Origin of the sequence: Chryseobacterium sp. POL2 (genome assembly GCF_011058315.1) — a bacterium.
Taxonomy (GTDB): Bacteria; Bacteroidota; Bacteroidia; order Flavobacteriales; family Weeksellaceae; genus Soonwooa.
Genome location: NZ_CP049298.1, coordinates 1,499,277 through 1,556,947 on the forward strand (window position 1 = coordinate 1,499,277; position 57,671 = coordinate 1,556,947).

A 57,671-nucleotide genomic window follows, 5' to 3' on the forward strand; every position below is an offset into this window, starting at 1 on the left:
TAAGTGCTCGGTTTTCTCTTTGTGATGTCTTTACCGTTAATGTCAATGATCTTTTGTCTTATTTATCCTCTGATGAACAGATATTGTTTTTGGCTCTATCCGTAACTTTTAAATCAAATTCAAAATACTGTGGAGAATAAGGGAGTCGAACCCTTGACCTCCTGCGTGCAAGGCAGGCGCTCTAGCCAGCTGAGCTAATTCCCCCTCTAGGTGCTGTACGCTATATGCTATATGCTTTAAGCTAAATGCTTACTGCCTATCGCTTAACAGCTTACCGCTTTAATTAGTAGTCTCGGGCAGGCTCGAACTGCCGACCTCTACATTATCAGTGTAGCGCTCTAACCAGCTGAGCTACGAGACTGTCTTTTTAGACTTATAGATTCAAGATCCTAGATACAAGACTTTCTTTCGTCTTGATTCTTGGCTCTCGGCTCTTGTATCTCTTCCCTGTACTAATTTCTAGTGGGTATATTTTAATATTTACAACCGAGTAAAAAAAACCAAAGCTATGCTTTGTTTAAGGTAAGTGTCATATAAATGACTTATTTGTTTTACGTTCTTCAACGCTCTAAAATGAGATGTTCCAGCCGCACCTTCCGGTACGGCTACCTTGTTACGACTTAGCCCTAGTTACTTGTTTTACCCTAGGCAGCTCCTGTTACGGTCACCGACTTCAGGTACCCCAAACTTCCATGGCTTGACGGGCGGTGTGTACAAGGCCCGGGAACGTATTCACCGCGCCATGGCTGATGCGCGATTACTAGCGATTCCAGCTTCATAGAGTCGAGTTGCAGACTCCAATCCGAACTGAGATAGGCTTTCGAGATTTGCATCACATCGCTGTGTAGCTGCCCTCTGTACCTACCATTGTAGCACGTGTGTGGCCCAAGGCGTAAGGGCCGTGATGATTTGACGTCATCCCCACCTTCCTCTCTACTTGCGTAGGCAGTCTCACTAGAGTCCTCAACTAAATGTTAGCAACTAGTGACAGGGGTTGCGCTCGTTGCAGGACTTAACCTAACACCTCACGGCACGAGCTGACGACAACCATGCAGCACCTTGAAAATTGTCCGAAGAAAAGTCTATTTCTAAACCTGTCAATTCCCATTTAAGCCTTGGTAAGGTTCCTCGCGTATCATCGAATTAAACCACATGCTCCACCGCTTGTGCGGGCCCCCGTCAATTCCTTTGAGTTTCATTCTTGCGAACGTACTCCCCAGGTGGATTACTTATCACTTTCGCTTAGTCTCTGAAGATAAATCCCCAAAAACGAGTAATCATCGTTTACGGCGTGGACTACCAGGGTATCTAATCCTGTTCGCTACCCACGCTTTCGTCCATCAGCGTCAGTTAAAACATAGTGACCTGCCTTCGCAATTGGTGTTCTAAGTAATATCTATGCATTTCACCGCTACACTACTTATTCCAGCCACTTCTACTTTACTCAAGACTTGCAGTATCAATGGCAGTTCGACAGTTGAGCTGCCGGATTTCACCACTGACTTACAAGCCCGCCTACGGACCCTTTAAACCCAATAAATCCGGATAACGCTTGCACCCTCCGTATTACCGCGGCTGCTGGCACGGAGTTAGCCGGTGCTTATTCATATAGTACCTTCAGCTACTCTCACGAGAGTAGGTTTATCCCTATATAAAAGAAGTTTACAATCCATAGAACCGTCGTCCTTCACGCGGGATGGCTGGATCAGGCGCTAACCCATTGTCCAATATTCCTCACTGCTGCCTCCCGTAGGAGTCTGGTCCGTGTCTCAGTACCAGTGTGGGGGATCACCCTCTCAGGCCCCCTAAAGATCATCGGCTTGGTAGGCCGTTACCCTACCAACTACCTAATCTTGCGCGTGCCCATCCTTATCCGATAAATCTTTCAATATAAACTGAGGCCAGTCAATATATTATAGAGTATTAATCCGAATTTCTCCGGGCTATCCTCTTGATAAGGGCAGGTTGCACACGTGTTACGCACCCGTACGCCGCTCTCAAAATCCCGAAAGATTTCTACCGCTCAGCTTGCATGTGTTAGGCCTCCCGCTAGCGTTCATCCTGAGCCAGGATCAAACTCTCCATTGTATGTTTGTTTGTCCTTAAACTCTAACTCAATTTATTAAAATTGACGCTTTGGTTTTTTTCCTTACTTGGTTGTTATATTTATGTCAATGAACTTCGTTCTTTTCGCATAAATCAGCATACTGTTTTCTGTCATCTTTCAGCCGATTTGCGAGTGCAAAAGTAAAAACTTTTTCCAAATTGACCAAATGTTTTTGAAAGTTTTTTTAAAATTTTTTTCAAAAACCTATAATCAATCTATTAATTTATTCCCATCCCTCTTCTGCGCTACTTTTTGTTTCAAAAGTGTGGCAAAGATAAAAACTTTATCCTATTAAATCCAAATTAAATTTTAATTCTTTTTAAACTTAATTTCTAAAAGCATCTTCTCTACCGTTTTTTGGTTCTGCAAATGTATGACGTTTTTACAATTGATTCCAAAACTAATTAACATCCAATTAATATTGTGGATAAATAACGTCACTCAAATACTAATTATCAAACACTTATGAATAAAAAGCTTTTTTCCACAACAATTGATTATTCGTGTGAATAAAACATATTTAAAAGTGAATAGATTCATAAACTAATAAAATTTCACAATTGAAGCGTAGCTCATTTGTGGAAAGGATAAAAAATAGTTTTATAATCATAAAAAATTCATTCCTTTTATTGAACAAATAAAAGAGAAAATAGCACGAATTATATTTCTATGCTAAAACGAGCGTCTCCTTTGTATCAAAAGCTAAATGTAACTCATGGCCAAACTAATATGTATGTTGTACTATAGAAGTTCTTATAAATTATTACATTGTAAAGTACAGATAAATATAATGGGTGTGCAATGCGTGTACATTGATCATGTCGTGTATTCGAGTTACTTACTGGTGTGAGCGTCTCAGTCATGCGTGTAAAGAATAAGCAATAAATATAAACTCTACTAAAAGAGAGTATTTATTTTATAAATTTTACCACCGCATTTTGGATAAGTTTTTTTTATTAAGATAGCGAATTTAACGTTGTGATAGCCTCTTTTAAATTATTAAAGAAATAGGTAAATGAGAATTTAGAATATTGTATTATGTCAAGCCACATCCATTTAATATGTTGTTCGGAAGAAAGAAAACCGTCGAAAATAATTCGGGATTTTATAGCTTTAAAATTGATACAATCAATGAAGCAAAAAAAGTGGCTATTATAGATGTTGAAAAAAACAGGACACAAAACCTTTATTCACTTTCTCCATTTATATTATATTCTAAAACAAAAAAAGCTCATCAACAATGTTGATGAGCTTTCTAATAAAAACTGGCGGCGACCTACTCTCCCGCGTTAGCAGTACCATCGGCGCTAGAGGGCTTAACTTCTGTGTTCGGAATGGGAACAGGTGAGCCCCTCTGCTAAAACCACCCTAAATAAGGTATATAGCTGTAGGCAGTAGGCTATAAGCTCTAGGCTTACAGCGTAAAGCATACTGCTTTTTATCGGTAATATACATCACAAAGGCAAAACCTTTAGCGCACTTATAAGAACTTGTCTTTAAATATTAATTTTAAGATTATAGCAACCAATAGGCTATAAATCTACGGGTAATTAGTACTACTCGGCTATGACATTACTGCCTTTACACCTATAGCCTATCAACGTGGTCATCTCCCACGACCCTTAAAAGATGTCTAATCTTGCGGCGAGTTTCGCACTTATATGCTTTCAGTGCTTATCTCATCCAAACATAGCTACTCAGCGGTGCACCTGGCGGTACAACTGATACACCAGAGGTTTGTTCAACACGGTCCTCTCGTACTAGAGTCAACTCCGCGCAAACATCTAACGCCCGCAATAGATAGAGACCGAACTGTCTCACGACGTTCTGAACCCAGCTCGCGTGCCACTTTAATGGGCGAACAGCCCAACCCTTGGGACCTTCTCCAGCCCCAGGATGTGACGAGCCGACATCGAGGTGCCGAACCTCCCCGTCGATGTGAGCTCTTGGGGGAGACTAGCCTGTTATCCCCGGAGTACCTTTTATCCTATGAGCGATGGCCCTTCCATACGGAACCACCGGATCACTATGTCCTGCTTTCGCACCTGATCGACTTGTTGGTCTCACAGTCAAGCACCCTTATGCCATTACACTCTACGCACGGTTACCAAGCGTGCTGAGGGTACCTTTGAAAGCCTCCGTTACTCTTTTGGAGGCGACCACCCCAGTCAAACTACCCACCACGCAATGTCCTTCTAAAAGAAGTTAGGCTCCAAGTAAGTAAAGGGTGGTATTTCAACGTTGACTCCACAAACACTAGCGTGCCTGCTTCATAGTCTCCCACCTATCCTACACATTACTTACTCAAAGTCAATACGAAGTTATAGTAAAGGTTCACAGGGTCTTTTCGTCCCATTGCGGGTAATCGGCATCTTCACCGATACTACAATTTCACCGAGCTCGTGGCTGAGACAGTGCCCAGATCGTTACACCATTCGTGCAGGTCGGAACTTACCCGACAAGGAATTTCGCTACCTTAGGACCGTTATAGTTACGGCCGCCGTTTACTGGGGCTTCAGTTAATGCCTTCGAGTTACCTCTAAGCACCTTCCTTAACCTTCCAGCACCGGGCAGGTGTCAGACCCTATACAGCATCTTTCGATTTAGCAGAGTCCTGTGTTTTTGATAAACAGTCGCCTGGGCCTCTTCACTGCGGCCACCATTGCTGATGGCGTCTCTTCTTCCGAAGTTACGAGACTATTTTGCCTAGTTCCTTAGCCACGACTCACTCGAGCACCTTAGGATTCTCTCCTCGACTACCTGTGTCGGTTTTGGTACGGGTTGCTTCACTTCGGCTTTTCTTGGAACCGCTTTCCCTACAGCAGCTTCGCCCGAAGGCTAGGCCTTGACTATTCCGTCAGTCTCCAGTAAGTACGGCAATCCGTCCCCTTTTTAGTGTGAGCAAGTATGGGAATATTAACCCATTGTCCATCCACTTCCCCTTTCGGGTGCGCGTTAGGTCCCGACTAACCCTCAGCTGATTAGCATGGCTGAGGAAACCTTAGTCTTTCGGTGAGGGGGTTTCTCGCCCCCTTTATCGTTACTTATGCCTACATTTTCTTTTCTATCCGCTCCACAAAGCCTCACGACTCTGCTTCAGCGCAAATAGAATGCTCTCCTACCGATTATTAAATAATCCCATAGCTTCGGTACTATACTTATGCCCGATTATTATCCATGCCGGACCGCTCGACTAGTGAGCTGTTACGCACTCTTTAAATGAATGGCTGCTTCCAAGCCAACATCCTAGCTGTCAATGCAGTCCAACCGCGTTGTTTCAACTTAGTATAGATTTAGGGACCTTAGCTGTTGGTCCGGGTTCTTTCCCTCTCGGACATGGACCTTAGCACCCATGCCCTCACTGCCGTAAAACATTTATTAGCATTCGGAGTTTGTCAGGAATTGGTAGGATTTGACTCCCCCGCATCCAATCAGTAGCTCTACCTCTAATAAACTTATATACGACGCTGCACCTAAATGCATTTCGGAGAGTACGAGCTATCTCCCAGTTTGATTGGCCTTTCACCCCTACCCACAAGTCATCCCAAGACTTTTCAACGTCAACGGGTTCGGTCCTCCACTTTGTGTTACCAAAGCTTCAACCTGCCCATGGGTAGATCACAAGGTTTCGCGTCTAATCCTACTAACTAACCGCCCTATTCAGACTCGCTTTCGCTCCGGCTCCGGACCTGAAGTCCTTAACCTCGCTAGTAAAATTAACTCGTAGGCTCATTATGCAAAAGGCACGCCGTCACTGGACTTGCCAGCTCCGACCGCTTGTAGGCGTACGGTTTCAGGTTCTATTTCACCCTTCTATTCGAAGTGCTTTTCACCTTTCCTTCACAGTACTTGTTCACTATCGGTCTTTCAGGAGTATTTAGCCTTGGAGGATGGTCCCCCCATATTCAGACAGGATTTCACGTGTCCCGCCCTACTCATTTATCACTTAAATATGCCTTTCATATACCGGGCTATCACCGTCTATGGCTGTTCTTTCCAGAACATTCTATTAAACATATAAAAGCTTTTGGGCTAATCCGCTTTCGCTCGCCACTACTTACGGAATCTCTTCGATTTCTTTTCCTCCGGGTACTTAGATGTTTCAGTTCTCCGGGTTTGCTCCTCTTGCGAGGTGACATGTCTTCAACATGCCGGGTTGCCCCATTCGGACATCTCGGGATCAATTCGTGTGTGCCAATCCCCCGAGCTTTTCGCAGCTTACCACGTCCTTCGTCGCCTCTGAAAGCCTAGGCATCCGCCATACGCCCTTAACGATTTCTTTCCTATTTTTAGGTTACTCAAGCACTTATAAGTGCTCGGTTTTCTCTTTGTGATGTCTTTACCGTTAATGTCAATGATCTTTTGTCTTATTTATCCTCTGATGAACAGATATTGTTTTTGGCTCTATCCGTAACTTTTAAATCAAATTCAAAATACTGTGGAGAATAAGGGAGTCGAACCCTTGACCTCCTGCGTGCAAGGCAGGCGCTCTAGCCAGCTGAGCTAATTCCCCCTCTAGGTGCTGTACGCTATATGCTATATGCTTTAAGCTAAATGCTTACTGCCTATCGCTTAACAGCTTACCGCTTTAATTAGTAGTCTCGGGCAGGCTCGAACTGCCGACCTCTACATTATCAGTGTAGCGCTCTAACCAGCTGAGCTACGAGACTGTCTTTTTAGACTTATAGATTCAAGATCCTAGATACAAGACTTTCTTTCGTCTTGATTCTTGGCTCTCGGCTCTTGTATCTCTTCCCTGTACTAATTTCTAGTGGGTATATTTTAATATTTACAACCGAGTAAAAAAAACCAAAGCTATGCTTTGTTTAAGGTAAGTGTCATATAAATGACTTATTTGTTTTACGTTCTTCAACGCTCTAAAATGAGATGTTCCAGCCGCACCTTCCGGTACGGCTACCTTGTTACGACTTAGCCCTAGTTACTTGTTTTACCCTAGGCAGCTCCTGTTACGGTCACCGACTTCAGGTACCCCAAACTTCCATGGCTTGACGGGCGGTGTGTACAAGGCCCGGGAACGTATTCACCGCGCCATGGCTGATGCGCGATTACTAGCGATTCCAGCTTCATAGAGTCGAGTTGCAGACTCCAATCCGAACTGAGATAGGCTTTCGAGATTTGCATCACATCGCTGTGTAGCTGCCCTCTGTACCTACCATTGTAGCACGTGTGTGGCCCAAGGCGTAAGGGCCGTGATGATTTGACGTCATCCCCACCTTCCTCTCTACTTGCGTAGGCAGTCTCACTAGAGTCCTCAACTAAATGTTAGCAACTAGTGACAGGGGTTGCGCTCGTTGCAGGACTTAACCTAACACCTCACGGCACGAGCTGACGACAACCATGCAGCACCTTGAAAATTGTCCGAAGAAAAGTCTATTTCTAAACCTGTCAATTCCCATTTAAGCCTTGGTAAGGTTCCTCGCGTATCATCGAATTAAACCACATGCTCCACCGCTTGTGCGGGCCCCCGTCAATTCCTTTGAGTTTCATTCTTGCGAACGTACTCCCCAGGTGGATTACTTATCACTTTCGCTTAGTCTCTGAAGATAAATCCCCAAAAACGAGTAATCATCGTTTACGGCGTGGACTACCAGGGTATCTAATCCTGTTCGCTACCCACGCTTTCGTCCATCAGCGTCAGTTAAAACATAGTGACCTGCCTTCGCAATTGGTGTTCTAAGTAATATCTATGCATTTCACCGCTACACTACTTATTCCAGCCACTTCTACTTTACTCAAGACTTGCAGTATCAATGGCAGTTCGACAGTTGAGCTGCCGGATTTCACCACTGACTTACAAGCCCGCCTACGGACCCTTTAAACCCAATAAATCCGGATAACGCTTGCACCCTCCGTATTACCGCGGCTGCTGGCACGGAGTTAGCCGGTGCTTATTCATATAGTACCTTCAGCTACTCTCACGAGAGTAGGTTTATCCCTATATAAAAGAAGTTTACAATCCATAGAACCGTCGTCCTTCACGCGGGATGGCTGGATCAGGCGCTAACCCATTGTCCAATATTCCTCACTGCTGCCTCCCGTAGGAGTCTGGTCCGTGTCTCAGTACCAGTGTGGGGGATCACCCTCTCAGGCCCCCTAAAGATCATCGGCTTGGTAGGCCGTTACCCTACCAACTACCTAATCTTGCGCGTGCCCATCCTTATCCGATAAATCTTTCAATATAAACTGAGGCCAGTCAATATATTATAGAGTATTAATCCGAATTTCTCCGGGCTATCCTCTTGATAAGGGCAGGTTGCACACGTGTTACGCACCCGTACGCCGCTCTCAAAATCCCGAAAGATTTCTACCGCTCAGCTTGCATGTGTTAGGCCTCCCGCTAGCGTTCATCCTGAGCCAGGATCAAACTCTCCATTGTATGTTTGTTTGTCCTTAAACTCTAACTCAATTTATTAAAATTGACGCTTTGGTTTTTTTTCCTTACTTGGTTGTTATATTTATGTCAATGAACTTCGTTCTTTTCGCATAAATCAGCCTAATATTTTCTGTCATCTTTCAGCTGATTTGCGAGTGCAAAAGTAAAAACTTTTTCCAAATTGACCAAATGTTTTTGAAAGTTTTTTTTAAAAACTTTTTCAAAAACCTATAATCAATCTCTAAATTTATTTCTATCCCTCTTCTGCGCTACTTTTTGTTTCAAAAGTGTGGCAAAGATAAAAACTTTATCCTATTAAATCCAAATTAAATTTTAATTCTTTTTAAACTTAATTTCTAAAGCATCTTCTCTACCGTTTTTTGGTTCTGCAAATGTATGACGTTTTTACAATTGATTCCAAAACTAATTAACATCCAATTAATATTGTGGATAAATAACGTCACTCAAATACTAATTATCAAACACTTATGAATAAAAAGCTTTTTTCCACAACAATTGATTATTCGTGTGAATAAAAGAAGCTCGCTTTAATTTATATATAATGTTTATCTTATAAATTGTAATCTTACACAACTGAATGAGTACTGAATGTTGAGATACACTTATATATGTATAAAAAAAGCTGCCAAAATTGACAGCTTTAATTTTTAATAGGCAAGAATTACATTCTATTAACAACACCGATTCCGAGTAAAGACAAGGACTTTTTAATTGTTTTGGCTGTTAAATCTGAAATTTGCAACCTGAATTGTACGATATTTTTATCTTCTTGGTTTAAGATTGGATTATTTTGATAGAAAGAATTATATACTTTCACCAAATCGTAAACGTAGTTCGCAACCAAAGCAGGGCTTAGCTGTTCTGCCGATTTTGAAATAACTTCTTTAAAATTAGAAAGTGTCATTATCAAGTCTTTTTCATTTGCGTTAATTTCGTACGCTTTGGATATTTCAGCTTTCTGATAATTAGCTTTTGATAACAAAGATTGAATACGGGCATAAGTATATTGAATAAAAGGCCCTGTATTTCCGTTGAAATCTATACTTTCCTCTGGATTGAAGAGCATTTTTTTCTTCGGATCGACTTTCAGCATAAAATATTTAAGCGCCCCGATTCCTACTTTTTCATAAGATTCTTCTTTTTCTTGTTCATTAAGATGCTCTAGTTTTCCTAACTCCTGAGATTTTTCCTTGGCTGTCAAATACATTTCTTGCATTAGATCATCCGCATCTACAACAGTTCCTTCGCGAGATTTCATTTTTCCATTAGGAAGCTCTACCATGCCGTAAGACAGATGGAATAATTGCTCTGCCCAAGAATAACCTAATTTTTTAAGAATTAAAAACAATACTTGGAAATGATAATCCTGCTCGTTACCAACTGTATATATTAATTTCTGAATGTCATTATCCTTAAAACGTTCAACCGCTGTGCCTAAATCTTGCGTCATATATACAGAAGTACCGTCCGATCTCAACAACAATTTTTGGTCGAGACCTTCATCTGTTAAATCCGCCCAAACTGAGCCATCTTCTTTTTTGAACAGAACTCCGTTTCTAAGACCTTCTTGTATGATATCTTTTCCTAAAATATAAGTATTACTTTCGTATTGAACCTGATCGAAGGCAACACCTAATCGTTGATAGGTTTCGTTAAATCCAGCATAAACCCACGAATTCATTTTGGTCCACAAATCACGAACTTCTTCTACACCATTTTCCCAATCAAGCAACATTTGTTGTACTGCTAACATTGACGGTGCTTGTCTTTTAGCCGTTTCTTCATCAATGCCTTCAGCAATTAATTTGGCAACTTCTGATTTTAGGTTTTTATCAAACTCTACATAAAAATTACCAACTAACTTGTCGCCTTTAAGATTTTCTGATTCTGGTGTTGTATTATTTCCAAACTTTTCCCATGCCCACATCGACTTACAAATATGCACGCCACGGTCGTTGATAATTTGAGTTTTTATAACATCATAACCATCTGCTTCTAAAATCTGTGCTACCGAAAAACCTAAAAGATTATTTCTGATGTGTCCGAGATGAAGCGGTTTGTTGGTGTTTGGCGAAGAGTATTCCACCATTACCGTTTGATTTTTTGCTTCTACATTATCAAAATCTGAATATGTATTTTCAAAATTATCTAAAAAGAAAGTGTTATTAACTTTAAGATTTAAAAATCCTTTTACGGTCAAAAAACTGTCAATATAATCCACTTCGTTGGTAAGCTCATTCCCTAATTCTAGCCCGATAGCATCTGGACTTTTCTTAAGTAGTTTGACCAATGGAAAAACCACGACAGTGAAATCCCCTTCGAAATCGGTTTTATTTTGTTGTACCTCAAGCTTAATATCCTGAACTTGGTATAGATTATTAACAATTTCAGAAACCTTCTGCTGTATACTGTCTTTAATATTCATTCTCTAAAAATATTCGCAAAGTTACGAAAATAAAAAAACCGCCCGAAGGCGGTTTTGAAATATTTATAACAAAACTATTTATATATAAATGGTGTAAAGTTATTTTTCACAAATGCATCAGCTTGATTAACAACTGGCACATTTGCACTATTATTTGAATATTCTGAAGCTGGGTAGAGAAGTCTCCATGGTTTATTAGCTCTAACAGTTGTTGTTGCTAGTGGAGTTTCTGGATATCCTGTTCTCAAATAATTAATAAAAGATTCAATACCGTTATAATTAATCAGAGCAACCCATCTTTGATATTGGATAGCTGCGATTTTATCATCTGTAGAACCAGTCCAGCCCACTTTATTTTTTGATGCTATATCTTCAATATAAGCAGAAGCATCTGCTGTTTTTGAAAATGTAAATGAATTTCTAATACCGTTTTCAAAATGACTTTGATCACTAGAGAACCCTGCATATCCTCTTAATGCAGCTTCTGCTTGTAAAAATTCACTTTCTGATTTTAACATTAAATATCCATTTTCCATCGCACCATTATCAGCTGCAAATGTCCCCCCTAAGAAAGAAAAATTAGTAAGTGATGGTTTTAATGCATTAACTGTATATCCCATAAAAACTTTATAATCATCATTGGACATTCCTTGAGGATAACCATAATAACCAACTGTCCCTCCTGCAGCTGTAGCATTATACATTTTACCAGTCGTAAACAAAGAGGCAATTCTTGGGTCAGAAATACCACTTGTGATTTTTGTCGCATCACCTTGTAATACCTTCACTGCATGATCAGAAGCTGTCATTAGATAATAACCGTTGGTATTAACTGCACCTGTATTGGTTCTTTTACCAAAGTTAAAATATAATGGATTCTGAGAGTCAGACGAAGCATTGCTATATCCAGGATTAATCGTCACATCACTAGAAATGAATGTAGCACCAGCTAGTTCTGCAATAATTTGATTTCTAAGCGCAACTCCATCAGCATTAGAAGTATTTGCTAATCGTACAGCGTATTTCAATAAAACCGTATTAGCAAATTCTTTCCATTTGGACATATTTCCTTTAAATATTGGATCTGAAGTAGCTAAGACTGATTGTGAAGGAACATTAGCGTATTGATCTATAAGCTTTCTAGCATCTATAAGTTCAGCTACAAGACCTTTATACACATTAACATCAGTATCATATGTAGGTGTTGGATTTTCTAATTCCTTAAATGCTTCTGTATAGGGAATATTACCATAGAGATCCACTATATATTGTAAATAATATGCTTTTTGAATCTTAGAAATTGCAACATAATTAGCATAATCATTTCCAAAATCTATAATTCTTTGAAATCTTGTTACAGCCTTATATATATCTTGAAATATAGTCGCACGATATGTTGTAGTGATTTCAAGATTTGATTCTGTTGTAAAAGGATTACCAAATTGAGCAAAATTACCAGACCAAGTATTAGTCCATGCATTTCCTAATCCATTCATACTACCTGCTTGAACAGCATATGCCGTCGTAGAAGCTCCTGAAAGTCTCAAGCTAGGAGCAACTTGTTCTGCTAGAACTTTATTAGGATCCAAGTTATCATCTAGTCGGCAAGAGATAAGCGCTGTTCCTGCAAGTGCTAATAAAAAATATTTTTTCATAATGTTAAATTAAAAATTAGAATTTAAGATTTAAAGAGAAACCATAAACTTTTGTACTTGGATATTGTGTACGTGACGCAACACCTCTTCCTTGACCAGAATAGAAACTAGTTTCTGGATCTGCATAATTTAAGTTATTATCTGCAAACTTTTGGAATGGGTTTCTTGCATAAACACCAAATGTAACTTCTTCCATCCCATAAGCTTTCATCATGTCTTTAGGCAAGGTATAAGACAAAGATACTTCTCTTATTTTAAACGCTGTGCCATCTGCCAACAAGTTTTCTCCATAATTTGCAAAGTTACCACTAAACCACGTAATTACTGATGAATAATTATTCCCTCCAGTTTTAATCGTCGTATTTGGTGTATATCCGCCATTACCATCTGAAATTACTGAATTTGGCATAATAAAACCACCTTTCTCTCTATCAACTTCTCCCGAATCAAATAGCGACCCATTAAATGCTAAACCACTTTTAACGTCTGCTATAAATTTAGCACCATAACGATAGTCAGCAACTGCACCTAATTTAAATCCTTTGTATGACAAATTAGTACTAAATGTATAAACACTTTTTGGTACTGTACTACCTGCATTTTCAAGAGTAGAAGATAATAATGGATTGCCATTTGCAGCATTTATAATTATTCTACCTTGATCATCTCTCTGCATTTTGGATACTTTCAACATTGGAAAAACAGAACCTTTTTGAGCATAAATCCCCCATGTTGATCCTGATACTAAAGCAATCTCATCTACTCCGTCCATAATATCATCAACAATAGACTCATTATAAGAATAACCTGCATTGATATCCCATTTAAAATCAGACGTCTTTATTGGTGTTAATCCTAAGTTAATCTCGGCTCCTTTAGAAGTCATTTTTGCAATATTAATTCTCTTTACATTAATACCAGCTGCTGATGACGATGTTTGATCAGTAATCAAATCTTTAGTATCTTGTTTATAAATAGAACCATTTACCCTAATTCTATCTTTGAAAAAACCTAAGTCTATGTTAGCTTCAGTCGTAGTGGTAAATTCTGGTCTAATATTAGGATCCACCTGAACCATACCATTTCTATAACTATTAACATTATTCATCGGAAAACCTGCAACAAGCTCTGCTGTTCTATTAATAGAATACCAGTCAATAGGACCAGTGCCTCCAACTCTTGTCCAGTTACCTGAAACCTTCATATAAGTAAGTACATCACTACCGAATTGCCATGCTTTAGTTGGAACAAACGAAAGTCCTACCGAAGGGTAAAAATAACTATTGTTATTTTTTGGTAAAATTGAACTCCATTCATTTCTTGCAGTTGCATTTAAAAATAAATAATTTTTATATGCCAAATCCAAATTTGCAAATACAGCATGCGAATTCTTTCTATAGTGTCCATTAGTTAATGATGCAGAGCCAAAAGACAATGGCAAAGTAACGTTAGACATATTATATACTCCAGGTACAGCTAATGCAGACCCTCCATTTTGCATAATTTCGTATTTATGCTCTTGATAATTATAACCCAAATTAAATTTAAAATTCAAATCATCAGTAAGATCATAATTAAAATTAGACATTAAATCTCCATAATAGCCTGTATTCTCTCTTTTATCAATAAATAAAGCTGACGTAATTGCTTTCACGTATGGTGAAGCCGCTTCATTGTAATTAGCCTTTGAGAAAGCATCTCTATGACTTGTTGATGAAGATATTCTTTTCTGAAGATTCGCTGTGTATTTAATATTAATATTTTTATTAATTTCATATCCGACAGATCCCGTAATATTAAAATTATCCCTCTTATAGTCTTGTCTAACATGCTTCATTCTCCAATATGGATTCTGATAATAAATATTCCATGCATACGCGCTTTCTGGATAATCTCTATAGCTTGTAATAGGAATATCAACACTCGACTGTAATAGTGTCCAATATAGAGAATCATTAGATGTTTCATCAAACATTGTTGTTGTTTGCGTAAAGTTAACCCTTGAATAATTTATTGAACCATCAAATGTTAGCTTATCCACTTTTGCGCCTCCTTTAAAAAGAACAGACGTTACGCTAGAGTTGTCTCCTTCAACAATAAATTCTCTTTGAGAATTATTTAAACTTAACATGGCATATTTACCTTCACTCCCAGCATTAATTGTAATACCATTGCTGAAAGTTGTCCCAGTTTTAAAGAAGTTTTTAAGTTCATTAGTTCTTGCAGAATAAGGCTTTATAATTGCTGCTGGATTATCACCAGATGTTGTTGACGCATCATCTCCCCAACCAATACCATCTAATGAAATAAATCCATCACCATTATAGTCATATAATGGCAGACCATAAGCAGTCATACTCCCATCAAAAACAGGCCCCCAAGCTCCATTCTCATATTGATCCCGGGCTTTATCCCAACCTTGTCCATATTTTGTTTGTCGTTTCGGTAAAAAGGCGACAGTTTCAAAATCAATTGAGCCATTATACACGACTGAGATTTTATTTTTGGCTCCACGTTTTGTAGTAACTATAATAACACCATTACCTCCATCAGAACCATACAATGCTGCACCTTGTGCCCCTTTAATAACGTTAATTGACTCAATAATATCTGGCGGAAGTCCTTGTAAAATAGTTGCAGTTGAAACCACATTATCAATAACTACTAATGCATCATTATTACCAGAAATAGTACGAATACCTCTCAATTGTATAGAACTAGAGCTGTTAACAGAGCTATTATTCAAATTAATTGTTAAGCCTGCTACCTTACCAGATAATGCCTGAACAATATTTGGGTTAGATGCTTGAGTTAACATCTCTGAACTCACAACTTGTTGTGCTGAGGTTATCGCATCCGCTTTTTTTGTAATCCCCATGGCCCCAGTTATTATAACTTCGCCAATTTCCGTTGTTTTTGCAGTGTCGCTCGGTTTAGTTTGCGCAGATATCATCGCAACTGAAGAGCTTAACACTACTGCTAAAACGCTAGCTGTTAATTTTTTCATATCAAATTAAATTTTTCAATAAAACAAATTTGCAAAACTTTCTGAATATAAACAATAAAAAAGTTAAAAAATTCTTAATTTTTATTTAACAAATACTTCATTTATTAATAAATTTGCCAAATGAACACAGAAGTAAAACTTTCTAAAAGTTTCACAAATAAGCTAATAGAAGCTGGTTGCGATGAAGTCGGAAGAGGCTGTCTGGCCGGTCCTGTTGTCGCTGCTGCGGTTATAATCGATCAAAATTTTAACCAAAAATTCATTAAAGATTCAAAAAAATTAACATTTAAACAGCGAAATGAACTAGATTCTTATATCAAAAACAACGCTGTAGAATATGCAATTGCAGAACTTCCGCCAGAATACATTGACAAACACAACATTTTGCAGGCTAGCATTCACGCCATGCATTTGGCACTTGACCAACTAAAAACAAGACCAGAACTTATCCTAGTTGACGGCAACAAATTCAATCCTTATAATGACATTCCTCACCATTGTATTATAAAAGGCGATTCAAAATTTTTGTCCATCGCAGCAGCATCAATTATTGCAAAAAACTACAGAGACAAATTGATGATAGACCTCGCAGCACAATATCCACAATACGCTTGGGAGAAAAACTTCGGCTATTGTACCAAAGCCCATCAACGTGCTTTGATGGAATTCGGCCTACAATTCATCACAGAAAATCTTTCAGACTTACCTATAATATAGAAGACTAAATTTTGAAGATTTCCAAGTTTAGGCTAAATTGTGCCTAAATTTCTTCAGAATGCAAAATTCTTATCTTGTCATCAACGCATCGGCTGGCTCTGGCAAAACCTATAGTCTTGTAAAAAACTTACTGAAAATCTGTTTGCGTTATCCCAAACAAGCCGATAATATTCGTCATATTTTGGCTTTGACATTTACCAACAAAGCAGCCAATGAGATGAAAGAGCGAATTCTCGAATGGCTGCACGCATTTACAAAAGAAAATTATACAGACAACCCCGAATTACAAAGCATCAAATCAGAATTTGACCAAGAAGGTGTTCATATAAGCATAGATGATTTGCACGATCGTGCTAAACAGGTTTTAGATTACATTTTGCACCATTACTCGACTTTAAATATTGGCACGATTGACAAATTCAATGCGCGTCTGGTAAGAAGTTTCACTTACGAATTGGGGCTTGCTCAAAATTTCAATTTGGAAATGAATCCCGAACCTTTTTTAATAGAAGCTGTTGACCAATTGCTCAATGAAATTGGTGATGAAAATCAGGTTTCTGAAGCTTTTATGGATTTTGTCAACTACGGTTTGGACAACGAAACGAGAATTAACATTAATAAAAATCTATACGATTCTGCAAAAAAATTCATTAGCGATACACATTATGAAGCGCTTTCAGAAAATAAAGATTTCGAATGGGAGGCTTACGAACTGAAAAAAGAAGAAATACGAAGTCAGATAAAAAATGACAAAAACCAATCTTTGGTTTTAGCGAAAGAAATTATCCAAACATTAGAAGCACAAGATCTTAACATAGAAGATTTTTCTGGAGGTAATGTCGGAAGTATTGCCAAATTCTTTCATGAAGTCGTTAAATTTTATCGGGACGAACGCGATACATTTCCACTTCCTGGCAATGAGGAAAAAGCCTTAGCAAATTTCAACAAAGGCGCTTCTGCAAAAGGCAAAAAACGAGATGCTGACATCCAGGCATTGTTGTCAAAATTATTGGAAATTCGGCTGGAACTTATCGCCAAGTATATTAACATCGAACGAAATAAAAAAATACTTGACGCACTGCTTCCTCTAAAAGTGAATGCCGATATACAAAACAAACTAAAAGATATCGAAACCGAAAACGACTTGGTTTTGTTATCAAAATTCAATGTGCTGATTAATGAAAACCTAAAATCGGAACCTTCGTCATTTATATATGAAAAAGTCGGCACGCAGTTTCAGCATTTCTTTTTTGATGAATTTCAGGATACTTCAAAAATGCAATGGGAAAATTTCAAACCTTTGCGAGACAACGCCATTGCGAGTAACAATACAAGTTTTAGTTTGGTCGGCGATCCTAAACAAAGTATTTACAGATTCCGTGGTGGCGAAAGTCAGTTGATGTTGGACATTATCAGCCATAACGAAGAGGTTTATCAGAAAGCAGAAATTGTCAATCTGGAACACAATTGGCGAAGTGCAAAAAACATCGTTGACTTCAACAATCAGCTATATTACAGTATTTCCCGAGATCTGAAACCCATCCATCAATATATTTTTGGGGAAGCGGCAACACAAAATGCACAATCCAAAATCAATGGTCGCGTGCGGGTCAACCTCATCGAAAATGATAAAAAAGAAATCTACTATCTAGATACAGTTGTCAAAATGCGCGATGACATTCAGAATTGTATTGACAACGGATTTGAGTTTTCTGACATTTGTATCTTATGCCGAGGAAATTCGGACATTTTCAACTTTTCAGATCTTTTGGGACAACAACTTGTAGATTACAAAGGACAACAACAATACATCAAAAGCATTTCTGACAGCGGATTAACCATTGGATTATCTTACACTATAAAAGCTTTAATCGAATTTTTAAATTGGAAAACACATCCCAACAATTTTCAATTTTTCATAAAAAACTTATATTACCTCAACCACATTGGTCGAATAGAAATAAAAGACTTTACTACAGAAGTTTTATACATTCTCGAAACTAAAAACTTCGATGAAATTAATGCTAAATTAAAAGCAAAATACAATCTAGACCTTAGTTCAGAAAATATTTTGAACTTAAACCTCTACAACTATATTGAACATTTTTTACAAACATTCTCCGTCGAAAATAAAGAGGTTGACTTCTTATTAAACTTTCTGGAAATGCTGTTTAATTATACTCAAAATGCGGGTGCAACCATCCAAGATTTTTTAAAATATTGGGAAGAAGAAGGCATTAACCAAAGCATACAAGCCAGCGAAAACATCGACGCAGTCAAAATGATGACCATACACAAATCCAAAGGTTTGGAATTTCCGGTTGTGATGCTCCCGATGCGCAACGAAAATAAAGATGCCAAATTCTCGGAATGGTTTGATCTTGGAAGTTCTGACGAGCTGAAAAAAGTTAATATTTCTGGATTCAACCAAAAACTTTTGGAGTACGACAAAGAGATGTTAGCCTTTAACCAAGACAATGAATATAAAAATAAAATTGATCGGTTTTGCCTACAATATGTTGCGACCACGCGCGCGGTAGAACAGCTTTATCTTTACTTAGAAAAACCAAACAAATCGGCTAATCATCTTGAAATTTTGGATTTTATAGAAACTAAAAAACCAGTTTCTGCAAATGATGAAGCGGTAAATGAATTCGATCTCTATCCTATCGACGAATCGGACTTAAAAAAGCAAAAATACAAACCTAAAAACACCGTTGAAAAGCTATCCATCAACGCATTAACAAAAGAAAATAAGAATCCTGATTCTATAAAAATAGCCACACCTAGCAAAAGTTATCAAAATAGAATTGAGAAAGTTCGACTTGGTATTTTTGTTCATGAAATTTTGGCTAAAATAAAATCAAAACTGAATGTTCAGCAGGTTTTGGAACGTTATGAGTTGGAAGGACTTTTCACTTCTCAGGAACGCATAGAAATAGAAAATAGAATTTTACAAATTGTAAATTCTGACGAATATGGCAAGTATTTTCTCCCAGAGACGAAAAGCATCAGCGAGCGCGATATTATGATTTCTGAAAATAATGAAATAAAGGTTTTGCGTCCTGATCGACTTTTAGAAACAGAAAATGGTTTTATTATCATCGATTTTAAAACTGGAGAAAGAAAAGATGACCATCAAAAACAAATTGAAGCTTACAGACTTGCATTTGAAAAGCTTGGAAAAAAAGTTTTAGAATGCGTTTTGATTTATGTTTAAAAACAAAAAAGGACTTAGGTTTTTCTAAGTCCTTTTTTGTTACTTTTTAGAAACCGTTACCACCTGAGCTTCCATATTGGTTATATGATCAAAAACTTGTTTGAAAGCTGGATAATATGCCGCTGGAAAAATAGGATCATCAACAGAAACAGTCGATTCTACCGTTAACTTATTTCCCGATTGTGTTACCACATAATTATAAACAATCGAATTATCTTCTGTACGGAATTTTTTTGATTTCGGAAGATTTTCAAAAACATAGCCATCTGGCAATTCGATGTTTACTTTTTTAACACGGTCATAACCAGAAAGCATTTCTATAGGCGATCTTCTTGCATCTTCCTGATCGAAATCGTGATTTTTTCGGTACAAAAATAATAACGGATTGAAGACGTATTTTCCGTTAATACCATCTACAAAACTATCAGCATTAAAATTGAATTTCGTAATAAAATTTCCGTTTTCTTGGCGCTCGCCTTTCATATTTTCTATTGGGAATTTATAATCTTCCTTATAATTTTTAAAATAGTCGTCGGCATCTTTCTCATAAGATTCTGTAGAGGCTAATGCGTACAACTTCGTATCTGTATCCGAAAAATCGCCCGAAAAACTAATGTCGGTATTGAATTTAGCATTCACAATTTGCGTTGTCGAACTTTTCCCATCGGGTACAATATTAACCTGCACGCCTTCTTTCTCGCGGATAAGGTAGCCGTAATAATTATAAGCTCTTGGTGCTAAAACATTGGCTGAAGAATATTTTGACGTGCCATCATAAAACTTAAGATTTCCAGCAATATCTACAGAAGCCAACACATAATTAATCTGAGACAAAGACGGCGAAATAAAGTTAAGAATACCGCGCTCTTTAGTCGGAAGAATAACAGGATTCGCTTTGAGATCGGCACTTCTCATCAACATTGTTAATAACAAATTAATTTCTGCTGAATTTCCGATTTTCTTTGAGATTAAATTACGAATGCCGTCTTCTGTCCAACCTGTAACTTTCTTGTTCCAAGTATAATTTTTTTGAACAAATTTTAAAATAGCATCTGCACGAGCTGCTTCATTGGGAATAGATTTAATATCAGAAGGCAACAAATCTCTTACCGCGCCCATTTTCCCAAGCTCGATACCAAAATCGTCTTCTTTCAAAATTGTTTTTCGAAGATCTTCCCAAGTCACTGAATATGATTTGAAGCCCCCTCTTACTTCATTCACATTATTTCCATCTGTAATCGGAAAGTTGGTGCTTGCTAATTCTGCGCGAATCGCTGTACGATAGTTATCAACATTGTAAACGTATTTTTCGTCTTTATAAGCTTTAATATTTTCATACGCATATCTCACGGTTTTGTAACTTTCGCCATACAAATGTCTTTCGCCAACATCACGATGCGTTGGTCCTAGAGAACCTTGATAGTTAACGCTATATCCTAGATAATTGGGAAAATCAAAAACATATTCAAAATACTTAACAGGTACCGACGCTTCTACCATAACACGCGGAATCGCATAATAAAATGGTGTACTAAATTTGTACTTATATTCTAAGACAGAGCCATTTTTAACATTTGCAAAAGCAAATTTCAGGATATCAACATTTTTGGTTTCGTTGGATTTGAATCTGGATTCTTTATCAATATTTGTTGTAATAACTTTACCGTTTTCAAAGTTATAGGTTGCAGCTTTCAATCCGCTAACAGACTCGCGGTCGCCACCATTATATCTGAGAGGAATCTCTACATTTAGAAATTCTTTAGCATTATTTTTATCATAAATTTTAACTCTTTTGATAACTTCGAGCGTCATATATCCCGTATTATCAATTAAAAAATGATATGCATTAAATAATATTTCGGCAGGCGCTTTGGGATCCGAAGTATTGGCAGTCGCTATAATGTCGTTTTGATCAAGTTTTGGAATATTTAAGAATTTATGTTGTCCAAAAAGCATTGTCCCAAACAACATCGCTGTCATTAGTATATTTTTTTTCATAAATTAAATTTTGTTTAATAATATTTTCGCGTTATCTGTGGTGTTAATTTTTTTTCTGAATTCTTGGTAAGCCTTAATTTGTTCAGGTTGCAACAACATTTTGTTAAGTTTCATCTGTCTTTCTACTACGACTTTCCCTTCTTTGTGACTTACTAAAAGTTGATATTCTCCAAATTCTGATCTCAACTTTGTTGCCTCGGGAATTGTTGCAATTGTATAATTTTGAGGAATACTGTATTCAATCTCATAATGATCGTGGTAAGCAAACGGAATTTCCACTGGGCTAAAGCGCTCTTCGGAAGAATCTAAATAAAATCCGCTTTCAATAAACGGAACGACGCTGAAAAACATATCATCTCCCATTTTTTTGGAATAGTTATTCGCTTTAAAATCAAAATTAAGATTCAGTTTTGCTATATCGCGGTTATTGTCAACTTTCTGAATATTCAAATCTTGGAATTTCAGATTCGAATATATCGATTTCAAAGCATTCTTTTGATCATCTTTTGCGGCATTCGCCATGAATAGCATATAATCGTACAATCCGCCTGTAAAATTAAAATCAGCAACACCAGTTATCGAGTTATCTTCAAAAATTTTAGCGGATAATTTTAATTTTTCGTGGCTATCTTCGGTTTTATAGGTTGGCGTATCCATCAACTCTATACCATCTTCTTTAACCAATAGTACATTTCTGTTAGTATTATTAATCCCGATATGGTTAAAAGCAATATTTTGAGATGTATTTTCCAGCCATACATTTCCTTTCTCTGTCGGAACCATTAACACAATATGATTGCCTGCCATTTTAGGAAAATCTGCATCAAATCTTTTCGGTGTAAAATCAGAATTAATAATGGCATAATAAGCGGGAATCCCGGCTGCTTTCAACAAAACACGCATATAGTTGGTAAGACCTTTGCAGTCGCCATAACCTTTTCTTCGCACATCATCCGCAGGCAATGGTTGCCAACCACCAATGCCGATAGCAACGTTGACATAGCGCGTTTTATTTTGCATATATTGATACAGCGTTTTTACTTTTTCCGAAACGGTGCCTTCAAGCTTAAGATCATCAACTTCTTTTTGAATTTCTGGCGTTATCGTGGAGACTGGTTCTAGCAAAGTATTATACCAAATTCCAAAATCTTTCCAAGTTGTTAAATCTCCTTTTTTGCCAGCCAAACTAAATTTCTCTAAAGAAAATTCAGTCCGTGGTATTAATGTATAAATACTCGGAGCGTATTTTTCTTGTTTCAAAGCAGTAACATTGCTATACGAAAGCGTAAACTCGTTTTCGGTTCCCGATTCTTCGAGTTTGGCATACGACACTGGATTTACTTTTTTACGAAGCTTAACACCAGATTTATTAATAAGTTTTAATTCTGCTTTTTCTGTACTGACATTGGTTGTACGATACGGCATAAACTCTGGGATAAAAGCTGTACTGGAAGTAGTTAGCTCATAAGTTTCTTCTATGGTATAAGGATAATTAGCATTTGTAACTTCTAAATACAAAACTCGATCGTCTGTGTATAATCCAGAAGAGCCTGTACTACTTGCATCTTGAAAATCACTTTTAGAATAAGATTGAATTTGCTTCCCGAACTCATCAAAAATTTTGACTTTCACACCACTTATCCTATCAAATTTATCATAATGAATGACCACATGGGCGTTTTTCTCTCCCGATTTATTGAGGATGGTTGTCGCTTTATTGTATTTGATATTGAGATTATCAAATGCGGATATCGTATAGATTTTAGAATCTTTTCGAATAACAGTGTTGGCGTTTTTCCGCAATTCTGTAGGAATATTTGCGACCTGATATTGTTGCGATAAAAAATAGCCACAACTAATACTAGCTGAGGCTATTAATATTTTTTTAAACATATTGTGATTTGGTAGTTATTTAGGTTTTAAAATAAATTAAGCTGCACCATTGTCTGGTGCGAAAACACGTTGTGCCAATTCTTGATCAAAAAGATACATTGCAGACGGATTGTCTTTAACACGATTAATTTTTGTAACCAAAAGCGATGCGCTGGCTTCTTCTTCCACCTGCTCGTTTACAAACCATTGCAAAAAAGTTGTGGTTGCAAAATCACTTTCTTCTGTTGCTGCTTTCACAATACTGAAAATGCTTTGTGTGACTAATTTTTCATGTTCAAAAGCTTGTTCAAAAATCTCTTCTGCACTATTGAAATTATGGGGTGGCGCATCCACTGTGCCCAAAATAACTTTTCCGCCAATATTGTTGATATAGTCAAACATTTTGTCGGAATGCATTAACTCTTCTTTGGATTGTACTCTAAAGTAATTCCCCATACCTTCTAAATCTTGAGCGTAACACCATGCAGACATCGATAAATACAACTGTGCCGCATATTGTTCTTTAGTTATTTGCTCATTAATAAGTTTAATAATTTTTTCCGAAACCATAATATTTTATTCTAGCTTCAAATATAATAAATATTTAACTTTATTTAACAAAAAAATAGGAGTAAACGCTTGTTCACTCCTACTCTTGATTTTGCATATCAATTATTTAGCTGTCTCCATTTTAGCTTTTCTAATTTGCTTATGTTCAGCCATTTTTTGTTTTTTCATTTCTTTCCATTTTGTGTATTGCTCTGGTGAAAGAATTTGTTTCATATCCTCATCACTTTTTTGCATTTTTGTTTTCATCTCTTGGCGTTGCATTTTCATTTCTTCTGCTTTTGCCGCTCTTTTTTTGTCTTGCAATTCTTTGATTTTTACAACTTGTGCATCTGTCAAACTAAGATCTGTTTTCATCTTTGCTAAACGTTCTTGTTGTTTGGCTTCATAGTTTTGATGTTTTGCCTCTAGATTTTTAATTTTTGCCATGGGCGTTGTTTGTTGTGCGAAAGCGAAAGTTCCCAATACGACGAATGCTGAACTTAAAATTATTTTTCTCATTGTTTTAAATTTAAAAGTTAATTTTATCATTATGTCTTTTAGACAGCCTAATTATATTAAAGTTAAATCATTAAATATTAAAATATGTTAAATTAATCTCAAGCATAACTAAATTAAAATGGAGAAAGCTAAAAAAACTTTCTCCATTCCCAAAATAACACAAACACTAAAAAACTCACCTTCCTCTCGAAGTACTTTTGGTACTTCTCAAACCATCCACATTATTTCTTTGAGATCCTCTATTGCCTGAGCTTTTCATAGAGCTTGGTGTAGAGTTTCTTGAATTTTTTCTAATTTCTGACCCGTTAGATCTTACATCTCTGGTATTTCTCACAGAACTTTCTTTCAAATCTCTGTTTGAATTATCAGATGAATTTCTAATGTTTCTTACCTCATTATTTCTGATGTTAGAATTTGGATTAGCCGTTTCTATCATCGATTGGTTGCGGGAATTTCCATTTGTATTTCTTATTCCCGAACGGTTATCATTATCATAAATCATATTTTGATTTCTAACCCCATCATTATTAGAACGAATAGTATTAGATTTAGTATCCAACATGGCTACATTTCTTGTAGATTTCCAACTATCATTAAAATTCGAACGGTCTACGTAGTATTTATTAATATTAACATTTTTATATTTCGGACGAACGTGATAATGTACAACATAATAGGTCGTTCTATAATTTTGGAAATATACAATTGGGCTTACGCCTTTATAATATTTTTTTTTGTACGTTACAAAAACCCGAGGTCCAAGAATTCTTTCCAACTCATAAAATCTGTCGTAGTACCAACGGTCAGGATTCATGCCATAATAAGCACTCCACGCCATATAAGACGGAAACCTATTATTAAGGTTAATAATCGCCTGAACTTGCCAAGGTGCTAATCGATAGGTATTAAAAAATCTATTCCAATTGACTCCAGAAATACTGTTGGTGTAATCGTTATAATAGTTTTGATAATAGGCATCGGGATAATAATCCGATGGATAATTGTAATAATAATCGTCGGGATAACTGTATTGATTATCATAATATTCGTAACCATAATAATCTGGATAAGTATCTTGATAATATTGTGAAAACGCAAAGCCACTTAGCATAAGCGCCATTGCAAGAATCATTTTTTTCATAATAAGGTGATTTTTAGCAAAACAAATTTTCTTGTTTACTCTATGATATACTTCATCAAAAAAAGTTAAAAGCAATTTTCACTTTTAACTCTTTTTATGTTTTTAAAGACTGCTATTCAGACACTTATTTTCGTCCAGAATCTTGAATCCAAGAAGCTATTTTTTGGTTAAAATCGGTTTCTGTTTTTAAATCTTCTAAATTAAGATGCATCCTGTAGCGCCAATAATGTGGAAAAATTGTGGCATATTAATTCGCTCATTATCTATATTTGGATTCATCAAACGCGCATCAGTTGCCAGAAATTCCTGAATTGGGAAAATAGCCAACATCGCATGGGTGAACAGATGTTGTTTCATTATCATTTCAGAAAATTGGGGCAACAAATCCCAAGGTGCAGTTCCGTATTGATGCAACTGTTCATTAAAATACTGCTGCATCACATTACGATCCTCATGCCACCACTGCCTAAGTGTAGAACTATCGTGCGATGATGTGGTAACAACATTCATATAGCTTGCGTTTTTAGGATCGTAAAACGGAATATTCCCCGATGGCATACGCTGAACTTTGAGAGCGGTAATCGCAAACTCATCCATCACAATAGGAACAGAATCTGGAACCAAACCCAAATCTTCTCCACAAAGCAACATTTTTGTAGATGTTAACAAAACAGTAAGCTTCTCTTTGGCTTTTTCGTACCACATCCTATCTTGTCGAACGAAGAAATAATTATTGTAAACTTCCGCCAACGTGCTGCGAGTGCTTTCTGGAAGATCAGCAAAAGACGACGTATTGGCCATGTTAAAACGCGGATGATAGACTTCTTCACCTAGTTCATTTTTTTCGAGAATGAATAACACATTAGCTGCTAGAGCCAAAAGTTTTTCTTTTTGCCAATCTTGTCGGCTTTCCTTGGAAAACTCAGTCAATTGTCTTTGCGAATCATATTCCGATTTAAATTGGTAAGTTCCATCATTTTTAGAATTCAGGAAATGCGACTTTACTAATTCAGTTTCATTCCCAAAAAGCTTGATTAAAATAGCATCCGTAATATAAGGCGTACAAAAACGCTCTTGATCAAAACTAATATTTTTAAGATTTAATTCTTCATTTGTCACAGGAATTGCTGGACAAAAATAACCTAAAACGCCTTGTGTTGCATCCATTGGTATTTTCCAAATTCTGAAAAACCCAAGAATATGATCCATTCGCATCGTATCAAAATAAGGTTCTAATAGCCTAAAACGTTTTTTCCACCACGCGTAAGAATCCGCTTTCATCACTTCCCAATTATAAGTCGGAAATTCCCAGTTTTGTCCCAAATCCGAGAAATAATCTGGTGGTGCGCCCGCCTGAAAATCCATCTCAAAAAGTTCTGGTTCTGTCCAAGTTTCAACGCTATGACGATAAACTCCTATTGGCAAATCGCCCTTCAAAAAGACACCGAGTTGATGCGCATAATCAACAGCTTCTGACAACTGCAAATGCAACTGATATTGCACCCAAGCATGCATCATAACGTCGGAGTAATCCTTGTGCTTTGTATCGTACATCGCAGCAACTTCTTCAGCAGAATAAACTTTATGCGTTTCCCAAATATTGAAATTTGCTGTTTTATAGTGATCTCGCAACACGCAAAATGCCGCATAAGGCAATAAGCTTTTTTTATTTTTTGAAATGTAACATTTCAGCGGATAAATTGGGAGTTGAAATACGATTGTCACCGCCTTCAATGAAAATGACTTGCTTGCTTTCGTTATCATAAATACCATATTTGTATTCAAAATTACAAGAAGCCGAAATTGTTAAAGCCACTTCCCAAACACCGAAATCCACTTCTTGCAAAGCAATTGCTTGGTCATATTGCCAAAGTCCTAGTTCTGAAATATCGCCAATTAAAATTATTTTCCAATTGGGATTATAAAGTGGCGCCTCGATACGGAAAAGATGCGTATGTATTTTACGAAGCTTCACATTTTCTGGAACGAAAGCCCTTTTTTTATTTTTAAAAATTTTATTATTAAGATAATTTTCTGGGAAATTTTTCCGATTCCAGGTATCCTGAATTTGATAGGAATCGAAAATGGGGTCTAAAAGTAAAAAAATGCGAAACAATTTCTTCTTCAACAACTTGTTTATCGATATTTAAAACTTGATACCGATAACAAATATCCTTAAAAAAATAATCCACTTCGCCTTCCCAAATGAAATTGTCTTGACAATCCAAATCATAAGATTGTCCGTTTTTTTCATCTTTCAAAACTTGTAAAACCAAATGCTCACCAATTTTGGTTTCATAATTAATTTTAAAATAAAGCTTCATCAAAAAAGTTATTTGATTAAAATGAAAGTGTTATAAAATAACTTTTAGCGACTATAATTTAATAAAATATCGGTTTTAGAAAAAGATAAAATAAGGATATTAGTCTTTTTTAATGCGCTTCAAAAATTCGGGAATATGCTTTTCCATAGCTATGACTAATCCTCCGGCATTTCTGGCTTTCACATACCGACGAACATCAGCATCGGCCATGGTAAAATTTAAAAATGTATTAATTTGATCATTAGGAATTTCCGCGCTTTCAAAATAAGAATCTTCTATCTTGCTCCGGATCCATTGGATATCATCGACTTCGTCTTCATAACGATAAAGGCTTTTCATTTGGCGGGATTTTCCAGAAACGACCTTATAAAGTCCATCCACATTTAGCGCACCAAAAATCATAGGTACCAATACATCTTTTTTCATTTCGGGCGCTCTCTCACGAGGTTTCTGGGGTGGCTTTGGTGTTCCTATCTCATTTTGAAGCCGTTCTGCACTATCATCAACTTTTAGAGCTGAAGCATCACTAATTTTACCTGTGATTTTGATATTAGAAACTGTAACTTCTTCGATTTCCTGAGCGGATTTAATCATGTTTATCACATAATTTTTATCTGAAAAAGCTTCCAAGCTAACACGATCATAATTATCCTTTAAAAACCGAATCGTCTGGCCTGGGTTAGCAGCAATGAAAAATTCACCGATAGTATTGGTATAGGTTTTTGTACCTGTGGTAACATTCACCACCAAGACATTGGGAATACGAAGCCCGTTTTCGGTCTGAACAATACCAGAAATTTGATTTTGTCCAAAACTTAGTATGGAAAAAAAGGTTAGAAAAAATAAAAGTGGCCTCAAATAGTTTTTTTTCAAAAGTAAGCTTTTGTAGATATTGAAAACCAATTTTAACGTCGATTAACAAGCTTTACAACTTTTTAAGAAAAAAGCCCCAAAATTGGGGCTTCGAAATTATATTGTTGTCAATCGCAAGGTATTGGTTTTACCACCATAGTGGACTGGCATCGCATTAAGGTTGATGACAAAATCACCTTGTTCTACGAATCCATAATTGTGGGCCAACATATTAACCTGGATAACTGTTTCATCGGTGGATTTTTGCATGTCATAATAGAATGCACGCACGCCCCAAAGCAAATTAAGCATAGTAATAACTCGTCTGTTGGAACTAAATACGATAATATGAGCATCTGGTCTATGGGCGGAAATCTGGAATGCTGTATACCCCGACGACGTCAAAGTAATAATCGCCTCTGCGCCAGAACTTTTTACGATATCTACTGCAGAACGGCAAACCATATCTGTCACAAAACGGTCATCCACACAATTGATCTTTTCCTCAATTGGAGCATTTTGTTTTGCGTAAAGATGTGTTGTTTCTGTTGTTTTGACAATCTTCGTTATATTTTTGATAACTTCAACTGGATATTTTCCGACAGAGGTTTCACCAGATAACATTACCGCATCTGCACCGTCCATTACCGAGTTTGCCACATCGTTAACTTCTGCTCTTGTTGGTGTAAGGCTTGTAATCATGGTTTCCATCATTTGGGTTGCAATAATTACAGGTTTTGAATACAACCTTGCTTTATGCACCAGATTTTTCTGAATAACGGGAACTTGCTCCATTGGAACTTCAACACCTAGGTCTCCACGAGCCACCATCAATCCATCGCATTCGATAAGGATTTCATCGATATTTCTAACACCTTCTGGTTTTTCAATTTTAGCGATGATTGGTGTTTTTATTTTATTAGTTGGGTGGTTTTCGATAAGAGCCTTTAGATCTTTAATATCTTGTGCATGACGAACAAACGACAATGCGATCCAATCGACTTCTAGATCCAACATAAAGTTAGCATCTTGGATATCTTTTTCTGTCAAAGCTGGTAACGAGACATCGGTATTCGGAAGGTTAACACCTTTTTTGGAACTAAGAGGTCCTCCTTGTATGGTTTTTGCACGTACGGTATCTTTTTCATTGGTTTCGATAACTTCTAAAACCAATTTACCATCGTCTATCAGAATACGTTCTCCAACTTTAACATCTTGTGGAAATTTCTCATAAGTCATATAAACTTTGGTAGAATCGCCTTCAACTTTCTCATTGGTAAAGGTTAAAACATCTCCAGGATTAAGGAAAGAACCTTCTTTAACGACGCCGACTCTCAATTTTGGGCCTTGCAAATCTCCCAAAACGGCTACCGAGTAGCCATATTCTTGATTAATCTCGCGAATAGTTTCTATATTACGTTTTACAATATTGTAATCGGCATGCGAAAAATTTATCCTAAAAACATCAACGCCTGCTTTCACCATTTGGATCATCGTTTCTTTGTCAGAAGACGCAGGGCCTAGTGTTGCAATGATTTTAGTTTTTTTTAAATTCTTATTCATAGTATTGAATTATTTGATAGAGTTCTGTATCTGCTGACAGATTGAACTCTTGTATTGGAAAGAACAGTTTTTCCGGCAGCAAAATTACTGAAAAATCCGCAAACGAATCCGATGATGTTATAACATAATCAACGTCATGATGATCATTTAATAAAAACTTCACATCTTCTTCATCTTCAAACAGTAAAGTTTGTTCTTTCTTTTTATGGGTAACAATAGATTTGTTGGAGATTAACCTCCAGCAATTTTTGTTTGACTTATCATAAGCCTCATAGCAAGCGAAATGGTAATCGTTATAAACGCCCTCGAAGACAATATCGAAACTGCGCTTTAGATTAAAAATATTGGCATTGTTAAGGTGAAAAAAAACTTCGGGATGTGGCAAATTACTAGCAAGACGCATCAATCCAATTTCGATGCACTCTTCATCTTCAAAATCAAGAAATAGTTTTTTGCTTTTCAATGATCTGCTCTTTTTTATTTAACATATAAAATGCGCGTTGAGCGGCTTTTTCTTCGGCTTTTTTCTTAGAAGATTCTGAAGCATTTGCTATTTTTTCATCATCTAACCAAACATTACAACGAAATGCAATCTGCTTGCCAACCAAGTGTTCTTCGCAAGTTTCGTATTTTATAGATAGTTTTTTCTTCTGGCTCCATTCTAATAACAAACCTTTGTAACTGATAATTTTGTTTTCTAGTTTATTAATTTCATCAGGCGGAAGAATTTTTTCAAGGACAATTTTTTTACAGGCTTCATAATCGACGTCCAAAAACAGAGCACCCACAAAGGCTTCTAGTAAATTACCTGCAATATTTTCGCTTAACGTGACACTATTATCCGTAAATATTAATTTGGTTAATCCTAATTGTTCTCCTAGTTTATTAAGATTTTTTCGGTTTACAATTTTGGATTTCATTTGTGTAAGAAAGCCTTCATTAGCTTCGGGATATCTTTGGAACAAATAGCAAGAAATAATAGAACCCAATACCGAATCTCCTAAAAACTCTAGCCGCTCGTAGTTTTTCTTTTCAGAATTTCGACCCGAAACTTTCAATGAAAAGGCTTCTCGAAAAACTTCAAGATTATTAACTTGATAGCCTACAAGAGCTAGAATGTCTTTTTGAAACTTAATGTCTTTTTGAGAAAGTGCGTTGCGTTTTCTTTTTATTAGGAATTTAGAAAGCAAATTCTTCAACTCCATAATAATTTAGATTTTTTTGAAAAGAACACAAGCGTTATGACCTCCGAATCCGAAAGTATTACTCATTGCAATTTCCACGTTTTTCTCAACAGCATTATTAAAAGTGAAGTCTAATCTAGAATCAATCTTTTCATCGTCTGTAAAGTGGTTAATTGTTGGTGGAATAACGCCATGAATAATAGTGCCCAAAGCTGCAATAGCCTCGATAACACCAGCAGCACCTAATAAGTGCCCTGTCATAGACTTAGTAGAATTAAGGTTGATATCATAGGCATGCTCACCTAACAATCTTGCAATAGCGTTAGACTCCGCAATATCTCCTAACGGCGTAGAGGTACCATGCATATTGATGTGGTCTACCTCGTTAGCAGAAAGTCCTGCATCTTCTAAACAATTTTTCATTACAAGATATGCGCCCAATCCTTCTGGATGTGGAGCTGTCATGTGGTGCGCATCTGCGCTAAGACCTCCTCCGGCAAGTTCTGCATAGATGGTTGCACCTCTTTTAACAGCGTGCTCATACTCTTCCAAAATAATACATCCTGCACCTTCTCCTAGTACAAATCCATCTCTGTCTTTGTCAAATGGTCTAGAAGCAGTTTTAGGATCATCATTTCTTGTAGAAAGGGCCATCAATGCATTGAATCCTCCCATACCACTAGCGGTTACAGCAGCCTCTGACCCACCACAAACGATAACATCAGCTTTACCTAATTGGATAAGCATTTTGGAATCGATAAGAGCGTTAGCCGATGATGCACAAGCTGAAACGGTTGTATAGTTAGGACCATGGAAACCAAATTCGATAGAGACATTCCCTGGTGTAATATCAGCAATCATTTTTGGAATAAAGAATGGGTTAAATCTTGGTATTCCATTAGACGCAGCAAATCCTAAAACCTCTTTTTCAAAAGTTTCTAATCCGCCAATTCCTGAGCCCCAGATAACCCCAACTCTGTTTTTGTCAACATTGTCTTCGATAAGACGACTATGTGCAATCGCTTCTCGTGCTACAATCTGACCAAACTGAGAGTTACGATCCATTTTTTTTGCTTCTTTTTTATCGAAGTAATTAAGTGGATCAAAATTTTTGACTTCGCAAGCAAATTTTGTTTTAAAATTAGTGGAATCAAAAAGAGTAATGGGAGCAGCACCGCTCTCACCCTTTACAAGACTGTCCCAATATTCTTTTGCATTATTTCCTACCGGTGTAATGGCACCAAAACCTGTAACAACTACTCTTTTTAATTCCATATAATTTTTTAAAATCTCTAATTAATTTTTAGAAAATATTATTTGTTTACTACTTCTTCGATGTAAGCGATAGCGTGACCTACAGTAGTAATTTTTTCTGCTTGATCATCAGGAATCTGAATGTTAAATTCTTTTTCGAATTCCATGATAAGTTCTACAGTATCCAAAGAATCTGCTCCTAAATCGTTAGTGAAGCTAGCTTCTGGAGTTACTTCTGTTTCTTCAACGTCAAGCTTATCAGCGATGATAGCTTTTACTCTTGATGCAATGTCTGACATAGTATTTATTTTTAATTAATGTTAATTTGGTGCAAATATATAAAATTTCAATTCAAAATGATTAAATTTTATGATTCGTATTTTATAAAAACACAACCAAAAGATTATCAGTTGATTTAAAAGCTAAAAATTTTCACCAAACGAAATTTACATATTAATTTTAATAATACCTCGCTTTTAACCATCAAAAGTTTATTTTTTCATAATTTTGCTTATTATAATTAGTTTTAAAAAATGGCGGAACATTTTGATAATGACGATGACCTTTTCATAGGTAAAGAACATACACCACTTCGCGAAGATGCATTTGCACTAAGTCCTCAGCAAAAAATTGATAAAATCCAAGGTCTTTTTGGTGAGATCATGGAAACGCTAGGACTCGATATGACGGACGATTCCCTAAAAGACTCTCCAAAACGTGTTGCCAAAATGTATGTTAACGAAATTTTCGGAGGATTGCTCCCCGAAAACAAACCTGGTATTTCGACATTTTCTAATAAATACAAATACCGCCAAATGCTTGTTGAAAAAGACATTACAGTCTATTCTTTCTGCGAACATCATTTTTTGCCAATTATTGGGCGTGCTCATGTTGCTTACATCTCAAATGGTGAAGTAATTGGTTTATCAAAAATTAATAGAATTGTTGACTATTACGCCAAAAGACCACAAGTACAAGAACGATTAACCATGCAAATCGTAGAAGCGCTGAAAGAAGCGCTTGGCACCAAAGATGTCGCTTGCATTATCGATGCCAAGCATCTTTGCGTGAATTGTCGTGGCATAAAAGACACTGCTAGTTCGACAATTACAGCAGAATTAAGTGGTATTTTCCGTACCAATCCAATTACGCGACAAGAATTCTTACATTATGTAGGAAGCCACGCCAAATTGGATTAATTTGATTTAAAAATTTGATAATTAATATTATGACTAAATTTAGAAAAACACAACACCAGATTTTTATTACAACTATTATTTGTTGTGATAAAACTTGCTGTATTTCAGACTGAATTTCATTTAATAATTATCATAAACCTATTACTTTTATAACATAACAATGCAACTGAAAATATACAACTCTTTAACAGGAGAAAAAGAAATATTCCAACCAATACTAGAAGGCAATATCGGCATGTACGTCTGTGGCCCAACCGTTTACAGTAATGTGCATTTAGGGAATGTCCGAACCTTTTTGTCTTTCGATTTTATCTATCGAAGTTTGGTATTTTTAGGATATAAAGTTCGTTATGTGCGCAACATTACAGATGCTGGACATTTAACGGACGATGGCGACATCAATAATGACCGCTTTATCAAGCAATCGCGTTTGGAGAAATTAGAACCCATGGAAATTGTACAGAAATACACCGTTGATTTTCATGATGTTTTAAAAAAATTCAATCTTCTACCTCCAACGATTGAACCTACCGCTACAGGCCATATTGTAGAACAAATTGAGTTAACAAAAACGCTTATCGAGAAAGGATTTGCCTACGAAAGCAATGGTTCTGTATATTTTGATGTGATTGAATATAACAATCGCGGACTTAATTATGGAGAACTTTCGAGAAGAAATATCGAGGAGCTTTTTGCCAACACACGCGATCTTGACGGACAAGATGAAAAGAAAAATCCACAAGATTTTGCCCTTTGGAAGAAAGCATCTCCACAGCATATCATGAAGTGGATTTCCCCATGGGGAGAAGGTTTCCCAGGATGGCATCTCGAATGTACCGCGATGAGTACCAAATATCTTGGAAATAAATTTGACATCCACGGTGGCGGAATGGATTTAAAATTCCCACACCACGAATGTGAAATCGCTCAAGGAAAAGCTTGTAATGGTGAAGCGCCAGTTCGCTATTGGATGCATGCCAATATGCTAACGATGAATGGACAACGTATGTCCAAGTCAACTGGCAATTACATTCTTCCCATGGAATTAATCACTGGAAATAACAACTTTTTTGAAAAAGCATTTCATCCAAGTATATTGAGATTTTGTTTTTTACAAGCACATTACAGAAGTGTTTTAGACATTTCCAATGAAGCGATGTTGGCCAGCGAAAAAGGCTTTAATAGGCTAATGGACGCGGTAAAAACTTTAGATTATTTGGAGGTTTCTAAAGAGTCAAGCATCAATATAGAAAATTTAAAAACTAAAGTCGTTGATGCCTTATTAGATGATTTTAATAGTCCAATATTGATGGCTAATCTGTTTGAAATTGTTAAAACAATTTTTGCGATTAAAGACAAAAAGGAAACTATCAACCAAGCCGATCTTAATGATTTAAAACGTTTTGCACACGATATTGTTTTTGAAGTTTTGGGCTTACAAAACATTGAAGAAAACAGTAGTGAAAAACTAGATCAAGCTTTAAAAATCTTAATTGAATTAAGAAATCAAGCGCGAAAAGCTAAAAACTGGGAACTTTCTGACCAAATTAGAGACCAACTTTTGGAACAAGGCATTGAACTAAAAGACAGTAGAGAAGGAACAAATTACCAACTTTTATAAAGAGTTTCGGCGCCCTTTGGGCGCCGAAACTTATTTTACATCTATTAAAAATATTTAATCACAAAAAATTAAATATTACCAACTACAGTTTTTGTAATGGTGAATTCCTTTAAGGCTAAAGTTGACAATTCTACGCCATAACCCGATTGTTTTGCTCCACCAAATGGTAAACGCGCATCCGAGCTTGTTGATTTATTAATCGAAACAGTACCAGATTCGAGATTATCAATAAAAAATTGTGCTCTTTCCTTATTCTTTGTCCAGATTGCATTTCCTAATCCAAACGGAATATCATTCGCTATAGTCAAAAGTTCTTCGTCCGACTCTCCCACCATCACCATTGCCAAAGGCCCGAACAACTCTTCTTGCAAAATAGGATTACCAGTCTCAACTTTGATAACGCCAGGCGTCAACTCTTGATCTGACACGCGTACCAAAGGAATGATTACCTCAGCGCCATTTGCTAATGCCTTTTCGTATTGAGCAACCAAATCATCAGCGAGATCTTTTCTGGCCATTTTAGAAATCCTCGTTTCTTTATCCATTGGATCTCCAGGTACATAACTACGATATTCTTCCAAGAAAATGGCCAAGAAATCTTGTTCTACTGATTTCTGTATCAAAAATCGTTTTGCAGCATTACAAACTTGTCCTGTATTTTGAAGTTTTCCTCGCGGCCCTTCTTTAGCGGCTTTTAGAATATCGGCATCATCCAAAACAATGTACGCGTCGCTTCCTCCTAATTCCAAAACAGATTTTTTAATATTTTTACCAGCGATAGAAGCTACTTCGCCACCCGCTTTTCCACTACCTGTCAAGCTAACGCCTTTCACATAAGGATTTTCTAAAATCTCTTGAATCTCTTTGTGGCCCACTTCAAAATTCTGAAATACAGCTTTTGGAAAACCAGCTTCTAAAAATAATTTTTCTATCGCGTTACCTGTACCAAAACAAATTGAAGCATGTTTTAAAACCACAACATTTCCCGCTAAAATTGCAGGCACTGCGAATCTCAAAACTTGCCAGAAAGGAAAATTCCATGGCATAACGCCCAAAATAATCCCCATTGGCGCATGGTGAACTTCAGAAATATTAAACTCAGTTTTAATAGTTTCAGATTTTAAAACATTAGGACAATTTGCGTAATAATCTAGCATTCCTGCTGTTTTATTAATCTCAGCAATCGATTGTGTAATCGGTTTGTACATTTCGTTGGTAATGGTCGTGGCATAAGACTCAACATTTGCTCTCATAACTTCTGCCATTTTCACAAAATATTGTTGACGTTCTTCAAAACTTATTGTTTTCCAATTAAGGAAAGCTTGGTTACCTGCTTCTAATTTAGCTTGTATATTCATAGTAAAAAATTCTGCACATAAGGTGTGCCAGAAACTTATTTATAAAATAAAAATTAAAGTTAATGATGATAGAAAGTATCTGTCTATTTTCGCCTAAAAAGCAAAACAGAATTGAGGAAAATCAGCAGTAAGTCTAGTGTTATCCAAATACTGATTTTCATATTGTCGTATTTCAAAATTCCAACTTGGTCTGACGCAATCCCCGAAAGCTTTTGACTTTGGTTAATATAATTACGCACCTCAACAATCTGGTCTTTATCACCTGCTGGCACTGCATGTTGTGAAAAATAAACCAATCGGGATTTGTTAAGATAGCCCGCAATCCAAAACTCATTGGATTTTTGCATATTAAGATATTCTATCCTATAAAAATCTGGTCGAATTTTACCAACATGTTTGGACATATATTTTTTGGTATTTTCCGCATCAGAAACACGAATAATATAAAAATCCAAAGGCTGTGGTAAGTGATTAATAACTTGCACCGCCATGGAGTTTTCCAAAAATTGGCTCAAACTTTTTTCTATAAACAAATATGTAAAATAGGCTATACTTCCCATCACAATAACAAATCTAAAAATCTTGCTTATAACCGCAAACCGACCTTTTTTGTACAAAGACAAAACTAAGGCTACGCATAACAATAAGAAAATCAGAAATATTATTAAATACATAATGCAAAGATAAGAAAGCTTTTGAAACTAGCGCTTAGTCCACATTCCATTCTTTATAAAACTGATCTAGGAAGTCTAGCATATACTGGTGTCTTTCTTCGGCCATTTTTTTCCCAGCGCTCGTATTCATCATGTTTTTCAGAAGCAATAGTTTTTCATAAAAATGATTGATGGTCGTCCCATTCGATTTTTTATATTCTTCTTTTGACATACCGATTTTTGGCAAAACTTCTGGATCGTACATCAAATTATTTTTGAAGCCTCCAAAATTAAAACTCCTTGCAATGCCTATCGCGCCAATCGCATCAATCCTATCAGCATCTTGTACAATTTGTAATTCTACAGGAATTTCTTCGGGAAGATTATCTCTATTTTTAAACGAAATATGATTAATAATAAACACTACTTTTTCGATTTTTTCTTCTGAATAAGCACAGTTTCTCAAAAATTCTGAAGCAATTTTCGGCGCCAAACTTTCATCACCATTATAAAATTTCGGATCGGCAATATCGTGAAACAAAGCACCCAATTCTACAATTTCTGAATCACAATTTTCAGTCTTTGCAATTTTTTTGGACAATTTCCAGACTCTTTCGATGTGATACCAATCGTGTCCAGCTTCTGCACCTTTTAGCTTTTGCTTTACAAATTCTATTGTTTTTTCAATTGTAGATTCCAAATTTTTAGTTTTAAATTAAATAATCTCTTGTTTTAAAATTTCCCAAAGCTTTTGGTTATAACTTCTAAAAAAGTTAACATGTCCAATTTTTCCCACTTCGGATTCGCTTTTTGTTAACAAACGATAACTTGGTTTTAGTTTTGGATAGCTTAATTTCAGTAAAGCTTCAACTCCTTTTTGGGTCAACCATTCGTCATCATCAGCATAAAGGACAAAACATTCTTTGGTCAATTCTTTAGATATATTAGTGTTAGAATGTTCTAGTAAATAATCTGTCGACTTTGATTTTAAAATTAAATTTCGCCAATCAAATCCAACACCTGCTGGCAAACTTTCTCCCAATCCAAAATGATGCGCAGGAAAATAACCGAATAATTTAGTTGACAAAGGTTGTACAATTCCAAATCCCAAATAAGCTGAAATTTTGGTTTTAAAATTCAAATTGCCGACATAAGCATTTTGTGTGGCAACAAATAAAACTTTCCGAAAAATTTCAGAATGCGGGCTCATGCCCAAAATTAAAGCACCAACACTGTGACCAAGAAGATATTTGGAATAATTTTGAAAATGTTTTATAACATACTCTGTAAGCGCTTTGAAGTCAAGATTGCCCCAATCACGCATTGTTGCAGAAAATGAGTTTAATTTTCTCGGTTTAGAAAGTCCAATACCGCGATAATCATAGGTTATTACCGTAATTCCATTTTGAGCTAGATATTGTGCAAATCCGAAATACATTTGTTGTTTCACACCCGTTGCAGAATTGACAATCAAAATCTTGTGATGATTTTCTTCTTCGGGCACGAATAAAGTACAAGCCAAAGGATATTGATCTTCAGCTTTAACAACAAACTCCTTCATAAAATTTTTAATTATTTAACTTCCTTAAGGCTTGGAAGTCCTTTCTGAGAATCGAGTTGATTGGCTACATGAAGGGCTATTTTGTTTCCAAATTTCACGCAAGTTTCGATATCATTTTGGTGAAGATATGCTATTGCAAAACCCGATGTAAAGGCGTCCCCCATTCCCATTTTGTTAACCATATTTTCTGGATTTTCGCGAAAATATTTCATTTCGCTGCCATCATAGTAACTTGTAGAATTGGCATCGTCTCTCAGAAACAATTTGTTGGGAAGGCTCTTCATGATGCTTTCCACCGGTTCGTTTTCAAAAATGATTTTAATGTCGTGATTTTTTGCAACAATAAAAGTTGCTGCATCAATAACAGTTTTGGACAAATATGCCGCTGGCGCAGCATAAACACCTAGTTTTTTGTTATATTTTTTGCATTTCTCTGCTACATAATTGATAGTTTCGGTTGGGATTTCCATTTGTATCAAAACCATGTCTGCTGCCTGAAAAAAACGATCAGCTTCATCTATGTAACGTTTATTAAGTTTATAATTGGCTCCAGGAATTACCACAATAGCGTTGCCTTCTTTGGAGGTTGTAACATAAGCTGTTCCTGTAGGCTCATCTGTTTCGTTAACAAAAGCGACATTAACCCCTTCGTCATCGAGATTTCTGATAACCTGTTGCCCATAAGGATCCATGCCAACACAGCTTACCAAATAGACATTCGCGCCGAGCTTTGCAGTAGCAATGGCTTGATTAGCTCCTTTTCCACCAAGAAAACTTTTGGACTCCGATGCTAAAATGGTATCATTAGCCTGTGGAATTTTGGATGTTTCTAAAACAAAATCTATAGATGAACTTCCTACTACAACAATTAAAGGACGCTTTTGTATAACTTTTATCATGCTTTTGTATTTATTGAATTTCTATAAATTCTGTAACAAATTTTATAGGTTGTTTCGCTTTGTTGTAACCGATGTAAGAGGCATAAAAACCTTCACCGTAACCCGCCTCGAAGGCCAAAAGATTAGCTTTCTCTTCTGGATATGGTTTCATCATCGCGAATTGATCAATCGCGCCATTGCTATCGTAAAAATACGTATGGAAAAACTCTTCGTAAATGCCTAAAAAGTCAACGCCTTTCTTGTGAAAAAGTTCTTGTTCGTAGTCATTTAATCTTTGTTGAGAGTCCAAATCCATAAGTGCTGACATCCCCGATTCTACAGGAAAACCAAAGATTTCACCCTCTTCTAAATCTTCTAATTTTTGGTTATCGCACAATGCCATCACCCAACTATCAACATCTCCCGATTCAAAAATAATTTCCGAATAAGCGACGCAATTGTTGCTAATCTCCTTATGGATCATAATGGAAAAATCTCCTTTCGGAAACAATTGGTTAAAAGCAGTTTTGTCCGGTGTTATAATGGGATCGCACGCAACCAATCGTCCAGACGACAAATGTAGAACACCCGCCTCAAAGCTTTCTAGAAGCGGGTTTTCTACAAATGATTTTGAAAATAGTTTCGTGATATTTTCTATATGATTCATTCTTGTGAAAGTAAAGAATAATTCTTTAGTATTATAATGTTTTTAATTTTTCTTCTAAAATCGCTATTTTTTCCATAGCATCATTCTTTTTCTTCAATTCGTTATCGACAACTTGTTGTGGTGCGCCAGCCATAAATTTTTCATTTGATAGTTTTTTCTCCACAGAAATAAGGAAACCCTTTAAGTATTTTAATTCTTCTTCTGTTTTGATTTTTTCTTCAGCTAAATCTAAATTTTCACTCAACGGAATAGAACATTCTGTTGAACCAACTAAGAAACTAAAGCTAGGTTTATCGGTCTTTTCATTGAAATGAATATTTTCGATATTCGCAAGTTTGAGAATTACCGCTGCATTTTCGAAATTTGAAACATTGGTAAATAATTCAATTTTTTCTCTTGGCGAAATTGCTTTGGATTGACGATAGTTTCTAATGCCCGAAATGACTTCTTTAGTAAAATCAAAATCAGCAATTATTTTATCGTCAACTTTTTCAGCTTTTTTCTGTTGAACAACTATCAAAGCATTATTAACATCCCGTTTTGCTATAATTTGCCAAATTTCTTCTGATAAAAATGGCATGAATGGGTGTAACAATTTCATTAATTCTTCAAAGAAACTAAGCGTTTGGTTATAAACCTCAACACTAATCGCTTCGCCAAAATTCGGTTTTATCGCCTCCAAATACCAAGAGCAGAAATCGTCCCAAATCAATTTATATAAAACATGCAACGCATCAGAAATTCTGAATTTTGAGAAATGGTCATCCATCTCTGCGATACTCTTATTAAGCTGTTGTGCAAACCAATTAATCGCTTGTTGATCGGCATCATTAGGAGCCATATTTTCATCTTTTGTCCAACCTTGCGTTAACTTGAAGGCATTCCAGATTTTAGTAGCAAAATTACGTCCTTGAAGCATCAAATCTTCATCAAACAACAAGTCGTTACCCGCCGCAGAACTTAATAAAATCCCTACACGAACGCCATCTGCACCATATTTATCTATCAGATCAATAGGATCTGGTGAGTTGCCCAAAGATTTGGACATTTTGCGACGTTGTTTATCGCGTACAATTCCCGTGAAATATACATTCTTAAAAGGAATTTCTTTTCTATACTCCAATCCAGACATAATCATACGTGCCACCCAGAAGAAAATAATATCCGGACCAGTCACCAAATCTGAAGTTGGATAGTAATAGTTAATATCTTTATTGTCGGGTTCTAAAATCCCTTCAAAAACAGAAATTGGCCATAACCAAGACGAAAACCAAGTATCTAAAGCGTCTTCGTCCTGTTTTAGATTTGAGATTTGAAGATCTGAGATTTGAGATTTTTCTCTTGCTAAAACCAAAGCATCTTCTATTGTCTCTGCTACAACAAAATCATTTTCTCCATCTCCATAATAGAAAGCTGGAATCTGCTGTCCCCACCACAATTGACGCGAGATGTTCCAGTCGTGAACATTCTCCATCCAATGTCTGTAAGTATTTTTGAATTTTTCTGGATAAAACTTCACCTCATCATCCATTACAACATCCAAAGCAGGTTTTGCCAAAGTACTCATTTTCAAAAACCACTGAACAGAAATTTTCGGTTCAATAACGGCGCCAGTTCTTTCGGAAGTTCCAACTTTGTTGGTATAATCTTCTGATTTTAAAAGAAGTCCCTTTTCGTCAAGCTCTTTTGCAATTTCTTTTCTTACAACAAAACGATTCTTTCCAGAATAATGCAATGCATGGTCATTAAGATTAGCATCATCATCCATAGAGTCTATCATTGGCAAATCGTGTTTTTTACCAATTTCATAATCGTTAAGATCGTGCGCTGGTGTAATTTTAAGCGCACCAGTCCCGAACTCAATATCAACATAATCGTCTTCAATAATAGGGATTTCGCGATTAACAATTGGCACAATAACTTTTTGACCTTTCAGGTGTTGATAGCGCTCATCAGCAGGGTTGACACAAACCGCAACATCCCCAAAAATAGTTTCTGGACGCGTTGTCGCCACGGTCAAGAACTCATCCGAGCCAAGGATTTTATATTTTAAATAGAATAATTTTCCGTTTTGCTCTTTGAAAATAACCTCTTCATCAGAAATGTTTGTTTTAGCTTCTGGATCCCAGTTAATCATCTTGTAACCGCGATAGATAAGACCTTTGTTGTATAAGTCAACAAAAACTTTAATAACCGATTTTGACAAATTATCTTCCATTGTGAATCGCGTACGATCCCAATCGCAAGAACAACCAAGTTTTTTGAGCTGCTCCAAAATCGTTCCTCCATATTGATGGGTCCAATCCCAAGCATGCTTTAAGAATTCTTCTCTACCAATATCTTTTTTAGAAATACCTTGTTCTTTAAGTTTAGCAACAACTTTAGCTTCGGTTGCAATAGAAGCGTGGTCTGTTCCTGGCACCCAACAAGCATTGAAACCTTGCATTCTTGCTCTTCTCACCAAAACATCTTGAATGGTATTATTCAACATGTGTCCCATGTGAAGGATCCCTGTAACGTTAGGTGGTGGAATAACAATTGTGTAAGGTGGTCTATCATCTGGCGTTGAATGAAAATAATTATTTTCTAACCAGTAACTGTACCATTTTTGTTCTGTCTCTTGTGGGTTATATTTATTTGCAATCTGCATTATTAATAATTTTTGGCTTATTATTTGCAAAAATAAGATAAACAAAATTATTTATAGAAATATTTAAATTATATTTATAACTTTGATTCTTAGTAATTTTAAAATTAAATTAACAAAACAAGAAATAATATGAAAAAGACACTTTTAGGATTGGTAGCTGTATTAAGCTTTGGATTAGCATCTGCACAAACAATTTCTTTTGACAAAACAGTTCACGATTACGGAAAAGTAGCACATGGTGCTGATGGTCACACATACTTCACTATCACCAACACTGGTAAAGAACCGCTTATTTTATCTGATGTAAAACCAGCATGTGGTTGTACAACACCAGAATGGAGCAAAGATCCAATTCTTCCAGGAAAATCTACTAAAATAAAAGTTGGATACAATACAAATTTAAACGGAGCATTTAGTAAACCTATCGAAGTATTTTCTAACGATGCCCAAAACCCAAGATCAGTATTAATCATAAAAGGCGAAATCATTGGCGCAGCAGGGCAACAATTAGAAGTTGCACCTATGAAAGCACAGGCGGCACAGGCACCAGCTATGCAATCAAGAAAAGCGGCACCAGCTAAAAAAGCAGCTTTAAAATCGGCAACACCTGTTGCATTAGAAGCTAAAAAATAATTAGTAACTATTTATAAAATTTAAAAAACCGCTTTATTTAAGCGGTTTTTTTTATTATTTTTAACCAAAAAGCAAATTATGAAACCCATAGAAACCAAAGATTTTCTAATCAGTAAGAAAGATTTTAAATTATCCGATCACAAAACCGACTACAAAGCCGACATACCAAAAGAAGAAGGCCAGCAACTTCTCCACACCGAGAAAGAAAAACTTTACGACTTACAAGAAAAACTTTATGCGGATAACAGCCAATCACTTTTAATTGTTATCCAAGCGATGGATGCAGCAGGAAAAGACAGCCTTATAGAACATGTCTTCGGCGGTGTTAATCCGCAAGGTTGCACCATAACCAGTTTTAAAACACCAAGTTCTAAAGAATACAATCATGATTTTTTATGGCGCCATTATTTAGCTATTCCAGAAAAAGGCAAAATTGGTATCTTCAACCGCTCGCATTACGAAAGTGTTTTGGTCTGCAAAGTTCATCCTGAATACAATCTTAAAGAACGCGTATGGGATAATGTTAAGGATTTTGATAAGAAATTTTGGGAAAACCGCTACGAAAGCATCAGAAATTTTGAAAAACATTTGACCAACAACGGAACCAAAATTATTAAATTCTTTTTAAACGTTTCTAAAGAAGAACAAAAACAGCGTTTTCTTGATCGCATCAACGAAGAGGATAAAAATTGGAAATTTGCCAGTGGCGATGTTGTTGAACGCGGTTATTGGAAGGACTACATGAAAGCTTATGAAGAAGCCATCCAAGCAACCAACACAGATTACGCCCCTTGGCATATTATCCCAGCCGACAAAAAATGGTACACTAGACTTTCTGCGCTGCAGATTATTATCGAGACTTTGGAAAATATGAATCTTAAATTCCCCGAAGTTAACAAAGAAGAAAAAGAAGCCCTACAAAAAGCAAAAATAGAATTAGAGAACGAAAAATAAAATTTTAAAATGGATTGGTTATCATTGTTGGTGGGACTTGTAGCTGGCATAATCATTGGGATACTGGTTTTGTATTTTTATTATCAAACTAAAATCAGTACAAAAACTTTAAGTTTTGAAAAAGAAATTTCGAGTCTGCATTCGGAAGTGTCTTTTTCAAAATCAAATCTTGAAAATTCGGAAAAGCAAAAAGAAAATCTCCAACTTAAAAATGAGGATCTCGAGTCCAAAGTTTTTGAATATCACCAAAAACTAGCAGAACAAAATGCAGACAATCTCAATCTTGTTCAACAATTGGATGATATTAAATTTGATTTAAAACAACTTCAAGACAAACAAGAAGTTTTGCTAAATGACAAACAAACTTTAATTGCTCAAAATGCAGAATTAAACGCTCAAAATAAAAATTTTGAAATCCTTCTTAAGAACCAAAAAGAAGAAATAGAAAAATTACAAAAGCAAAGCCAACTTCATTTTGAAAAAATGGCGAACCAAATACTGGAAGAGAAAACCGAAAAATTCACCAACCTCAACCAACAACATCTCAAATCCATTTTGGAACCATTTGGTAAGAACCTGGACGACCTTAAAAAAACGGTACACGAAACCTACGATAAAGAAAGTAAAGAACGATTTTCATTAGGCGAAAAAGTGAACGAACTAAAACTTCTCAACCAACAAATTTCGCAAGAAGCCAACAAACTTATTAAAGCTCTGAAAGGCGAAAGCAAAACCCAAGGCAACTGGGGCGAAATGATTCTCGAAAGTATTTTGGAAAAATCTGGACTAACAAAAAACCGAGAATATTTTCTAGAACACGAGTTGCGAGACGATCATAAAAACCCAATCTATTCTGAGTTTTCTGGTAAAAAAATGCGTCCCGATGCGATTATCAAATATCCAGACCAACGCAATGTGATTATCGACAGCAAGGTATCGCTCACCGCTTTTATCGAGATGGCAAATGAGGAAGACGTTGACATTTTTAAAATTAAACAAAATCAACATCTTGCTTCTATTAAAAACCATATCAACGAGCTCAGCAACAAAGCTTATGATGACTTTGACAAATCATTAGATTTTGTAATGCTTTTCGTTCCGAGCGAAGCGGCCTACAACGCGGCTTTGCAAGCGGACACGCAGTTATGGAATTATGCCTACGACAAACGGATTTTGTTACTAAGTCCTACCAATCTTATCACTTCGCTAAAGCTAATTGCCGATCTTTGGAAGCGTGAATATCAAAATAAAAACGCTATGGAAATTGCGGAGCGTGGCGCAAAACTTTATGATAAATTTGTGAGTTTTGTGGACAAATTGGAAAAGATTGGAAAAAGTATCGACCAAGCGCAATCCTCTTATGATGAAGCCTACAAACAATTATCAACAGGTAACGACAACTTGGTTTTACAAACTGAAAAACTTCGAAAACTAGGTTTGAAAAATAAAAAACAACTGTCCAATGGCATGACCGAAACATCTAAAGAAGTGTAACAAAAAAGTTTCAGGGAAATCCTGAAACTTTTTTGTTATTTAGCCCCGATGGAAGCGGCATCCTTTTGTTGAGGCGGCTGAGCGAAGCGAAGTCGGCGAAACAAAAGATACAGCGGACAGCGGGAAAAAGCTCCTAATAATTATCTATGAAGTAATTTGGCTACTTCTGGCGCTGCATAAGTGAAAATCATGTCTGCGCCCGCTCTTTTGATACATGTCAAACTTTCGATAAGTACTTTGTCGTTATCCAACCAACCATTTTGAGCAGCAGCTTTCAACATTGCATATTCGCCACTTACCTGATAAACTGCAATGGGCTGCGTAATTAATTCTCGAACCTTAGAAACGATATCCAAATAAGGCATTCCGGGTTTTATCATAATAATATCTGCACCTTCTGCCACATCATCCAAAACTTCTGTAATGGCCTCTTTGGAATTATGAAAATCCATTTGGTAGGTTTTTTTGTCTTCTGGAATGTCTGTTGCGTCAACTGGCGCACTGTCCAAAGCACTTCTGAAAGGCCCATAGAAAGAGCTTGCATACTTCGCAGCGTAAGACAGAATTCCGCAATCTGTAAATCCTGCATCATCCAATGCTTCTCGAATTAGCAAAACACGACCGTCCATCATGTCACTTGGTGCTACAAAATCGGCTCCTGCTTCTGCCAAAGATACTGACATATTGGCAAGTGCTTCTAAAGTTGAATCGTTGTCTACTTTTCCGTTTTTGATAATGCCGTCGTGTCCATAAATTGAGTACGGGTCCAGTGCAACATCTGGCATAATTACCACTTCTGGAACGGCATCTTTTATAGTTTTAATCGTCGTTTGCATTAATCCGTTTGGATTCCAAGCTTCTTTACCGGTATTATCCTTTAGATTATCGGAAACCTTCATGTAGAGATTAACAGCTTTAATTCCTAATGCATAATTTTCTTTGATTTGTTTAACTGTTAAATCTAAAGTTTGGCGAAAAACTCCGGGCATTGAAGAAATGGCTTCTTTTTTGTTTTCACCTTCCATGACGAACATTGGTAAAACAAAATCGTTGGTAGTGATTTGCGTTTCCTGAATTAGACTTCTAATAGACGCGTTGGTTCTAAGTCTTCTATTTCTTGTAAACATCAGTAAAATTTTTACTGCAAATTTACGTCACAATTATGGAATAATTATTGTATAATTGAAATGATTTAAATACATTTGTGTTTAGGACTTTCAATAAAGTTTATTTAAATGAGAAAATTTTTACTATTTATATTATTCACGGGCTTTTCCCTGACATTCTCCACAAAGATGAATGCTCAGGTTAGTAAAGCGAGTTACAACATCAACTCTGGATTTTCCAAAAGTGATGATGGGGTTTTGGTAGCTTATCCCAATCCAGCTAAAGATTTTATCATTATAAAGGCTAAAGAAAATGAGGCTAAGATAAAAACAGTAACATTTTATTCAATTCTTGGGGTACAAGTTTTGGAATACAGTGTTAATATGAATGCTGCTGAGATAAGATTGGACAAACTTCGTCCTGGTAAATATCTCATGCGTTATACTCTTGATGATAATACGCAAAGGGTAACGCAGATTATTAAACAATAATTTTTTTTAAATATAAAACCTCAGTTAATCGACTGAGGTTTTTTTGTGTATCAATTTTATTAATCTTTTAATAAGAAGAATCTGAAGCTGTATCCTCTATTAATCCCAAAGCTGATGACGTTCCAATTCTTTTAACGCCAAGATCAATCATCTTAACAGCATCATCATGCGTTCTTACACCGCCTGCAGCTTTCACAGGTAATTCTCCTGCGTTATCTAGCATGATTTGGACTCCTTCGAAAGTTGCGCCATTTGGCTTCCCTGCATCAGTTTGATAAAAACCTGTTGAAGATTTAACAAAGATATTTTTGAATTGTTCTGGCGAAAAGTTTTCTTGCGACCAAGACCAAATTTTGGCTGTTATATCTGCAATCTGAGCATCTGTCAAGGCTGCAATCTCGATAATCCATTTTGCAATTTTTCTGTTTTCTAAAGCCAATTGCGTGCACTTCAAAAACTCAGTTTTAACGAGCTCAAGATCTGCATTTTTAAAGGCTTCATAATTAATTACAAAATCCAACTCGTCCACACCATCAGCAATGGCTTTTTTAGCTTCCTCTAATTTTGAGTCTATAGAATATGTGCCTTCATGAAAACCGATAACAGTTCCTAATACAACCTTCGCGTTTTTAGCATCGATATATTTTCTGATTTCCGCCACATAATCGGGACGAATCATCACTGCAAAAATTTTGTTCGCGATGGCTTCATCGGTTAATTCCTTAACTTTTTTAATAGTTTCTTCTTCTGAAAGCCCTGACTGTGCAGGTGTTTTAAGATATGTTGAGTCAAGATAATTTTTGATTTCCATAATATTAAATTTGAATTACAAAGATAAAAAAAGAGCGTTATTTTCTGCGCTCTTTGATTTTATAAAAAGTATATTATACTTTCAATTGACGATTGATACTTTGTTCCAAAGAGATAAATGTTTCTGTTCTGGTAACGCCTTTCAAAGCCTGAATCTGATTGATAATATCCATTAAGTGATCATTATCACGACACAAAACTTTTAAAAACACCGTATAATTACCCGTTGTATAATGCGCCTCGATAATTTCGTTAATCTTCTGAAAAGCGTCAACAGCATCTTTGTAATGACTTGGTTTTTCTAAATAAACACCAATGTATGATACGACTTTGTAGCCAACTTTTCGAGGATTAAGAAAAGAAATTGAATTTTCTATAACGCCAGCTTGTTCTAATTTTTTTATACGCTGATGCACCGCGGTGGTAGAAATACCAACATTTGTGGAGATCTGCGCCAAAGATGTTTTTGCATTATCCATCAACATGTAGATAATCTCCTTATCAACGCTGTCGAGTTGATAACCATAGTGTGTAGCATTTTTCATTATTATTAATTTTTACAAAACAGATGAAACTTTACGAATTTAATGTATATAAATTAAATATCTGTACAATTTTAATAAAAGCTCTTTCTAATAAATAGTCATCACTATCATTACATAAAATATTTACTAAAAAAAATGAGTTATCTTTAAAAAATAACTCAACCTAAAATTGCGATAAAACTTATAATAATTAAATATTTTTCGTTAACAATGGAGTAAATATACGATTTTCAAAAAATAATCACTTATAATTTTTAATTTAATACATAATAATCATTAATTTAAATTCATTATAAATCTTCAATTCAGGATTAATGAATAGCGAGAAATAATTAATTATTTTCTAATAAATCTGGGCGACGTTCTGTTGTAATTCTCACAGCCTCATCATGGCGCCATTCTTCAATGGCTCCAAAATTACCACTTAATAAAACTTTTGGCACACCTAGACCTTTATAGACTTCTGGTCGTGTAAAAATAGGTGGCGACAAAAGATCATCCTGAAAACTATCTGTCAACGCACTTTGCTCATCATTGAGCACACCAGGCAAAAGCCTAATAACAGAATCTGCTAATACACAAGCCGCCAACTCGCCACCCGTCAAAACGTAATCACCAATAGAAATCTCTTGTGTGACATGTAAATCGCGAACACGCTGATCTATACCTTTATAATGCCCACAAAGAAAAATTAAATTCTCAAAAGTTGACAATCTATTAGCGATACGCTGTGTAAGAGTCGTTCCGTCTGGTGTTAAATATATGATTTCATCATAATTTCTTTCAGCTTTCAATTTAGAAATACACAAATCCAATGGTTCCACCATCATCACCATGCCTGCACCACCGCCATAAGGCGTATCATCTATTTGACGGTGTTTATTAGTTGCAAAATCTCTTACATTGTGAAAATGAACTTCTGCTAAACCTTTTTCCATGGCACGTTTTAAAATTGAAGTTTGGAAAGGACTCTGCATCAATTCTGGAAGGACACTTATAATATCAATTCTCATTATTGTTCTGTTGAATTTTGATTTGAAGGGACAATGATTAAACGAAGGGATGAATCTTTATTAAAATAGCTCCACATCCAATTGAAAAATATTGCCAATTTGTTTCTGACACTTAGTATAAGCATCAAATGTAAGAACATCCAGAAATACCAAGCAAAAAAACCTTGAAATTTAAATTTAGGTAAATCTACAACTGCACGGTGTTTTCCGATGGTTGCCATAGAGCCAAGATCTTCGTACTCAAATTCTTTCCAATTGGAGATATTAGGTTTTAAAAGATTTTTTCCTAAATTTTTTCCTTGGTTAATAGCCACATTGGCAAGCTGTGGATGTCCTTGAGGGAATTTCGCGGTTTCCATATAGGCTATATCACCGATGGCAAAAATATTATCATAACCCAAAATACGATTATAACGATCCACTTTGTAACGGTTGCGGATAAGATTATCTTTGTTAAAATCCGAAATCACATTACCTGTTACACCAGCCGCCCAGATGACATTATTACTCGGAATTTGCTTTCCACTTTCGAAGAACACAACATCGCCATCATAAGCGGTCACACGCTCCTCGGTCATGAAAGTAACACCTAATTTTAGAAGATATTCTTCGGCTTTATTCTGGGATTCCACACTCATGGCTTCCAAAGGTTTTGCGCCAGAAGAAATCAAAATTATTTTGAGTTCATCAAAATTCATGTGAGGGTAGTCTCTCGGCAAAACTTCGCGTTTCATTTCCGCAAAAGCACCTGCTAATTCTACACCAGTAGCGCCGCTTCCGACAATTACGATATTCCAGTTGCCATCATCTGTGCGGGATTTTTCGATAATCATTTTTTCAAAAGTCAACAAAATGTGATTACGAATACTAATGGCTTCTTGCGTATTCTTCATTCCAAAAGTCAAATCCTCCATGACTTGATTTCCAAAAAAGTTGGTTTTACAGCCCGTTGCAATGATTAATTTATCGTACGTAAATGTACCTTCATCTGCAATAATTCTGTTTTCAGAAGGCACAATTTCTTTAATTTCGGTCATTCGGAATTGAATATTTTTTGACCTTTGAAATATTTTTCTGAATGGGAACGAAATATTAGAAGGCTCTATCCTACCGCTGGCAACCTGATAGAATAAGGGTTGAAACATGTGATGATTAACTTTATCAATAACCATGACTTTTTTGTCTGCTTTTCCGTTAAGCTGCTTGGCGAGTTGCAATCCCGCAAATCCGCCTCCTATTATTACAATTTTCTCCCTAATCATCGTTTAAAAATTTACACAAAAATACTTCATTTTTTCTGCTTTAAAGAATAGCAAAATTCATGCTTCAAAATTTGTACAATAAAAAAACGACAACCCGTAAGTCGTCGTTCTATTAAATTTAATTTGACCTTAAATTAGTTTTTGTAAAAACCATTAACACCAATACCTCCGTTGATTTTTCTAATTTCTGACCCAATGATTGAGTACACTGTAATTTCGCTTGGCGAGTTGAAGTCTTTAGCATTCGATGTGAAAATTTTCCCATCAATAACATTAAAACCATACAAAGTCCCATCATTCGATTGTGATGCAGAGAATAAATATTGCGGGATAACGTCGTTCAACGGAAGCGAATACACTTTGTTAGCTGAAGAAAAATAAGCAACATCATTGGCAATTTCCAAATTGCTAGCATCTGCAATCCCTTTTAATTTTATTTCTTTAGCAATGCTTGTTGCACCAGCGTTTATTCTATAAATATAAGAATCTACACCATCCGAGGTAATACTGTACACATTATCACCATAACCAATTGTTTTTTTGATATCACCATTCGGAACACTAATTGTGGTTTGGAAAGCATTATCCGAAGTTTTGATGATGCTAATTTTGTTACCATAACCAAAACTAGCATTTTGGACATAGACTTTATCACCAGCTACAACGACACGCTCTGCAACATCTTCAATATTAATTTTTTTAACAAAACTAAAATCACTTAACTTATATACAGCCACATATTTCTCTCCTAAATATGCATCATTCGTGATATAAATATAATCTTTAGAAAAGGCGACATATCTCGGATTATTGATATTTGTCGAAATTGTTGTCATTTTTTTGAAAGAATAACGATTAACAACTTCAACTTTATTGGAATTATTGACTACCAAAAAAGCTTTATCATCTTTAACAGCAATTGTCTGTAAAATATCGCCTAAAACTTGGTTGTCATTATTCAGGGCATAGATATTCTGCGCAACTTGCGACAAATCAGAAGAAATATAAGACACTTCCGCTTGATTTCTATTATACCCACCTTCTACACTTACCAAAACGCCACCTTCGTAAGCGCCGTTGTCAACGATAACTTCTTGATCATCTTTACAAGCTGTCATAAACAGCAAACTTGCGGCAAACATGCTCGCTAGCAAACTTCTGATTTTCATAATAACTATTTTTAAAAATTAAAATTCATATTAACGGCATAATTGCGCTTCGGCATCCAATAGCCATAGACTGTTCTGTACACTTCTGATGTCAGATTATTAACTTTAAATCCAAGTTTCAACGATTTCAAAACGGAAATATCCAAACCAAGATTAATAACATAAAACGACTCCATCGTGTACATCTTTGACTCATCTGCATCACTGAAAATTTTGGAATTCCAAATAGTTTGCAAATGCAATCCTATCATTTTATAACTAAAATCCGCGCCCAAATTAATTTTATGAAAAGGCACGTATGGCAATTGTTTTTTTCGTGCCTGATCTTCCGATTTTGTATAAGCATAAGAGAAAAAAGTGCGATAACTAAAATCTTCAAATTTCTGCTCGGCGCCCAATTGTGCTTCAATCCCCAAAGATTTCACACGTTCGGTATTTTCTGCCTGAAAAATTCCGTTTGCACCAGGAATCCAACGTATCATATCTTTGATATCCATAAAATATGGCGTTACACTTGCATGTAAAAATTTCCATTTTAAATTTTGTGAAAACTCAAATTGCATCGATGTTTCTGGTTTCAAACTTGGATTTCCTCCAGGTTCCCAATACAAATCATTGAAAGTTGGCGCTCGAAAATTCTTTGATGCACTAATTTTGATATTATAAAAATCCGAAACTTTATAATGTCCTGCCGCGGAAAACAAAAACGGACTGCTGACATGTTCTACAAATTCCTTTTTAAGACCAACTTCCCAATCAAAATTTTTGATATTATAATTTCTGTACAACAAAGCTGCAGAACCTTGATGGCAAGAAATATTGCTAATTCCAGTTTCAAAACCAAGCGCTTCAATTTTACTAACTTCAGCTAAAAAATTGATTTCCGAATCAGAATTAATTTTAAAATTAAAATCGTTTTTAATTAAATATTGTTTGGTTCCGCCGCCAGATTTTGTGGAAGGGATTTTAGAATTCATAAAATACTGATAATCATCCGTGAGATAGGCCACTTTCACATCATTATTTATTTTCAAGGTTTTCAACTTCCAACCGGCAAGACTGCGGAAAGTTTGACTCAAATATTTACTTGGCGTGGAAAACTCAGACAACAAAGGATAATTTTGTTCCGCATCAAAAATCTGACTTTGTGAGTAGATTTCGTTGTGGTGATCTAGTCGTAGCGCAAAACCGAGGTTAATTCCCGTATTTTTATATTTTGCATTTCTATTGACATAATATTGTTCTTCAACCTCAAAATCATTATCACTTTGATTATGATTTACAGAAAACTGAACACTCAATTTATCATTGCTATAATTAGTTTTTAATAATGAATTAAATGTCCCGTAGGAAGCATATTCTGCAAAGATTTGATTTTTAAATCCTTTGTTATATGAAAACAAATTGTTGAGATGTATCGAGCCGCCAATCGCTCCAGAACCATACAAAATACTTCCGCCACCGTATTTAATCGCAATATTATCATAGCCTAATAGACTTATATTATTAACATCGCCTTGACCTAAAAACTGAGAATTAATATTAATGCCATTCCAGACAAAAGCGGTTTGTTGCGCGGTAGTTCCACGAAAAGAAGGCGAAGACACCATTCCGCGCCCATTTTCTTTAATATAAACTGGCGTTTGAAAACTTAAAAATTCTGAAAGCGATGTTGCATTCTTGAGGATCTCATCGGATTTCACAATTTGGATTTTGGAAAATTGTTCTGCTTTGGGAAGTTGCTGATCGATAAAAACAGTGTCAATAACTGCTTCTTGCGCAAAACTTACTACCGAAAAAAAGAACGAAAAAGAAAAATATAAATGCTTCATACCAACCGCTTTTCTCCCGAAAGCCTTATTATTTTTTGTTAATATTGGCAGGTCTCCTGACTTTCGCAGATGGCATCCCTTCTCGTGTTAACAATGGTTAATGATGACATCTTTTGTTCGCGAATTACAGTTGCGGGGACAGTTGAAGACTCACACTTCATTCCCTTTTAATTTCGAAATATGATTTTCGAAAACCAATAATGCAAAAATAAATAAAGTTTTTCTTTTAAATCAAATGATTATGAAAAATATTTCACATAAAAATCATGAAGCGGTTTTGGAAACGATTTTTGATCGGCTTCATCTTTTGTTAAACTTAAAAAAACAAATTCTTTTTTTAAATTTTCAAAATCAGAAAAATCTGGAATATTAATTTTAAATATTGAAATTTCTAAGTTACGATGCGTCAACTTATGCCGAATTAATTTTTCGCTTTCAACTTCATGGGGAAAATCACTCAGATCAATATTTTTTGGGAACTCAAACAATTTTTTCCATATATCGGAAGTATCCCGTTGCTTGACCAAAAATTGATTGTCGTGATGAATAAATTGATATGTCAATGTCAAATTTTCGACTTTCGTTTTCTTCAATTTAACTGGGAATTGTTCGATTTTTCCAACCGCAAAAGCGCGACAATCGTCCTGCAAAGGACAATCACCACACATAGGATTTTTAGGCTTACATATTGCGGATCCTAGATCCATCATGGCTTGATTGAAACAACCAGGATTATCGTCTGGCATAATCAATTCCGCCAACTGAGAAAAATATTGTGATGCTTTAGAATTAGAAATATCAAAATCGTCAGCAAATAGCCGCGACAAAACTCTGTAAAAATTACCATCTACTGCAGGGATTTTTTCTTCAAAAGCAATGCTGGCAATTGCTGCAGCCGTATATTTCCCAACGCCTTTTAATTTTAAAAGCTGAGAATATTGATTGGGAAATTCGGAGTCATAATCATTTATAATTTGTTTTGCAGCTTTGTGAAGATTAAGCGCTCTCGAGTAATAACCTAAGCCTTTCCAATACAACATAACCTCCTCTTCATTGGCATTTGCAAGGCTTTGCACGTTGGGAAACCGCGCTACAAAATTAATATAATGCTGAAGTCCTTGTTTCACTTGCGTCTGTTGAAGGACAATTTCGCTAATCCATATATTATACGGATTTGTATTTTTGCGCCATGGCAAGTCTCTTTTATTAGTATGATACCATATAAGTAGCTTACTGCCAATATAAAGAAAGTCAGTCTTTTGTTTGTAAGTTTTCAAAAATATGTTTTATATTTGCACACCAAAAATATAAACAAAAAAGGAAATGACAAAGGCAGAATTGGTAAACATCATCTCAAATAAATTAGGCGTAGAAAAAAATGATACTCAGAAAGTTATCGAGGCATTTATGCAAGAGATAAGAACATCAATGTATAACGGAGATAATGTTTATCTAAGAGGTTTTGGATCATTCGTTATTAAGACTAGAGCAGCAAAAACGGGAAGAAACATTTCTAAAAATGTTGCAATTGAAATTCCGGCACACAATATTCCGGCATTCAAACCATCGAAAACTTTTGTTGAAAAAGTAAAAACAAAAGTAGCAATAAAGAACTAATTAATTTAATATTAACACATAATAAAATTTCTAAATTATGCCAAGCGGAAAGAAAAGAAAAAGACACAAGGTTGCGACCCACAAAAGAAAGAAAAGAAGAAGACAAAACAGACACAAGAAGAAGAAATAGTCTTCTCGGAAAGTCATATACATATAAATATAGTTGGTGTTTTTCGCCGACTATATTTTGTTTTCTGTATATGCCAACAACAACGCCATAAAGATGGCATAATATTGACTATTGATGTCTTTCGTAAAAGGCAATTATTAAATAAGAATTTATGAAGAAAGAATTAATCATTTCGCATGAGAATGATTCTTCACAGATTGCCCTGTTAGAAGACGGTAGATTGTTCGAACTCCACGAGCTCGAATCAGATTCTGATTTCGTCGTTGGAGATTTATTCCTTGGAAAAATAAAAAAACTGGCTTCCAACCTTAATGCCGCTTTTGTCAACATCGGATACGGCAAAGACGCTTTTTTGCATTATCAGGATTTGGGACCACAATTTTTATCCTATCAAAAATTTTTGAAGGATAGTATTGCAAAAAGGCAAAACACTTCTAAACTGAAGGATTTTGCGGTACAAAAAAGCATTGACAAAAATGGCACTATTGACAAAGTTGCCACCGCTGGAGATCTTGTTCTTATCCAAATCACCAAAGAACCTATTTCAACAAAAGGGCCTCGTATATCGACACAGATATCATTAACAGGTAGATTTTTGGTATTAATTCCATTTGATAATAAAATTTCGTTATCAAAAAAAATAAAAGATTCAGCAGAAAAAGAAAGACTTAGGACTTTAATAGAAAGCATACGCCCAGAAGGTTTCGGGGTTATTATCAGAACGGTTGCAGAAGGCAAAAAAGTTGCGGAACTGCATAATGATATGAATCAGCTGATCCAAAAATGGGAAGATTGTTTTAAAAACATTCAGAAAAATAAAGTTCCTAGCAAAGTCCTTAGCGAGGAGGACAAAGCATCATCTATACTAAGAGACAACTTTAATCAGGATTTTGTCAGCATCATCTGTGATGACGAAGCTATGGTGCGCGATATGAAAAACTATCTGGAAGTTATCTCGCCAGAAACTAAAAACATTGTTCAGTATTACGATTCTCACATTCCACTTTTAGAATATTATAATGTTGAGAAACAACTAAAGCAAAGCTTCGGGAAAAATGTCAATATCCCGAGTTCTAAAGGTGCTTATCTTGTTATAGAGCATACAGAAGCGCTTCACGTTGTAGACGTCAATTCTGGAAACAATATTTCGTCCGCTGCAACTAACAAATCGCACGCTCTTAATGTCAACAAAATGGCTGCGACAGAGATTGCACGACAACTAAGA

The 57,671-nt window shown here is 35.9% G+C and carries 41 protein-coding genes, 4 tRNA genes, 4 rRNA genes, 1 pseudogene and 1 riboswitch (1 of these 51 only partly in view); of the genes and pseudogenes, 10 read left to right on the forward strand and 40 right to left on the reverse strand.

Features of this window, described 5'->3' with window-relative positions; genetic code table 11:
* Window positions 1-130: 130 nt before the first annotated feature.
* The 11 genes from G6R40_RS06880 to G6R40_RS06930 all read right to left on the reverse strand — a co-directional run bounded on the left by G6R40_RS06880 (window position 131) and on the right by G6R40_RS06930 (window position 15,609).
* Window positions 131-204 (reverse strand) — tRNA-Ala (locus G6R40_RS06880).
* Between the two features lie 83 nt (window positions 205-287).
* Window positions 288-361: transfer RNA gene (locus G6R40_RS06885), tRNA-Ile, on the reverse strand.
* 210 nt (window positions 362-571) lie between these two features.
* A 16S ribosomal RNA gene (locus G6R40_RS06890) occupies window positions 572-2,088 on the reverse strand.
* A 1,282-nt stretch (window positions 2,089-3,370) separates the two neighbouring features.
* Window positions 3,371-3,478, reverse strand: a 5S ribosomal RNA gene (gene rrf / locus G6R40_RS06895).
* Window positions 3,479-3,637: 159 nt separating this feature from the next.
* Window positions 3,638-6,389, reverse strand: a 23S ribosomal RNA gene (locus G6R40_RS06900).
* A 157-nt stretch (window positions 6,390-6,546) separates the two neighbouring features.
* A tRNA-Ala gene (locus tag G6R40_RS06905) sits at window positions 6,547-6,620 on the reverse strand.
* Between the two features lie 83 nt (window positions 6,621-6,703).
* Window positions 6,704-6,777, reverse strand: a tRNA-Ile gene (locus G6R40_RS06910).
* Window positions 6,778-6,987: 210 nt separating this feature from the next.
* Window positions 6,988-8,504: ribosomal RNA gene (locus G6R40_RS06915) — 16S ribosomal RNA — on the reverse strand.
* The 16S, 23S and 5S rRNA genes sit together here with 4 tRNA genes alongside, the layout of an rRNA operon.
* A 679-nt stretch (window positions 8,505-9,183) precedes the next feature.
* A complete protein-coding gene (argS, locus tag G6R40_RS06920) occupies window positions 9,184-10,947 on the reverse strand; it encodes an arginine--tRNA ligase (RefSeq protein WP_165133397.1) in 1,764 nt (587 codons plus the stop codon).
* Window positions 10,948-11,021: 74 nt separating this feature from the next.
* The gene (locus G6R40_RS06925) at window positions 11,022-12,602 is read right to left on the reverse strand and encodes a SusD/RagB family nutrient-binding outer membrane lipoprotein (RefSeq protein WP_165133400.1); all 1,581 of its coding nucleotides are present in this window, start codon (window positions 12,600-12,602) and stop codon (window positions 11,022-11,024) included.
* 16 nt (window positions 12,603-12,618) lie between these two features.
* Window positions 12,619-15,609, reverse strand: a complete 2,991-nt coding sequence (locus G6R40_RS06930; RefSeq protein ID WP_165133403.1) for a SusC/RagA family TonB-linked outer membrane protein — start codon at window positions 15,607-15,609, stop codon at window positions 12,619-12,621.
* Between the two features lie 120 nt (window positions 15,610-15,729).
* On the opposite strand from G6R40_RS06930, the pseudogene G6R40_RS06935 reads away from it, so the two are divergent.
* Together G6R40_RS06935 and G6R40_RS06940 are read left to right on the forward strand one after the other, a co-directional pair.
* Window positions 15,730-16,334: pseudogene (locus tag G6R40_RS06935) on the forward strand (ribonuclease HII).
* 50 nt (window positions 16,335-16,384) lie between these two features.
* Window positions 16,385-19,546, forward strand: a complete 3,162-nt coding sequence (locus G6R40_RS06940; RefSeq protein ID WP_165133406.1) for a UvrD-helicase domain-containing protein — start codon at window positions 16,385-16,387, stop codon at window positions 19,544-19,546.
* 39 nt (window positions 19,547-19,585) lie between these two features.
* On the opposite strand, the gene G6R40_RS06945 is transcribed toward G6R40_RS06940, so the two are convergent.
* The 14 genes from G6R40_RS06945 to G6R40_RS07000 form a co-directional block, all read right to left on the reverse strand.
* Window positions 19,586-21,544 (reverse strand): transglutaminase domain-containing protein, encoded by a 1,959-nt coding sequence (locus tag G6R40_RS06945; protein WP_165133409.1) that lies wholly within the window; start codon window positions 21,542-21,544, stop codon window positions 19,586-19,588.
* A gap of 3 nt (window positions 21,545-21,547) precedes the next feature.
* Window positions 21,548-23,437 carry a DUF3857 domain-containing transglutaminase family protein gene (locus G6R40_RS06950; protein WP_165133412.1) on the reverse strand — a complete coding sequence of 630 codons (1,890 nt, stop codon included), beginning with the start codon at window positions 23,435-23,437 and terminating at the stop codon, window positions 21,548-21,550.
* Between the two features lie 36 nt (window positions 23,438-23,473).
* Complete coding sequence (locus tag G6R40_RS06955; protein ID WP_165133415.1) at window positions 23,474-23,986, reverse strand: ferritin; 513 nt, start codon at window positions 23,984-23,986, stop codon at window positions 23,474-23,476.
* 102 nt (window positions 23,987-24,088) lie between these two features.
* Window positions 24,089-24,412, reverse strand: coding sequence for a Spy/CpxP family protein refolding chaperone (locus G6R40_RS06960; protein WP_165133418.1), 324 nt, complete (start codon window positions 24,410-24,412; stop codon window positions 24,089-24,091).
* 247 nt (window positions 24,413-24,659) lie between these two features.
* Entirely contained in the window at window positions 24,660-25,625 is a 966-nt protein-coding gene (locus tag G6R40_RS06965; protein WP_165133421.1) for a hypothetical protein, read from the reverse strand.
* A 195-nt stretch (window positions 25,626-25,820) separates the two neighbouring features.
* The gene (locus G6R40_RS06970) at window positions 25,821-27,281 is read right to left on the reverse strand and encodes a 4-alpha-glucanotransferase (protein WP_262887673.1); all 1,461 of its coding nucleotides are present in this window, start codon (window positions 27,279-27,281) and stop codon (window positions 25,821-25,823) included.
* 10 nt (window positions 27,282-27,291) lie between these two features.
* Window positions 27,292-27,600, reverse strand: coding sequence for a carbohydrate-binding module family 20 domain-containing protein (locus tag G6R40_RS15145; protein WP_228455940.1), 309 nt, complete (start codon window positions 27,598-27,600; stop codon window positions 27,292-27,294).
* A gap of 46 nt (window positions 27,601-27,646) precedes the next feature.
* Window positions 27,647-27,949, reverse strand: coding sequence for a hypothetical protein (locus G6R40_RS15150; protein ID WP_228455941.1), 303 nt, complete (start codon window positions 27,947-27,949; stop codon window positions 27,647-27,649).
* A 99-nt stretch (window positions 27,950-28,048) separates the two neighbouring features.
* A complete protein-coding gene (locus G6R40_RS06975) occupies window positions 28,049-28,822 on the reverse strand; it encodes a hypothetical protein (RefSeq protein ID WP_165133424.1) in 774 nt (257 codons plus the stop codon).
* 96 nt (window positions 28,823-28,918) lie between these two features.
* Window positions 28,919-30,364: a pyruvate kinase gene (gene pyk, locus G6R40_RS06980; protein ID WP_165133427.1), complete on the reverse strand. Its 1,446-nt coding sequence runs from the start codon at window positions 30,362-30,364 to the stop codon at window positions 28,919-28,921.
* Entirely contained in the window at window positions 30,357-30,827 is a 471-nt protein-coding gene (locus G6R40_RS06985) for an IPExxxVDY family protein (RefSeq protein ID WP_165133429.1), read from the reverse strand. The genes pyk and G6R40_RS06985 overlap by 8 nt, the downstream gene beginning before the upstream one ends.
* Window positions 30,802-31,569 carry a ribonuclease III gene (gene rnc / locus G6R40_RS06990; protein ID WP_165133431.1) on the reverse strand — a complete coding sequence of 256 codons (768 nt, stop codon included), beginning with the start codon at window positions 31,567-31,569 and terminating at the stop codon, window positions 30,802-30,804. The genes G6R40_RS06985 and rnc overlap by 26 nt, the downstream gene beginning before the upstream one ends.
* Before the next feature lie 6 nt (window positions 31,570-31,575).
* The gene (fabF, locus tag G6R40_RS06995) at window positions 31,576-32,823 is read right to left on the reverse strand and encodes a beta-ketoacyl-ACP synthase II (protein ID WP_165133433.1); all 1,248 of its coding nucleotides are present in this window, start codon (window positions 32,821-32,823) and stop codon (window positions 31,576-31,578) included.
* A gap of 38 nt (window positions 32,824-32,861) precedes the next feature.
* Window positions 32,862-33,101, reverse strand: a complete 240-nt coding sequence (locus G6R40_RS07000; RefSeq protein WP_002976354.1) for an acyl carrier protein — start codon at window positions 33,099-33,101, stop codon at window positions 32,862-32,864.
* A gap of 234 nt (window positions 33,102-33,335) precedes the next feature.
* On the opposite strand from G6R40_RS07000, the gene folE reads away from it, so the two are divergent.
* Both folE and cysS read left to right on the forward strand, forming a co-directional pair.
* A complete protein-coding gene (gene folE, locus G6R40_RS07005; RefSeq protein ID WP_165133435.1) occupies window positions 33,336-34,001 on the forward strand; it encodes a GTP cyclohydrolase I FolE in 666 nt (221 codons plus the stop codon).
* Between the two features lie 160 nt (window positions 34,002-34,161).
* Window positions 34,162-35,622, forward strand: a complete 1,461-nt coding sequence (gene cysS / locus G6R40_RS07010) for a cysteine--tRNA ligase (RefSeq protein ID WP_165133437.1) — start codon at window positions 34,162-34,164, stop codon at window positions 35,620-35,622.
* 68 nt (window positions 35,623-35,690) lie between these two features.
* Here cysS and G6R40_RS07015 read toward each other — a convergent pair whose 3' ends face one another.
* From G6R40_RS07015 to G6R40_RS07045, 7 genes are all read right to left on the reverse strand, one after another.
* Window positions 35,691-36,980, reverse strand: coding sequence for an aldehyde dehydrogenase family protein (locus tag G6R40_RS07015; protein ID WP_165133439.1), 1,290 nt, complete (start codon window positions 36,978-36,980; stop codon window positions 35,691-35,693).
* A gap of 83 nt (window positions 36,981-37,063) precedes the next feature.
* Window positions 37,064-37,654: a hypothetical protein gene (locus tag G6R40_RS07020; protein WP_165133441.1), complete on the reverse strand. Its 591-nt coding sequence runs from the start codon at window positions 37,652-37,654 to the stop codon at window positions 37,064-37,066.
* A gap of 34 nt (window positions 37,655-37,688) precedes the next feature.
* Window positions 37,689-38,333, reverse strand: coding sequence for an HD domain-containing protein (locus G6R40_RS07025; RefSeq protein ID WP_165133443.1), 645 nt, complete (start codon window positions 38,331-38,333; stop codon window positions 37,689-37,691).
* 15 nt (window positions 38,334-38,348) lie between these two features.
* Window positions 38,349-39,194 carry an alpha/beta fold hydrolase gene (locus tag G6R40_RS07030; RefSeq protein WP_165133446.1) on the reverse strand — a complete coding sequence of 282 codons (846 nt, stop codon included), beginning with the start codon at window positions 39,192-39,194 and terminating at the stop codon, window positions 38,349-38,351.
* 11 nt (window positions 39,195-39,205) lie between these two features.
* Window positions 39,206-40,093, reverse strand: coding sequence for a PfkB family carbohydrate kinase (locus G6R40_RS07035; RefSeq protein WP_317164549.1), 888 nt, complete (start codon window positions 40,091-40,093; stop codon window positions 39,206-39,208).
* A 10-nt stretch (window positions 40,094-40,103) separates the two neighbouring features.
* Window positions 40,104-40,739, reverse strand: coding sequence for a DUF4241 domain-containing protein (locus G6R40_RS07040; protein WP_165133449.1), 636 nt, complete (start codon window positions 40,737-40,739; stop codon window positions 40,104-40,106).
* A 31-nt stretch (window positions 40,740-40,770) separates the two neighbouring features.
* Window positions 40,771-43,389, reverse strand: a complete 2,619-nt coding sequence (locus G6R40_RS07045) for a valine--tRNA ligase (RefSeq protein ID WP_165133452.1) — start codon at window positions 43,387-43,389, stop codon at window positions 40,771-40,773.
* Window positions 43,390-43,518: 129 nt separating this feature from the next.
* Between G6R40_RS07045 and G6R40_RS07050 the strand changes: the two genes are divergently transcribed.
* The 3 genes from G6R40_RS07050 (at window position 43,519) to rmuC (ending at window position 46,470) form a co-directional block, all read left to right on the forward strand.
* Window positions 43,519-44,022 (forward strand): DUF1573 domain-containing protein, encoded by a 504-nt coding sequence (locus tag G6R40_RS07050; RefSeq protein WP_165133455.1) that lies wholly within the window; start codon window positions 43,519-43,521, stop codon window positions 44,020-44,022.
* A 78-nt stretch (window positions 44,023-44,100) separates the two neighbouring features.
* Window positions 44,101-44,976: a polyphosphate kinase 2 family protein gene (locus tag G6R40_RS07055; protein ID WP_165133458.1), complete on the forward strand. Its 876-nt coding sequence runs from the start codon at window positions 44,101-44,103 to the stop codon at window positions 44,974-44,976.
* Window positions 44,977-44,985: 9 nt separating this feature from the next.
* Window positions 44,986-46,470 (forward strand): DNA recombination protein RmuC, encoded by a 1,485-nt coding sequence (gene rmuC, locus G6R40_RS07060; protein ID WP_165133461.1) that lies wholly within the window; start codon window positions 44,986-44,988, stop codon window positions 46,468-46,470.
* A gap of 140 nt (window positions 46,471-46,610) precedes the next feature.
* On the opposite strand, the gene hemB is transcribed toward rmuC, so the two are convergent.
* Entirely contained in the window at window positions 46,611-47,597 is a 987-nt protein-coding gene (gene hemB, locus G6R40_RS07065; protein WP_165133464.1) for a porphobilinogen synthase, read from the reverse strand.
* Window positions 47,598-47,705: 108 nt separating this feature from the next.
* On the opposite strand from hemB, the gene G6R40_RS07070 reads away from it, so the two are divergent.
* On the forward strand, window positions 47,706-48,068 hold the full coding sequence (locus G6R40_RS07070; RefSeq protein ID WP_165133467.1) for a T9SS type A sorting domain-containing protein: 363 nt from the start codon (window positions 47,706-47,708) through the stop codon (window positions 48,066-48,068).
* 67 nt (window positions 48,069-48,135) lie between these two features.
* Here G6R40_RS07070 and deoC read toward each other — a convergent pair whose 3' ends face one another.
* The 7 genes from deoC to mutY all read right to left on the reverse strand — a co-directional run bounded on the left by deoC (window position 48,136) and on the right by mutY (window position 55,976).
* Window positions 48,136-48,882 (reverse strand): deoxyribose-phosphate aldolase, encoded by a 747-nt coding sequence (deoC, locus tag G6R40_RS07075; RefSeq protein ID WP_165137569.1) that lies wholly within the window; start codon window positions 48,880-48,882, stop codon window positions 48,136-48,138.
* A 70-nt stretch (window positions 48,883-48,952) separates the two neighbouring features.
* Entirely contained in the window at window positions 48,953-49,423 is a 471-nt protein-coding gene (locus G6R40_RS07080) for an Lrp/AsnC family transcriptional regulator (protein WP_165133470.1), read from the reverse strand.
* A 332-nt stretch (window positions 49,424-49,755) separates the two neighbouring features.
* On the reverse strand, window positions 49,756-50,436 hold the full coding sequence (gene trmD / locus G6R40_RS07085) for a tRNA (guanosine(37)-N1)-methyltransferase TrmD (protein WP_165133473.1): 681 nt from the start codon (window positions 50,434-50,436) through the stop codon (window positions 49,756-49,758).
* Window positions 50,436-51,698 (reverse strand): NAD(P)/FAD-dependent oxidoreductase, encoded by a 1,263-nt coding sequence (locus G6R40_RS07090; RefSeq protein WP_165133476.1) that lies wholly within the window; start codon window positions 51,696-51,698, stop codon window positions 50,436-50,438. The genes trmD and G6R40_RS07090 overlap by 1 nt, the downstream gene beginning before the upstream one ends.
* A 134-nt stretch (window positions 51,699-51,832) precedes the next feature.
* Window positions 51,833-52,867 (reverse strand): YncE family protein, encoded by a 1,035-nt coding sequence (locus tag G6R40_RS07095; protein ID WP_165133479.1) that lies wholly within the window; start codon window positions 52,865-52,867, stop codon window positions 51,833-51,835.
* An 11-nt stretch (window positions 52,868-52,878) separates the two neighbouring features.
* A complete protein-coding gene (locus tag G6R40_RS07100) occupies window positions 52,879-54,699 on the reverse strand; it encodes a TonB-dependent receptor plug domain-containing protein (protein ID WP_165133482.1) in 1,821 nt (606 codons plus the stop codon).
* Window positions 54,700-54,727: 28 nt separating this feature from the next.
* Window positions 54,728-54,913: riboswitch (cobalamin riboswitch) on the reverse strand.
* 25 nt (window positions 54,914-54,938) lie between these two features.
* Complete coding sequence (gene mutY, locus G6R40_RS07105; protein ID WP_165133485.1) at window positions 54,939-55,976, reverse strand: A/G-specific adenine glycosylase; 1,038 nt, start codon at window positions 55,974-55,976, stop codon at window positions 54,939-54,941.
* 46 nt (window positions 55,977-56,022) lie between these two features.
* On the opposite strand from mutY, the gene G6R40_RS07110 reads away from it, so the two are divergent.
* Window positions 56,023-56,316, forward strand: coding sequence for an HU family DNA-binding protein (locus G6R40_RS07110; protein WP_165133488.1), 294 nt, complete (start codon window positions 56,023-56,025; stop codon window positions 56,314-56,316).
* A 281-nt stretch (window positions 56,317-56,597) separates the two neighbouring features.
* Window positions 56,598-57,671, forward strand: the 5' portion of a protein-coding gene (locus G6R40_RS07115; protein ID WP_165133491.1) for a ribonuclease E/G. 483 nt of this gene lie beyond the right edge of the window; the window shows 1,074 of its 1,557 coding nt (coding positions 1-1,074); it begins with the start codon at window positions 56,598-56,600; the stop codon falls past the right edge of the window.

Coding starts and splice junctions, on each gene's coding strand:
- argS (WP_165133397.1), bottom strand. CDS start 10,947: ATGAATATTAAAGACAGTATACAGCAGAAGGTTTCTGAAATTGTTAAT.
- G6R40_RS06925 (WP_165133400.1), bottom strand. CDS start 12,602: ATGAAAAAATATTTTTTATTAGCACTTGCAGGAACAGCGCTTATCTCT.
- G6R40_RS06930 (WP_165133403.1), bottom strand. CDS start 15,609: ATGAAAAAATTAACAGCTAGCGTTTTAGCAGTAGTGTTAAGCTCTTCA.
- G6R40_RS06940 (WP_165133406.1), top strand. CDS start 16,385: ATGCAAAATTCTTATCTTGTCATCAACGCATCGGCTGGCTCTGGCAAA.
- G6R40_RS06945 (WP_165133409.1), bottom strand. CDS start 21,544: ATGAAAAAAAATATACTAATGACAGCGATGTTGTTTGGGACAATGCTT.
- G6R40_RS06950 (WP_165133412.1), bottom strand. CDS start 23,437: ATGTTTAAAAAAATATTAATAGCCTCAGCTAGTATTAGTTGTGGCTAT.
- G6R40_RS06955 (WP_165133415.1), bottom strand. CDS start 23,986: ATGGTTTCGGAAAAAATTATTAAACTTATTAATGAGCAAATAACTAAA.
- G6R40_RS06960 (WP_165133418.1), bottom strand. CDS start 24,412: ATGGCAAAAATTAAAAATCTAGAGGCAAAACATCAAAACTATGAAGCC.
- G6R40_RS06965 (WP_165133421.1), bottom strand. CDS start 25,625: ATGAAAAAAATGATTCTTGCAATGGCGCTTATGCTAAGTGGCTTTGCG.
- G6R40_RS15150 (WP_228455941.1), bottom strand. CDS start 27,949: ATGAAGCTTTATTTTAAAATTAATTATGAAACCAAAATTGGTGAGCAT.
- pyk (WP_165133427.1), bottom strand. CDS start 30,364: ATGAATAAGAATTTAAAAAAAACTAAAATCATTGCAACACTAGGCCCT.
- rnc (WP_165133431.1), bottom strand. CDS start 31,569: ATGGAGTTGAAGAATTTGCTTTCTAAATTCCTAATAAAAAGAAAACGC.
- fabF (WP_165133433.1), bottom strand. CDS start 32,823: ATGGAATTAAAAAGAGTAGTTGTTACAGGTTTTGGTGCCATTACACCG.
- G6R40_RS07000 (WP_002976354.1), bottom strand. CDS start 33,101: ATGTCAGACATTGCATCAAGAGTAAAAGCTATCATCGCTGATAAGCTT.
- folE (WP_165133435.1), top strand. CDS start 33,336: ATGGCGGAACATTTTGATAATGACGATGACCTTTTCATAGGTAAAGAA.
- cysS (WP_165133437.1), top strand. CDS start 34,162: ATGCAACTGAAAATATACAACTCTTTAACAGGAGAAAAAGAAATATTC.
- G6R40_RS07015 (WP_165133439.1), bottom strand. CDS start 36,980: ATGAATATACAAGCTAAATTAGAAGCAGGTAACCAAGCTTTCCTTAAT.
- G6R40_RS07020 (WP_165133441.1), bottom strand. CDS start 37,654: ATGTATTTAATAATATTTCTGATTTTCTTATTGTTATGCGTAGCCTTA.
- G6R40_RS07030 (WP_165133446.1), bottom strand. CDS start 39,194: ATGAAGGAGTTTGTTGTTAAAGCTGAAGATCAATATCCTTTGGCTTGT.
- G6R40_RS07035 (WP_317164549.1), bottom strand. CDS start 40,093: ATGATAAAAGTTATACAAAAGCGTCCTTTAATTGTTGTAGTAGGAAGT.
- G6R40_RS07040 (WP_165133449.1), bottom strand. CDS start 40,739: ATGAATCATATAGAAAATATCACGAAACTATTTTCAAAATCATTTGTA.
- G6R40_RS07045 (WP_165133452.1), bottom strand. CDS start 43,389: ATGCAGATTGCAAATAAATATAACCCACAAGAGACAGAACAAAAATGG.
- G6R40_RS07050 (WP_165133455.1), top strand. CDS start 43,519: ATGAAAAAGACACTTTTAGGATTGGTAGCTGTATTAAGCTTTGGATTA.
- G6R40_RS07055 (WP_165133458.1), top strand. CDS start 44,101: ATGAAACCCATAGAAACCAAAGATTTTCTAATCAGTAAGAAAGATTTT.
- rmuC (WP_165133461.1), top strand. CDS start 44,986: ATGGATTGGTTATCATTGTTGGTGGGACTTGTAGCTGGCATAATCATT.
- hemB (WP_165133464.1), bottom strand. CDS start 47,597: ATGTTTACAAGAAATAGAAGACTTAGAACCAACGCGTCTATTAGAAGT.
- G6R40_RS07070 (WP_165133467.1), top strand. CDS start 47,706: ATGAGAAAATTTTTACTATTTATATTATTCACGGGCTTTTCCCTGACA.
- G6R40_RS07080 (WP_165133470.1), bottom strand. CDS start 49,423: ATGAAAAATGCTACACACTATGGTTATCAACTCGACAGCGTTGATAAG.
- trmD (WP_165133473.1), bottom strand. CDS start 50,436: ATGAGAATTGATATTATAAGTGTCCTTCCAGAATTGATGCAGAGTCCT.
- G6R40_RS07090 (WP_165133476.1), bottom strand. CDS start 51,698: ATGATTAGGGAGAAAATTGTAATAATAGGAGGCGGATTTGCGGGATTG.
- G6R40_RS07095 (WP_165133479.1), bottom strand. CDS start 52,867: ATGAAAATCAGAAGTTTGCTAGCGAGCATGTTTGCCGCAAGTTTGCTG.
- G6R40_RS07100 (WP_165133482.1), bottom strand. CDS start 54,699: ATGAAGCATTTATATTTTTCTTTTTCGTTCTTTTTTTCGGTAGTAAGT.
- G6R40_RS07110 (WP_165133488.1), top strand. CDS start 56,023: ATGACAAAGGCAGAATTGGTAAACATCATCTCAAATAAATTAGGCGTA.